Below are 57,671 nucleotides of genomic sequence, written 5' to 3'. Positions count from 1 at the left end.
AATATGCCAACGCGATCCGCACCGATATCCAGCATGCCGCCGATATCTCCCGAAACCTCGCGACGACCGCCCAGGTTCTCGCCGCCTCCGAGGTCAAGGACCGTGATCAGCTGGGTCGGGCGGTGACGGGCATGGTAGCGGACAATCCCGACGTGCTCGGCGTGACGCTGGTATTCGAACCCCAGGCGCTGGACGGCCGGGATGCCGATTTTGTCGGCCATCCCTTTTCCGACGCCGCAGGCGGACGGTTCGCCACCTATATCTACCGGGACAGCGCAAAACAGATCGCCGTCGAAAAGCTCGACATGAGCGATCCGGCCGCCAGGGTCTGGTACGACACACCGCGCAAGGCCGGACGGACGGTCATCACCCCGTCCTATATCGATGACATCGACGGCGTTCCGACGCTGCTGACGACGGTCGGCTCGCCGATCAGGGTAAACGGCGAGATCATCGGCACCACGGGCGTGGATTTTGCGCTGGCCGAGATGTCGAAGATGATCGCCAAACTCAAACCCTTCGGCGTCGGCAACGTCTCCCTGATCGACGGCAGCGGCCAATGGCTGGCCAATGCGGATGCCGGCCTGCTGGGCAAGCCCGTGGAGGACCAGGCGGTCACCACGCTCGGCGAAGCCGCACGGCGCGACGGCATCTCCGAACGCGTCATCGATGGCAACGTCTATCAGGCCGCCATTCCCGTCGTCTTTCCGGGAATCGAACAGACATGGCTGCTGGTGCTTTCCGCGCCCGAAAGCGCCATGGTGGAAAGCGCGACAACCGCCCGCAACCGCATGCTGCTGATCTCCGCCGGCATTCTCGCCGCAGCCCTCGTCGGCGCGTTTTTCGTCGCCACCAATTTCGGCCGCCCCATCGAGCGGATCACCGACGTCATGCGTCGCCTGGCCGACGGCGATTTTGCGATCAGCGTTCCCTTCGTCGGACGTCGGGACGAAATCGGCGGCATGGCGCGTTCCGTCGAGATCTTCCGGCAGGCCGCCGCCCGCAATCACCAACTCGAGGCCGAAGCCGCCACCAGCCGCCAGGAGGCGGAGTTGCGGCGGACGGAGATGCAGCGCCGCGTCGAAGCCGAGGCGGAAGAACGCCTGCGGCTGGCGACGGCATCGCTGGCCGACGGCCTGCATCGCCTGTCTTCCGGAGACATGCTGTGCGAGATCGATACGCCTTTCGCCGAACAGTTCGAGACGCTGCGCCACGACTTCAACATGTCGGCGCGGCGGCTGCGCGAGATGCTGGCCGATGTCGCCACCTCCGTCGCCATCGTCAATACGGGCGCGCAGGAGATTTCCGCCGCCTCCAACAACCTCACCCACCGCGCCGAACAGCAGGCAGCCTCGCTGGAGCAGACGGCATCAGCGCTGGAAGAAATCACCGTGAATGTCAGATCCACCACGGCGCGAACCGGCGACGCACGCGGCACGGTGCATGAAGCGCGCGCCAAGGCGGACCAGTCCGGCGGCGTGGTGAGCGAGACCATCGCCGCGATGGGACGCATCGAGCATTCGTCCCAACGCATCGGCCAGATCATCGACGTCATTCAGGAAATCGCCTTCCAGACGAATCTTCTGGCGCTCAACGCCGGTGTCGAAGCCGCCCGTGCGGGCGAAGCCGGCAAGGGTTTCGCCGTGGTGGCGCAGGAGGTGCGGGCGCTGGCCCAACGCTCTTCCGAAGCGGCGAAGGAAATCCAGGAGTTGGTCAACGCCGCAGCTGTCGCAGTCGGCGAAGGCGTGAAGCTCGTGGGAGAAACCGGCGCATGCCTCGGTGAGATCACGCAACTCGTCGTCTCCGCCAACACCCATATGGAAGCGATCGCCACCGCCGCCCATGAACAGGCAATCGGCGTTTCCGAGGTCAATACGTCTGTCAACCACATGGACCAGGGCACGCAGCAGAATGTCGCCATGGCCGGGCAAATGAGTGCCGCCGGCGCCGCGCTGGCCATGGAAAGCGTCAAGCTCGCCGAACTCCTGTCACATTTCCGCTTCGGACAGCAGGTTTCCGCGCCGGGGCAAACGACCGCACGCAGATCGGCCGCGGAATAGCGGCATTTTCCGCCGGAGGGCTGCATGGTGATGTGTGCCGCACCGCAAGCTTCCGGCTTCACGGTAACGCAGTCACGCGTGGTGGAGCGCACTGCCCTTGTGGGCGGCGATGTGGTCGGTCTTGTCGCTCTTGATCTCGTATTGCGGATCGTCGGGTGATGCGTGGTGGGTGTGGCCCTTGTAGTCGAAGTCGCTGGTGTGGATGGCGATGATCGTGCCGGAGACATGGCCGGCTTCGGAATTCCACGTGACATGATCGCCGACGGCGAAACGCTTGCTCATTGTTTTTTCCTTTGCGCATCTTCGGTATTCGTTCCGGTGATCAGGCGGGCGCTGCGCTGGCCGGTCGAATAGATCCACAACCAGCTGAGCGCAACGGCCAAGCGGTTGCGCAGGCCGATCAGGAAGTAGACATGGGCGATGCCCCAGGTCCACCACGCCAACCGGCCCTTGAGCTTGATCCAGCCGAGATCGACGATTGCGGCCCGCTTGCCGATGGTCGCGAGATTGCCGTCGTTGCGATAGGCGAAGGGTTTTGGCGCGGGCCTTGCCTCCTGCCGCGCACGGATCACACCGGCGACATAGCGGCCCTCCTGCTTGGCCGCCGGCGCGATGCCCGGCACGGTTCGCCCCTCTCCCATCGCGACATGGGCCGTATCGCCGATGGCGAAGATATCCGGAAAGCCCGGGACGGAAAGATCGGGCGCCACGATGATCCGCCCTGCCCGGTCGGCCGGAACGTTCAGCCACTCGGCCGCCGGCGAGGCGGCGACGCCCGCCGCCCAGAGGATCGTTGCGGCGGGCAGGAATTCACCGCCGAGTTCGATGCCCTCGGCGCTGCATTGCGAGACCGCGCGGCCGGTGCGCACCTCGACGCCAAGCCGGGCAAGCGCCCGCTCGGCATAGGCCGACAGGTCCTCGGTGAAGGCCGACAGAATACGCGGCCCCGCCTCGACCAGAACCACCCGCGCCTCGCGGGTATCGATAGTGCGGAAATCGCGGCGCAGCGTCTCATGGGCGAGTTCGGCGATGGTGCCGGCAAGCTCCACGCCGGTCGGGCCGGCGCCGATGATCGCGAAGGTCAGGAGGCGGCGGCGCTCGTCGGCATCCGTCAGCCATTCCGCCCGCTCGAAGACGGACAGGATACGCCGGCGGATCGTCGTCGCATCCTCCAGCGTCTTCAGTCCCGGCGCATGCGGCTCCCATTCGTCATGACCGAAATAGGCGTGGCGTGCTCCGGTGGCGAGGATCAGCGTATCGTAGGAAACCCGTCGCCCATCCTCCAGCAGCACGGCCTTTTCCGCCGCATCCACGCCGCTGACCACGCCGAGCAACGTCGTCGCGTTCTCATAGCGCCGAAGAAGCGAGCGGATCGGCCAGGCGATTTCCGAAAGCGCGAGCGAGGCCGTCGCCGCCTGGTAGAGCAAGGGCTGGAACAGGTGATGGTTGCGCCGGTCGAGCACCGTGATGCGGAACGGGCCTGCCGCCAGATGCCGCGCCGCCTCCAGTCCGCCGAACCCGCCGCCGACGATGACGACGTGATGCCCGCCTGTGTCCGTCATGCCTGCCTCCTTCGGCTCTTGTCACTCCGTCGAAAGCGCCACGGCCGCTTCCGTCGTCAACATGCGGAAGGTAAAACTCTCCTGCACGTAGAGATCGACGGTCGTGGCGGAATGAGACAGATAGCCGATGGAAAAATCCTCGCCGACCGTCAGCTCGAAATCGCCGCCGCGCAGCGAGAGCACGAGGCCGCCCTCGATGGCCGGCGCCCAGATGATGCCGCCATCGACGATCCTCTCGATATGGTGGAAGACCGGATAGCCGTCGTCGCTGCCGCCGCTTGCCGCCATATAGGCATCCGCGCCGAGAATCAGCGCATACGGACCCTCGACGCCGGCAAGCCGCAGTTCGCCGACCGCCCGCGCCACCGCATCCGGATAACGCTTCACGCCCGGCGACAGCGGCACGGCCGGATTGCTCGCCAGGTTGCGAATTCCGTCGATGCCGGCGGCGGCGTAGCCGTCGAATACCGCGCGGTCCTCGGCAAATGCGATCTTGCGCATGGCTTCCTTGACGGGCGACCAGTCGCTGTCGAGCGCGCCGCGCTCGACGTCGTCGATGGCGCTGCGTGAAAGCTGGAAGGGCACGCGCAGCTCCACCAGCGGCTTCACCTCGCGCCGGAGGGACTGGATGCCTTCGCCCGGCGGCGCGATGGGCAAGACATGGCCCGTGCCGACTGCCGACAGACCGGGCCCCGACGGACCGACCATGTCGACGACGCGCCGGGCGGCGAGATGGCGCTTCAGCGTCCGCGCGGCCTCTTCCTCGATCCCGGCCCAGGCGGCCTCGGAAATGGGTGCGAGTTCACGGTGCAGGTTATTCATGGGAAACCCCTTTTTTCAGAGAGCCTATGCCGAGCGAGCCGTCGCGGCGCGATGGCGGTGGTTCCGGTGCGGCCGCAGCCGGCGCCACGGAGGTGGCCGCCGCTGCATCCGGCGTCACCGTATCGAGAAACGAAGCGGAAGGAATGAAGAACAGGCTGCCGGTGACGGCGCGGCTGAAATCGAGCAGCCGGTCGTAGTTGCCCGGCGGCAGGCCGATGAACATGTTCTCCAGCATGCGCTCGATGCGGTGCGGCGAGCGGGCATAACCGATGAAATAGGTGCCGAACTCGCCCTTGCCGACATCGCCGAAAGGCATGTTGTCGCGCAGGATCTCCAGCGGCTCGCCGTTCTCCTCGATGGAGGTGAGGACATTGTGGGCGTAACTCGGCTTGGCCGCGTCGTCGAGCTCGATGTCGGAGAGCTTTTCGCGGCCGATGATCCGCTCCTGCTCGGCAACCGGTACGCGGTTCCAGGCCGGCAGATCATGCAGGTATTTCTGCACGATCACATAGCTGCCGCCGGCGAAGTCCGGGTCCTCGTCGCCGATGATCGTCGCTGCGACGGCCGCACCGTCGACGGGATTTTCCGTGCCGTCGACGAAGCCGATGAGATCCCGGTCGTCGAAATAGCTGAAGCCGTGCACCTCGTCCTCTGTGACGACGAAGCCGGCCACGCGGCTCATGATATGCGTTGCAAGCTCGAAACAGAGGTCCATGCGCGTGGCGCGGATGTGGAAGAGCAGGTCGCCGGGCGTGGCGACGGCGTGATGGCTTCCGCGGATTTCGCGGAAGGGATGCAGGTCCTTCGGCCGCGGCGCGCCGAACAGGCGATCCCAGGCATCCGAGCCGATGCCGAGCACACAGGAAAGCCCGCCTTCCAGATCGCGAAAACCGACGGCGCGCAGGAGACCCGAAAGATCGGCGCAGAGCTTGCGCATGGCGCTTTCGGCCGCGCTGCCGGGTTCGAGTGTCACCACAAGGAAAATTGCCGCCTTTGTCAGGCGCGCGGCGACCGGCTGCGGGACGACGGAGGGGAGGACTGCATCCATGCGGGTTCCATTCGGCAAGATCTTGAAGGCGGCAAGCCGGCAGAACGCCGGCTCAATCCATCGCCTCGAGGGCTTTCACCACATCAGACGGTAGCGCGTCTTTTTCCGCCGTGCCATCGAAAATCCAGTTCTTCGCATCGGCAATATCGGGCAGGCCGGCGCCGGCACGCATATAGAGGCCGATCGCCGGCTTTTGCGGGTTTAAATAATGCTCGTTTTCCTCGATGGCCGCCAGTTTGCGTTCAACTTCGGGAATGGTGCTGCAGGCAAGCTCGCCCGCCTTCTGGAATTCGCCCTTGCGCTGGGCATTGGCAAACTCCGTGCGCAGGTGTTCGAGCTCACCCTTCAGCCGCTTGGCATCCGCTCCGCACCGTCGAGCGTGAGATGCTGTCCCTCCTCGGTGAGGCGGATCTGCCTGAACCGATCCAGCCGAATGACAACGTTCTCAAATAGAATGCACCGGCCTCCCCAGGAAGACCGGTGCATCCAGGCGGTGACATTGACTGCGCGCAAGCCCTTCACCAAGCTGTTATCGGCAGAGGTTTGGGGTGCGACCATCTCATGCATGAGGAGATAAACGAGGGGTCAGCGGACGGAATGGCCCGTTGGATCCTGACGAGTTTGCCGATCTGATATTTTTTCATCAATGCTTGAGGTTTGGCGGTCTCTTCGGCAACTCGCTGGGGTGCATAGTGAGATCTTGATGGGAAGCGAACTATCAATCTCGCTATCTTCTCATCGTCGGTCGTTACGGCAGCTTCGGGCCAATAGAGCGACGACCTCAAGTCTCCCATGCGCCGGTAGCGGTCATGGTAAAACCACTCACCGACGTTCTTTCACGTTGGACCTCGTCGCTTACCAAGTCTCGGGCCCCTCATTGTTACCGACGCGCTTAGCGACAAAAAGCCGTGCGACAGTTGCGGCAGGCTTTCCATGTCTTCGACAGGGTGAGCGGGAGTTCGACCCGCGGATCCTGCTGTCAATCCATGAGTTCACGCGGAACATTACCGCCATTTTCGACCAACTTCTGGAGAAGCGCCTCGTGTTCATCGCTGCGGAGTCGTGAGCTTCGCCTGGGTAGCCCACCTCCGACGCCAATTCTTTTCGCTCCTCCAAGCTCTTTCCACGCCGTCGCGCATTGCGCCAGCCTTGCCCTTATCTCACTGAATCCTTGGATTTGCAGGCTTTCTGCGTCGATTTTCTCGCTGTCCTGCTTGGCGATATCGACAAAATTCTGATTGATTGAGCAATCAAATTGTTGACACGGGAAGGCCGTGCAAGCAATAGTCGCGCCAACGGCACTCTCTCTCGACGACCTCGTCCCCGAGAGGACTGAGGGCCAGCCTGCAAACAAAGATCGCCGGTCAGGCGATGGAATCAAAAGGGTGGATGCAATGCATGGGGCACAGTTGGATGCTATCGAGCGAGAAGCGGATGCCCGCCGGCATCTTTTGTCGCCGGCTGAGGAAATGGCAAAACTCGGTGAAGAAAGCCGGCCTCTGCTTGCTTATGGCGAAGGCATCTACGTGGTCGACACGCGCGGCCGGCGGCTGATCGACGGCCCTGCCGGCATGTGGTGTACCCAGGTCGGCTATGCGCGCCAGGAGATTGCCGATGCCATTGCGGCTCAGGCAATGAAGCTCTCCTACAACTCGCCCTGGTACACGACGAATTCGCCAGCGGCCGAGCTCGCCGCCCGCATCGCAGAAATGACGCCGGGCGATCTTAATCGCATCTTCTTCACCACTGGCGGTTCGACCGCTGTGGATTCGGCACTGAGGTTCACGGAATTCTACAACAATGTCCTCGGCCGACCCGACAAGAAGCGGATCATCGTTCGCAAGGACGGCTATCACGGCAGCACCAACCTGACAGCCGCCTGTTCAGGTCGCGCCGGCAATTGGCCGAATTTCGATATCGAGCAGGATCGCATCGTCTTCATCTCCAGTCCCAACATGCGGCTGGCCGACGGAAAATCGGAAACCGAGTTCCTGGATCATCTGGTCGCCGAATTCCAGCAGACGCTTGAGGAACTGGGTGCCGACACCGTCGCTGCCTTCCTGGCCGAACCGCTGCTGGCCTCCGGTGGCGTCATCATCCCACCGAAGGGGTATCACGCCCGGATCAAGGCGCTCTGCGAGCAACATGACATCGTCTATATCTCCGACGAGGTCGTTACCGCCTTCGGCCGTTGCGGCGAATGGTTCGCCTCCGAAAAGATGTTCGGCGTCGTGCCCGACATTATCACCTTTGCCAAGGGCGTTACGTCGGGCTATGTGCCGCTGGGCGGCCTTGCCATCTCGGAAAAGCTTCTGGCGCGGGTTAGCGGCGAGAATGCCAAGGGCAGCTATTTCACCAATGGCTATACCTATACCGGCCATCCCGTGAGCTGCGCCGCGGCGTTGGCGAATATCGCGATCATGGAAAAGAGCAACCTGCTCGATCATGTACGCGCGATGTCGGAACATTTCGCCGCCGGTCTGCGCTCGCTAGCCGACCTGCCGCTGGTCGCCGATGTCAGGTCGAACGGACTGGTGGGCTGTGTCGAATGCCTTGCCGACAAGACGCATGTCGTGGCCGACGATTTCGACCGCAAGATCGGGGCGCGGATCGATGCGATCTGCTTCGATCTCGGGCTGATCGTCCGGCCGATCGGTCATATGTGCGTGCTGTCGCCGCCTCTGATCATCACACGCGAGGAGATCGACCGCATGATCTCCATCCTGCGCCAGGGCATCCTGCAGGCCGCCGACGAGCTGGCACGCGGCGACATCAGCCAAATCTGACACGAAACACCACAATGGAGACTGGGAATGACCATCCAGACCACCAACTGGCATGACAGGGCAAAAAGCGTGACGCTGCCGTCGCGCCCCTTCATCGACGGCGCCTATGTCGATGCGCGCACGAACGAGACCTTCGACTGCATTTTCCCGGGCGATGGCCGGCTTCTTGTGAAGGTCGCATCCTGCGGCCAGGACGATGTCGATGCGGCCGTGAAGTCCGGACGCGCGGCTTTCGAATCCGGCGCCTGGTCGCGCATGCCGCCGATCGAACGTAAGCGAATTCTGATGCGGTTTTCCGAGCTGATCCTTGCCAATCGCGACGAGCTTGCCTTGCTGGAAACGCTCAATGTCGGCAAGCCGATCGCCAACAGTTACAATGGCGATGTCCCGAGCGCTGCCAATTGTATCGCCTGGTACGCCGAGGCCATCGACAAGGTCTATGGCGAGGTCGCCGCCACCAGTCATGACATGACGACGCTGATCGTCCGCGAACCCCTCGGCGTCGTCGCCGCCGTCGTGCCCTGGAACTATCCGCTGTCGATGGCGGCCTGGAAGCTCGGTCCGGCGCTGGCGACCGGCAATTCCGTCGTGCTCAAGCCGGCAGAACAATCGCCCTTCACCGCGCTGAAGATTGCCGAACTGGCCATCGAGGCCGGCATTCCCAGGGGTGTGCTCAATGTCGTGCCCGGGCTGGGCCACATTGCCGGCAAGGCGCTCGGCCTGCACATGGATGTCGATTGTGTCGGCTTCACCGGTTCGACCGAGGTCGGCGGCTACTTCATGCAGTATTCCGGCCAGTCCAACATCAAGCGTATCGGGCTCGAGCTCGGTGGCAAGTCGCCACAGGTCGTGCTGGCCGATTGCGACGATCTCGATTTCGCGGCCCAGACCATCGCCGCCGGCATCTTCGGCAATTCCGGCCAGGTCTGCAATGCAGGCTCGCGCCTGATCGTCGAGGACAAGATCAAGGACAAGCTGCTCGAAAAGATTATGGCGCATGCCACGGCCCTGACACCGGGCGACCCGCTCAGCCCCGAGACGAAGCTCGGCTCGATCGTCACCGAAGAGCAGATGATGCGCGTCCTCGGCTATATCGATGCCGGTCGTGCCGATGGCGCGAAGGTCGTCGCCGGCGGGCGCCGTGTGCGCAGCGAGACCGGTGGCTTCTTCATCGAGCCGACGGTGTTCGATTCCGTCGCCAACAATATGAGGATCGCCCAGGAGGAGATCTTCGGGCCGGTGCTGTCCACCATCACAGTGCGAGATTTCGATGAGGCGATGACCGTGGCCAACGACACGATCTACGGCCTGGCCGCCGGCGTCTGGACCGGTAGCGTCAAGAATGCGCATCGCGCCGCCAAGACCATCAAGGCCGGTGTCGTCTGGGTCAATTGTTTCGATCGCGGCCTGTTCTCGGTGCCGTTCGGCGGCTTCAAGCAATCCGGCTTCGGTCGCGACAAGTCGTTGCATGCAATGGACAAATATTCCGACCTGAAGGCGATCTGGTTCGCACATTGACATCGACGGCCTCCCGGCGACGGGAGGCTGTCTCCACGGCGAGCATGACGGGAATTCAATGATGGGCAAGAGGCAAGAAGTTCTGGCGGCTCCGGTACCCGCCTATGCGGAGCGGCGGCGCCGGATCGAGGCCGAACCGCTGCCGGCCAATATCGGCGCGCTGATCGACGCGGCCGCGGACGAGGCTGGCGACGCCCTGCTCTGGGACTTCTTTGAATCCGGCGAAACCATCACCTATTCCGAAATGCGGCGGACCGTGAACGGGCTTGCGACACGGCTGGTGGCCCTCGGCATCACCAAGGGCACGCATATAGGCGTCATGCTGCCCAATATCGCCGCCCTGCCGCTGACCTGGCTGGCGATCGGCCGGATCGGCGCAGTCATGGTGCCGATCAATGTCAGCTATCGCGAGCGCGAACTGGCGCATGTCGTCAGCAGCGCCGACGTGACCTGGCTCGTGGCTCACGAGGACTGCCTGCCGGTGATCGATGCGGCACGCGCCCACGGGCAGATTTCGATTTCGCCATCGCGGGTCATCGTCGTGGGCGACGCCGATGACGAAATGATTGCCTGGAAGGACCTCGCTTCCGACCCGCGCGACACGTTCGCGGCCCCGGCGCCGGTCGGCCATGACGACCTGCTCAACATTCAGTTCACCTCCGGCACCAGCGGCTTTCCCAAGGGCTGTATTCTAACCCAGCGCTACTGGATCAGCGCGGGCAAGGTCAACGCCTTCCGCGACGGCCGCCGCTATCGTCGAATCCTGGCATCGACTCCGTTCTTCTATATGGATCCGCAATGGCTGCTGCTGATGACCATTTATCATCGCGGCACGCTCTATGTCGCCGCGCGCCAGAGCACGTCGCGCTTCATGGAATGGGTACGGCGCTACCGCATCGAATTCTGCCTGCTGCCCTGGGTGCTGCACAGCCAACCCGATCACCCCGACGATCGCAACAACGAGGTCATCCGCTCCAACATCTACGGCGCGCCGCGCGACCTGCATGCCAAGCTCGAGGACCGCTACGACCTCAATGCCCGCGAAGCCTTCGGCATGACCGAACTCGGACCCACCATGTTCATGCCGATCGAGAAGAGCGAAATGGTCGGCTCAGGCTCCTGCGGCGTGCCCTGCCCGTTCCGTGACTGCAAGATCGTCGACGAGGCGGGCCAGGAACTGCCGAACGGCGAGATGGGCGAATTGCTGGTCCGCGGCCCCGGCATCATGGGCGGCTACTACAACAATCCGCAGGCCACCGAAGAGGTGTTCGCCGATGGCTGGTTCCGGACCGGCGACCTGTTCCGCAAGGATGAGGACGGCAATTTTTTCATCGTCGGCCGAAAGAAGGACATGATCCGGCGCAGCGCCGAAAACATCGCGGCCCGCGAGGTGGAGTCGGTCCTCAATGCCGTGTCCTCAGTGGCCGAGGTTGCGGTGATCGGCGTGCCGGACCCCCTGCGGGGCGAAGAGGTCAAGGCCTATATCAAGCTGAAGGATGGCTTCGACCGCTCGGACGCCACGCTCGGCGCTATCATCGACGAGGCCCGCAAGGGTCTGGCGCCGTTCAAGGTGCCGCGCTTCTACACATTCGTCGACGATTTCCCCCGTACTGTCTCGCTGAAGATTGCCAAGCCGCAGATTTCCGCCGGCATTTCCGATCTCAGGGCGGGCAGTTTCGATCGCGTTGAAAACCGTTGGATCCAGGAAGGCTGAAATGAGCAGGCAATATGATGCGATCATAGTCGGCGGTGGCCATAACGGCCTGGTCTGCGGTGCCTACTTGGCGCGCGCCGGCGTCAAGGTCTGCGTACTGGAGCGCCGGTCCATGGCCGGCGGCGCGGCTGTGACCGAAGAGGTCTGGCCCGGCTACCGAGTCTCGACCGCATCTTATGTGATGGGGTTGATGCAGCCGAAGGTCATCCTCGATCTGGAACTGCAAAAATACGGCTTCGAGGTGATCCCGGCCGCGCCCATCACCTTCCCGCTGGCCGACGGCGCCTATTTCACCATGTGGGGGGATCCGGATAAGTTTCAGGCCGAAATCGCACGGTTCTCGGCCAGGGATGCGGCCGCCTATCCGGCTTATCGCGCGCATATGCTGAAGCTTGCGCCATTCATGAAACAACTCATCTTCGAAATTCCGGTCGATCCCGGCAGCGGCAAGTTCGGCGACGTCAGGCGTCTGGCCGCATTCGCCTGGCGGTTCCGCAAGGTCGGCGCCCAGTTCTACGATATCTACAATCTGCTGACGCTCAGCGCCTACGACTATCTCAGCCGCTGGTTCGAATCCGACGAGGTCAAGCTCGTCATGGGCTTCTTCGCTGGCGGCGGCGGGGCGAATTCCAGCCTCAAGACACCTGGCTCGGCCTATATGCTGGCGCGCGGCATCGTACGCGACAATACCACTGCCGCCGGCCCGTCGGGCTTCATGAAGGGTGGCATGGGGGCAATCTCCGAGGCTATCCGCCTTTCCGGGGAGGCACATGGCATGGAGGTGCGCACGGACGCGGAAGTGGCCGAGATCCTCACCACCAACGGCGCTGCACGCGGCGTGCGCCTCGCATCCGGCGAAGAGATCGGCGCCAAGATCGTCATCGCCAATGCGAACGCAAAAACGACCTTCCTCAAGCTGGTCGATGGAAAGGGACTGCCCGAAGGATTCCTGCGCGACATTCGTTCGATCCGCTGTGAATCGACGGTTTTCCGCGTCAATCTGGCTCTGGACGGCCTGCCCGATTGCCCATCCTTCCGGCCCGAGATCACCGGTTTCCACTATCCGATCCAACTGACCATCGCGCCAAGCATCGATTATATGGAAGACGCCCATGCCCAGTCCCGCCGCGGCCAGATGTCGGACAACCCGTTCCTGATCATCAAGGTGCCGACGCTCGCCGATCCGTCCATGGCGCCCGAAGGCAAGCATGTGCTGAGCATTTTCGGCGGTCATGCGCCCTATACTCTGCGTGAGGGCACCTGGGACGAGCGGCGTGACGAGCTCTATGCCAATGTGCTTCGCATTCTGGAGGGCTATTTCCCCAATATCCGCAAGCACATCCTGCATTCCCAAGTGCTGACGCCGCTCGACCTCGAGCGAATTTTTGACCTGCCGAATGGCCATGTCCATCATGGCGAGATCAGCGCTGACCAGATGTTCTTCCGCCGCCCGGCAGCGCAGTTCGGCGATTATCGCAGCCCGATCGCCCGGCTCTATCAATGCGGCGCGTCCACCCATCCCGGCGGCGGCGTCACCGGGATGCCGGGCTACAATGCCGCGAGGGTGATCCTTGGCGACAGAAAACGTTGGGCATGACCATGCTGATCGATTTTTCCAGCCGCCCGCCGGCACCGGGTTTCAATGCAGCGGCGCCGCATCTACAGAACTACCGGCGCATCTATGCCGCCAGCGAGACACGCTCGGCAGAGACCGGCGCGACGGCCGATCTCGACGCCTATCTTTCCCTCTACGAAGAGATTGGCGCCCGGCATGTGGTGCTCAAGGCCCGCGACGTCGAGACCACCTTCGGCTTCAAGATCGCCAATGAAACCGTCGCCGATTTCTGCAAGGCCCAAGGTCCACGCTATCTCGGGTTTGCCGGTGTCGATCCGCACAAGGGTGCTGCGGCGGTGGCAGAATTCGACCATGCCATTCGCACGCTCGGATTGTGCGGGCTCAACATCCAGTGTTTCGAACTGAAGCTTCGGCCCAACGACCCGCTGCTGTTTCCCCTCTATGAGAAGGCACTTGAACTGGACGTGCCGGTCAACATCCATTGCGGCATCAATTTCTCGACCGCAACGCCGATGTCTTACGGGCGGCCCGAATATATCGACGAAGTCATGGTGGCCTTTCCCGGACTCAGAGTCTGCGCCTCACCGCCTGGCTGGCCCTGGGTAACGGAACTGATCGGCGTCTGCTGGCGACATCCGACGCTCCATATCGGTGTGCTCGCCGTGCGGCCGAAACTGCTGGCCAAGCCGCATTCCGGCTACGAACCGCTGTTGCAATACGGACGCAGCATCCTCAAGGACAAGATCATCTTCGGATCCAGCTTCCCGATGATGTCGCCGGTCGATGCCATTGCGGAAATCGACGCACTTGGCTTGGATGTCGCCACCCGGCAGAAATGGCTGCATGACAACGCCGCCCGGTTCCTTAAACTTGACAGTGTAGGCTGAGACGATCGTCGCAAGACATGCGACTGATTGACATTCTTCTGCCTCCGCCACAAGTAGGGGCGGGAATCTTTGCGGCAACCGCTGCAATTTTGGATCGCCTTATACACGTCACCATCGGATCTACTGCACTATGGCTCGCAACGCGCTGGGAAAAACAAAGTCACGCAGCACCCAGTCTTCCACCCGCGAAGATCAGGTCGCCGAGCGTCGCCGCAGCCTGCTTGATGCAGCCGTGGCGGTGATCGCCCAAAAGGGGCTGATCGGCACGACGATCAACAGCATCGCGACGGAAGCCGAGTGTAGTTATGGCGTCGTATCGTTCCACTTCAATTCGAAGGAGGGCATCATTCTGGCCGCCCTCGATTACCTCGTCGACGATTACGACCACACGCTGATGCGCGAGACGGACAAGCCCGCCGACCGCCTGAAGAACATGATGGAGAGTGACTTCTCCGGCAAGGTGGCCAGCGCGCGGCGCATTGCCGTGTGGGCCGCTTTCTGGGCGGAGTCGGTCCGGGTCCCAACCTACCGGGAGCGCTGCGCCGAGGTGAAGGCCCGTTATGTGGCCGTCGTCAAATCCGATATCGAAACGCTGGCCGAGGCACGCGGTCTAACGGTGGACGCACTGCAGATTTCCCAATCGCTCAATGCAATGATCGATGGCTTCTGGATCGCCAATCTCGTCAATGGCACAACCGGCGTGGCAGGCCAGACGGTGGCAAAGCAAGCCTGCCTGGCCTATTTGCGCGGCATCTTTCCCGACGATTTCTGATCACAGAGGCCCAACGCGCAATTTGCTGCGATCGGCGAGCCTCACGATGTCCATCGGCGCCGGGTCGACCGGCGGCGTGTCGTTGCGGACCAGAGCGGCCATCAACTTGCCCGCGCCCGGTCCCATTCCGAAACCGTGGCCGGAGAAGCCGGTGATGAGGTGGGCGCCGGCCACGGCGAGCTTCGAGACCACCGGAATGGCGTCCGGCGTCACGTCAATGCTACCAGCCCAGCGCTCCTCCACAGCAGTGTCCCGGAATGCCGGGAAATCCTGCGCCAGCGCCTCGAGCACATGATTTGTCAGCGGCGCATCCGGTGCCGGATCGAGCAATCTGAATTCCGGATGCATCTTGAAAATATTGCGCCATTCGTTGAGCGAATGGCCGGTTGGTTGCAAGCGGATCCAATGTCCGTGCGCCCGCAGGGCCGGCAGGAAATCCGATAGGAACCGGAAACTGTCCGGCGTCAGTTCGGCCCGAATCCGGCCGCCACCGCCGACCGTATAGCCGCCGTCGAGTCGCTTCCTGATCGCGTAGAGACCGGCGCGCAGCGTAAGTTCGGGCAATCCGGAAAGCGGCGCTGTCCGAAAAACGGTTTCATTGACGATCAGTTGCGGCATGCGCACGCCGATCATCCGGCAGAGCTTGGTGCTCCAGGCCCCCGCCGCGATGACGACCGCCTTGCAATCGATCCGGCCCTGCGACGTCTGGACGCCCGATATGGCGCCGCCACTGGTCTCGATATCGAGCACAGTGCAGTGGCGAAGGATTTCCGCGCCGCTGTCGACCGCGGCCTCGGCAATGGCCGGTGCGGCCAGTTTCGGCTCTGCGCGTCCGTCGTTGCGCGAGATCAGGCCACCCGTCCACTGTCGCGTGGCACCCGGTGTGAGCGCTGCGCATTCTGCCGGAGTCAGCATGTCGACCGGCTGGCCAGTGGCCTGCGCATCGGCAAAGGCCGCCAGAAGCCGCGTCATATCCGCTTCGTTGCGGGCCAGTGTAGCAATTCCGGAGAGGCGAAAGCCGGTGTCGCGGCCGATCGTCTCGTTCATCGAACGCCAGAGGTCGAGGCTCATCAGCCGCAGTTCAAGCTCGCGCGGATCGCGGCCGAAAGACCAGCACCAACCCCAGTTTCGGCCGGACTGTTCCTTGCCGATCTCGCCTTTTTCGCAGAGGATCGTGCTGACGCCATCTCTCGCCAGCCACAGCGCCGTGCAGACCCCGGCAATACCGCCGCCGATGATGACGACGTCGGCTTTTTTCCGCATCTCGTTATGGCTTGACGAGGATAGCACGGCATGTCTCCAAAATGGCAGTGGCGCGGCCGGGTCAGGCCACCGCCTTGAACCCGCTCAAAACGTTGACGGCGTTGACGCCGATTTCCTCGACCGCATAGCCGCCCTCCATCACGAAAACTGTGGGCAGCGAGAGCCCGCCGATCGCCTGGCCGATACGGGTGAAATCGTCACTGACCAGCTTGAAGTGGGAAATCGGATCGCCGCCGAACGTATCGACGCCGAGCGAGACCACCAGCGCCTCTGTTCCATGAGCGGCAATACGACCGAGCCCCGTCGCCAGCGCCGCCCCGTACCCGGTATACTCCGTGCCCCACGGCAGCGGCAAATTGAGGTTGAAATCGGCGCCGGCGCCCTCGCCTGTTTCTTCCGCATATCCGCTGTAATAGGGATATTCGACCTGCGGATCGGCGTGAATCGATACAGTCAGCACGTCTGCCCGATCATAGAAAATATCCTGGGTGCCGTTGCCGTGGTGATAGTCGATATCCAGCACAGCGACCTTGCCATAGCCGCGGTCGCGGAAAGCCTGCGCTGCCGCCGCCGCATTGTTGAGGAAACAATAGCCGCCGAAATAATCGCGGCCGGCATGATGGCCGGGCGGACGGCAGAGCGCGAAGGCGGCGTGATCGCCACCGGCGACGATATCGACCGCCGTTACGGCGGCATCCACCGCCGCCTTGGCGGCCGTCCATGTCCCGGCCATGATCGGACTCGACATGTCGATGCAGAAACGGCCGAGCTCGGCCCCCGGACGCTTTGTGGCGCGACGCGACGCGCGCGGCGGCGGCCAGGCATTGGGAAAAGCGTCGATTTCGCCGTTTTCTGCCGACCACGCTTGCCATGCCGTCGACAGAAACGTGACGAATTCCGCATCATGCACCTTGCCGACCGTCTCCAGGCCGTAGTCGCCGATGCCGACAACCGGGCCGAGCGCCACCGCTCGCACTCTTTCGAGAACGAGTTCGACGCGGCGCGGCATTTCAAAACTCGCAACACGCTTGCCGCGGATATATTCGGCTTCTGCGTGTTGCAAGCCATGCAGATCTGAGTAGACGGTTTTCATCATGATCCCGTTGCAATCGTGGTAACGAAGCGCGTCAAAGAGCCGGGCGGCTTGCTGCATCGGCAAACCAGCCGCCGACCGCCGTTTCGAAGGCCAGCCCGGCGCGGAAAACGTCGGCGTCGCAATAGGTCTTGCCGACGATCTGGATACCGGTCGGCACGCCGTTCTCCGCGTGGCCCGAGGGAACGCTGAGCACCGGGCAACGGCTTAGCATGTTGAAAGGATAGGTCATGATCCAGCCATGGCGAGGATCGACGGTCTTGCCGTTGATGGTCAGGCCGTCGACCGGCTGGTAGTCCGCCTTGACGGCCGGCAGTGCCAAGGTCGGGCAGACGAACACGTCGAATTCTTCCATCATCGGCCCGAACGTCGAATACATCTCGCCAGCGGTATAGAGCGACGCCAGGAAATCTTGCGCCGTTACCGACTGCGACGCCTGGGCAAATGCGCGGCTGTATTCGGTCAGCTTTTCGGCACGCTCGTCGAGATATTCCGCCACCCAGGCCCCGAATATGGTGCGAAGATAATCGTCGGCAGCCTTTTCGCTCTTCTTGGTCCAGCCAAGATCGACTTCCACGACTTCGGCGCCAAGCGATCGGAAGATATCCAGCGCTGCGAGCGTGTTGCGACGTACGTCCCCATCGACTTCGTAATAGCCGAGGTCAAGCGAATAGGCGATCCTCCAGCCCGATACGCCGCCGCGATCTATGGGCAGTTCCAGTTTCGGCTTGAGCGAGACGATGTCCTTGGGATGCGGCCCACACATGACGTTCTGCATCAGCAGGCAATCTTCGACGCTGCGCGCCATCGGCCCCGGATGATTGTAGAAATCTAGGTTGAAAGGCGGCGTCGCGGGGTTGCGCCCGTAAGGCGGCTTGTAGCCGACCAGGCCGCAGGCCGAGGCCGGGATGCGGATCGAGCCACCGATATCGGAGCCGGTCGCAAGCGCCGCCATGCCGGCAGCCAGCACTGCACCCGAGCCGCCCGACGAGCCGCCCGGCGTATAATCGAGGTTCCAGGGATTGCGGGTCACGCCCCACAGGCGCGAATGCGTGAAGCCCTCCGAGGAAAATTCCGGCGTCGTCGTGCGGCCATGGACGACAACGCCTGCGTCGAGCAACCTTTGCACCACCGGCGTCGTGGATGTCGCGACATTGTCTTTGTAGATCAGCGAGCCAAAGGTGGTGACCTTGCCTTCGATATTGTTCTCGTCCTTGATGCCCGTCGGCAGGCCTTCGAGGGGCCGGAGATCGCCGGCATCCGCCGCATATCTTGCTTCCGCCTTGCGCGCTTCAGACAGCGCTTCCTCGGCATAGAGCGCCGTGAAGCCGTTGACGGTATCCTTGATCTCTTCCGCCCGTGCGAGATAGGCCTGCAGTAATTCGACCGGCGACAATGTACGGTCCTTGAACCGACGAAGCGCCTCTGAGGCAGTGAGATAGCAGATGTTGAGATCGGACATCAAAATCCCCGGCGATGAAATGGAATGGATCGAACACGGGCAGTAAGCAAAAAAATGATTGATCGGTCAATCAAAATTTTATTGACAGCCGCGTTTCTCGATTCTAGCCTTTTTCCCAAGGCGGCACTGACGACCGCCATCCGAAAAATCGCATGGTTTCTGCCGGCGCGTAAGTCGGCCAATAAAGGGGAACTGAAAATGTCGGATGCACGTATTCGTGAAATGAACTTCTGGGCTGATCGTTATCGCAATGGCGGTATCTCTCGGCGCGAATTTCTTGGTCGGGCTTCGGCCCTCGCAGCAGTGTCGGCCGCCGGACTCGGCTTCAATCCGGCGACGCTTCTCGCGTCGGAACCCAAGCAAGGCGGCTATGCGCGCTTCGGCATGTCGGATGCCTCGCAGCAGGACACACTCGACCCCGGCACATGGCCTGCCAGCTTCGCCCAGGCGGCGTTCAACGGCTCGCTGTGCAACAACCTCACCGAGATCGCGGCGGACGGCAGCATCGTCGGCGACCTCGCCGAAAGCTTCGAGCCGGCCGATGGTGCCAAAAAATGGATCTTCAAGATCCGCAACGGCATCACCTTCCACGACGGCAAGAGCCTGACGATAAAGGACATTCAGGAGGCGTTCCACTATCATATGGGCGACAAGTCGACATCCGGCGCAAAGTCGCTGCTGTCGCAGGTGGAATCGATCGACGCCGATGGCCCGAACACCATCATCTTCAACCTCAAATCCGGCACGGCCGACTTCCCCTACCTGGTTGCCGACTATCATCTGTCGATCATGCCGGCGAAGGAAGAAGGCGGAATCGACTGGCAGCGCGGCGTGGGCACAGGCAGCTTCATCCTCGAGAATTTCGAGCCGGGTTCGTCGGTCAAGATGAAGCGCAATCCGAACTACCACAAGAACAACAAGCCCTATTTCGATGAAGTCGAATTCATTGCCATCATGGACCAGACGGCGCGGCTCAATGCCTTCCTCACCGGCGAAGTCGACTTCAGCGGCGATATCGATGTCCGCAACATGGCGCTGATCGATCGCAACCCGGAACTTGAGATCCTGCGCATCCCGAGCCTGCGCCATTTCACCTTCGACATGGACACCACGGCCAAGCCCTTCGACAATCTCGATGTCCGGCTTGCCATGAAATATGCGCTCGATCGCGACGACATCCTGCGCAAGGTCTTCCTGAATGAAGCCAAGAAAGGTAACGACACGCCGGTCGCCTCGGCCATGCCGTTCTTCAAGGATCCGACGCCACAGTTCGACTATAATATCGAAAAGGCCAAGGAACATCTCGCCAAAGCGGGTCTGAAGACTCTCGACGTCGACCTGTCGGTGTCCGAAGCCGCCTTCCCGGGCGCGACAGAGTCGGCGGTGCTCTACAAGGAGCACGCTGCAAAGGCCGGCATCAACATCAATATCATCCGCGAGGCAGACGACGGCTACTGGGAAAACGTCTGGCTGAAGAAGCCTTTCAACGGCTGTGACTGGTACGGCCGCGCCACCTGCGACTGGCTGTTTTCGACTGCCTATGCCGCCGACGCCTCCTGGAACAACACACACTGGAACAATCCGCGTTTCAACGAGCTGCTTGTTGCCGCCCGCTCGGAGACGGACAATGACAAGCGTGCGGCGCAATATGGCGAAATGCAACAGCTGCTGCACGATGACGGCGGCGTGATCACCGTTGCCTTTGTCAACTGGGTCTACGGCCTGAACAAGAAGATCGCCCACGGACCGGTCAGCGGCATCTTCCCCTGCGATAACCTGCGCATGACCGAGCGCTGGTGGATGGCCTGATGCCTTCGCCCGGCCGCCCGGCTCTACTTCGGAGGTGACAGGCGGCCGGATTTTACATTGAATGAGAATAGCCGCACCCACGCGGCGTGACCGCCCCCGATCTCTCGTCGTCATCAGGGACGGTCACCATTCTCATCCAGCCATAACGGAACATCGGTTTGGTTTCGAATTCGCATCCCATTCTCGGCATGATTCTGCAGCGGCTCGCCCTCGGGCTGTTGAGCCTGCTGATCGTGTCGATCGTCATCTTCACGGCCGTCAGCATGCTTCCGGGTGACTTCGCCAGCGCCGTTTTGGGACGGTCGGCGACACCCGAAACCGTCGCCGCCTTCCAGCAGAACCTTGGTCTGGACCAACCGTGGCCGCGGCGTTACTTCCAGTGGCTCGCTGGCGCGCTGATCGGCGACTTCGGCAACTCCTTCAGCAACCGGCCGGTCAGCGCCGTCATCGGCTCCCGGCTGTTCAACACGCTGAAGCTGGCGGCCTTGACCGCGATGATTGCCGTACCGATTGCGGTATTCCTCGGCACGATCTGCGCACGCTACCGCAACAAGCCGATCGACCGGTTCCTGAGCGCCATCACGCTCGCCTCGATCTCGCTGCCGGAATTCTTCATCGCCTATGTATTGATGCTGTTCCTAGCCACCAAACTGCACATCTTCCCGACGTTGTCGAGCATTCGGGGAAGCATGGACATGTTGGAACAACTGCACCGCATGGCCCTGCCGGTTCTGACGCTGATGTTCGTGACCCTCGCTCACATGATGCGCAATACCCGAGCCGCGCTGATCGGCATCATGTCGCATCCCTATATCGAGATGGCCCGGCTGAAGGGCGAGCCGGAAATGCGCATCATCTTGCGCCATGCGCTGCCCAACGCGATCGGACCTATTGCCAGCGTCATCGCCATCAATCTCGCCTATCTGATTGCGGGCGTGGTGGTCGTTGAAGTGGTGTTCGTCTATCCGGGTATCGGCCAGACAATGGTCGACGCTGTCCGCAATCGCGACGTGCCCGTGGTACAGGCCTGCGCCCTGATCTTCGCTGCAAACTATATCATTCTCAATCTCGTTGCCGACCTTGTTTCCATCGTCAGCAATCCGAGACTGCTCCATCCGAGATGAGGCGATGATGTCCGAATCCAGCCTTTCCGCTTCGCCCGCATCTGCACCGGATCGCAATATGGTCCAACAGATCATCCATGCCTTAAGACAGGCACCGGTAACCGCGCTGACCGGCTTGGTCATCGTCGGCATCTATGTCGTCGCTGCCGTCTTCGCGCCCTGGATCGCACCCTATGGCGAATACGAGGTCGTCTCCGACATTCCATTTGCGCCCTGGAGCGAAGCCAACCTTTTGGGCACCGATCAGCTGGGGCGAGATTTCCTTACCCGAATTATTTACGGTGCCCGCAACTCCATCGGCATCGCCTTCGTAACGACCTTGCTCGCCTTCGCAATCGGCGGCTTCTTCGGGATCATGGCCGCAGCGCTCAGGGGCTGGGTCGACCAGGTTTTTAGCCGTCTCGTCGACGCGGTAATGTCGATCCCCGATCTCATCTTCACCCTTCTCCTGCTGGCAATCTTCGGCTCGTCGGTGCTGAACCTGATCCTGATCATCGCCGTTCTGGATTCGACCCGTATCTTCCGCATTTCCCGGGCATCCGCCATGAATGTGGTGACACTTGATTATGTCGAGGCGTCCACCGCGCGTGGCGAAGGTCTGTACTGGAGGATCGTGCACGAAATCCTGCCTAACATTCTACCGATTCTGATCTCGGAATTCGGCATGCGCTTCTGCTTCGTCTTCCTGGTCATCGCCGCGCTGTCCTTCCTCGGGGTCGGGCTACAGCCACCCATGGCCGAATGGGGATCGATGGTGCGTGACAATGCGGTGCTGATCAATTCCGGCGACATCACGCCACTGATCCCCGCCAGCGCGATCGCGCTGCTGACCGTCGGCGTCAATTTCGTCGCCGACTGGCTGTTGAGCAAATCGAGCGGACTGTCCAATGAAGAGTGAGCCCCAATCGCCCCCCATCGTCCTGTCAGTCACCGATCTCAGGATCGAGGCAAAGGCCAACGACGGTTGGATCGAGATCGTCAAGGGCGTGAACTTGACCTTGCGCCGCGGCGAGGTGCTGGGTCTGGTCGGCGAGTCCGGCGCCGGCAAGTCGACGATCGGCCTGGCCGCTCTCGGCTATTTCCGCCCGGGATGCCGTCGGACCCGCGGCAGCGTGCGTTTCGGCGAAACCGACGTGCTCGGGCTCACGGAAGCGAAACGCCGCACATTGCGCGGTACCCAGGTCGCCTATGTTGCGCAAAGCGCGGCCGCGTCCTTTAACCCCGCCAAGCGACTGATGGACCAGATCGTGGAAGCGGCGGTGACGCGCGGCGGCATGCAGCGCGCCGTGGCCGAGCAACGCGCCGTGGCGTTATTCCGATCCCTGCAACTGCCAAATCCCGAAATATTCGGCAAACGCTATCCGCATCAGGTCTCCGGCGGCCAGTTGCAGCGTGCGATGACGGCCATGGCGATGATCTGCCAGCCGGATCTGATCGTGTTCGACGAACCGACCACCGCGCTGGACGTGACGACACAGGTTGAAGTGCTGGTGTCGATCCGCCGGGCGATCAAGGAACATGGCGCAGCGGTGCTCTATATTTCTCACGACCTGGCAATCGTGGCGCAGATGGCCGATCGCGTCATGGTGCTGCGCTACGGAGAGGCCGTCGAGGAAGCGCCGATCCGCCAGATCATGGAGGCGCCGAGCCACCCTTACACCAAGTCGCTCTGGGCGGTTCGCAGCCTGCAGACGCCCGCAAAACCCGAACTCGAGCCGCTGCTTGAAGTCGAGGGCATATCGGCTGCCTATGGCAGGTTCAAGGCGCTGGAGGACATCGATTTTTCGATCGGCAAGCGCCAGACTCTGGCCGTGGTCGGCGAGTCCGGGTCGGGCAAATCGACGCTCGGCCGGTTGATCGCCGGCCTGATGCCGCCGGTCAAAGGCACAGTCAAGCTCGACGGCAAGTCTCTGCCGACGCTCGTGCGCCAGCGCGACAAAGACATGCTACGCCGGATCCAAATCATCTACCAATCGGCCGACACTGCGCTCAATCCGCGTCATACGATCCGCAAGATTCTCGGCAGGCCATTGACATTCTTCCAGAGCCTGCGCGGCGCGGCGCGTGAACAGCGTGTCATCGAGCTGCTGAAGATGGTGGAACTCGATCCGGGTTATGCGGGTCGCTATCCGGCCCAGCTTTCAGGCGGCCAACGACAGCGCGTAGCGATCGCCCGTGCGCTGGCCGCCAATCCCGACCTGATCATCTGCGACGAAATCACCTCGGCTCTCGACCAGCTCGTCCAGGCCGGCATTCTGCAGATGTTGGCGGACCTGCAGCAGCGGCTCGGCGTATCCTACCTGTTCATCACGCACGACCTGGAGATCGTCCGTGCAATCGCCGACCGCGTCATCGTCATGAGCCAGGGGCGCATCGTCGACCAGGGCTCGCGGGCCGAAGTGCTCTCGCCGCCTTATCCCGACTACACCAAGCTGCTGCTCGATTCAGTGCCGGAAATGGCGCCCGACTGGCTCGACCGCCTGTTGACGAAACGCAGTTCCGCCGTGAATTGACGCATCGCAGCAAGAGGGGCGAGTGCTGCCTGGCCCATACCGCCTGACGGATGAAACATAAACGATGGATATCCTGATTGAACTGAGGTCAGCACGGGCGCGAAGGGATTGCTGCCCGGTAAGGACAGTGATCCCGGACGTTCCGCCTACGACAATCGTCTCTTCCTTGAGGCGATCCTCTGGAAGGTCCGGGTCGGCGCGCCGTGGCGCGATCTGCCGGATGAGTTCGGTCCATGGAACTCGGTGTTCAAGCGGTTCCGCCGACGGGCGAAGAAAGGCGTGTTCGAACGGATTTTCAATGCCTTGTCTGGCGAACCGGATTTCGAATACGCGATGATCGACGCCACGATCATTCGCGTTCATCAGCACGGGATGGGAGCAAAAGGGGGGCTTGCCATCAGGCCATCGGGCGCTCACGCGGCGGACTGACGACAAAGATCAGCGCGCGTGGAATGAGAGATATGGCGTTCCACGCGACGGGCGACGCGAGCAACGGCACGGCGTTTGCGATCACATCCGAAGACGTTTCTCGACCTCATGCTCCCGGAACGCCACAATACAGAGACGGAAATCCACGATATGGTATCGCCGTCCTGAGGTCGTGCTGGGAAGGATTGGGATGAATCGAGCCCAAGCGGGCGACACGCTCCCGGAGCTGCCGGCGACTATCCTGTTGCGCGAGATTGTTCCCGTGCCGAAGCCAATCCCCGGGCAATGTTCTCCGACACCAGCAGGGCATGTTCGGTCACCTGGGGCAATCCCATCAGCTCGCCGAAGGTCCCGCGCGCCAGCGGGCCGGCGATGAAAAGCGTTTCGGCGGCCTCTCCACTCGTGCCGACGGCGCGGCTGTCGTCATCGACCGCAAGGCCGAGGCCGACCGTATCGAGTTGCAGCACACCCGCCGCCGCCAGCGTTTCGAGGAACGGCTGGCTTGACAGGATCGCACGATGGCCCGGCCCCGTCGTTACCACCACAGCATCGTAATGCTCCTCGAACGGTTGTCCGCCCCGGCGCGAGCGAAGTGCCACGGCGATCGTGCCGTCCTGCCGGAGAACAGCACCGGTGAGCGAGGCTGCATGGATGTGCAATGAGCCGGCGGAAAGGCGGCGGTCGATGACGGCCTCCACCTGCGGCGCAATGCGGAAACGGTGCACATCCCAGTAGGGCCGCAGATGGCGGACGAGCCGGCGTCGTTCTGCCGTTGGCAAGGTGCGCCAGATCGCGCCGCCCTCGCCACGCAGCCTGTCGAAGACAGCATGCCAGGTGATGCCCTCCCCCGCTGCCTGTTCGAGCGTGCGGCGAACACGGCGGAGAAGCTCGCGCGCCGAACAGGCGGGAGAGGTCGTGAAGTCGCCGAACGGCTCCTGCGGCAGAAGTGTATGCCCGCGCGAGCGCAGGCCCCGGCGCGAGACGGCGGTAATCGGGCCCTCGTGGCCCGCCGCATCGAGCGCCGTGATCACGTCGGCGGCAGTGAGTCCCGTGCCGACGACGAGCACGCGATCCTTGCGGGAAATGCCGGCAAGCGCGCCCGGCACCGTGGCATCGGGAATATAGGCCGGATGGCCGGCAAGGGCCCGGTCGAGGACGGCGGGCGCCTGCGGGCTCGGATGGGTCGTGGCCACCACCACGCGGTCCGCTTTCACGACGGAACCGTCCGCCGCCGTGATCCGCCATCCGCCGGACGTGGCCGTCACGACGCGAACGCGGCTGCGGCGGTGCTCGATCCGACCCGCAGCGACGAGCGGCCGGAGCATGGCATCGACGTAACGCCCAAAGGTTGAGCGGCGGGCGAAGACACGCCCGTCCTCGGTCACGGCCTCGCGGTCATCGGCAAGTGCGCCCGTCGCGAGCAGCCAGCGCTCGAAATGTGTATCGTCGCCCGGAAGAAGCGTCATGCGCGCGGCCGGCACGTTGATGCGGTGGACTGGCTCGTCGGTGTCATAGGCAAGGCCGCCGCCGAGCATGGCGCGCGGCTCGTAGACGACGATCCGCGCCGTGCCTTCGGGCAGCAAGCGGGCGAGATGGTAGGCGACGGCCGCGCCGGTAAAGCCGCCGCCGACGATTGCGACGACCGGCACGGATATCGCGCCGACGATCATGTCAGGCGCCGACGGATTTGAGGGTCGGAACCGCTTCGGCCTCGCGTCGCTTCACCGCTTCGATATCGCGGTAGCCGTCGGCGGGGTGGGTCTTCGGCAGGTAGGGACCTTCGCCGAAAAGTTTCTCGCGCAGTGTCCCCGGCCGGTAGACAGTGGGATAGGCACCGCGCTTCTGCAGTTCCGGCACGATATGGGCGACGACGTCCTCGAAGCTGTCCGGCGTTACCGCATAGGCAAGGTTGAACCCGTCGACATCCGTGTCGTCCACCCATTCCTGCAGGATATCGGCGATGCGCTCCGGCGAGCCGACGAAGACCGGCCCCATGCCGCCGATGCCGCCGAACTGCGCAAGCTCGTCGATGGTCCAGGATTTGTCGCCGCCGGCGATGTGTTCGACGAAGGAATGGATGGCGTTGGTTTCGATCTTCTCGACGACATCCGTCGGGGCATACTGGCCGAAGTCGATGCCGCTCCAGCCGGACATGAAGGTCAGCGAGCCGTCATAGGAGACGTAGCTCCTGTACTCCTCGAATTTCTTCTGCGCCTTTGTCTCGTTCTCGTCGGTGATGATGGTGACGAGCGTGTAGATATAGACCTTCTTCGGGTCGCGGCCGGCGGCGGCGATACGCTGTCGGATATCGGCGACATAGGCCTTCAGCACCGCTTTCGTCGGCGCGGCTACGAAGATGCATTCGGCATGGGCGGCGGCGAATGCCTTGCCGGGGCCGGATGCTCCGGCCTGGTAGAGAACGGGCGTACGCTGCGGCGAGGGTTCGGTGAGGCCGTAGCCCGGCACCTCGAAATACTTGCCCTTGTGGCCGATCTCGTGAACCTTTTCCGGATGGGTGAAGATGCGCCTGTCGCCATCGCGCACCACTGCCCCCTCCTCCCAGGAGCCTTCGAGCAGCTTGTAGAGCACCTCGACATATTCGGCCGCGACCTCGTAGCGGTTGTCATGCCGGCGAAGGCCGACCTGCCCGACATTCTTCGCGCCGCTCTCCAGATAGGAGGTGACGATATTCCAGCCGACGCGCCCCTTGGAATGATGGTCAGCCGTCGCAAGGCGCCGGGCGAAGGTATAGGGATGCTCGAAGGAGGTCGATGCGGTGATGCCGATGCCGAGATGTTCGGTTGCGAGCGCGATGGGGGCGGCAAGCTGGAGCGGATCGTTCACCGGGAGCTGCGCGGCCTGGTGGATGGCGTGATAGTTCGAGCCCTTGTAGACATCGTAGTAACCGATGACGTCGGCGATGAAGATGCCGTCGAAGACGCCGCGCTCCAGCGTGCGCGCAAGATCCTGCCAATAGTCTAGGTCCTTGTATGTCCAGGACTTGTCGCGCGGATGCGCCCAGAGACCGGGTGACTGGTGACCGACGCAGTTCATATCGAAGGCGTTGAAGCGGATGGGACGGGCCATGGGTCTCTCCAGGATAGCGAAGATGCCGGACGGCATCGTTTGGAGGCGATGATAACGCGGGCACTCCATAAATACAGAAATTCTATCTTTTATATAGACTAATTTCGGAAATGCCTTTTCTCGCTGCGGTCCTGCGCCTCTGGGAAGATGTCCGGGCGCGGCGGGACACCCGTCCGCCAGCCTTCATCCCTCCTTGCCGTGGCGCCTGCCCGGAAGGAACCCGACCGCAGGAGACCACCATGACTGTTCCACACCTCGTCAAGGAGCCCGATCCGCAGGCCGACCGGGCCCGCCTCTTCGCGAAAGCAGGGGAGATTTCCGCCGATCTCACGCGCCGCGGCGCGCAACTCGATGCAGAAGGCAAGCCGCCGCTGGAGGAGATCGACCGGCTGAAGCAGGAAGGACTGCTGGCGGCGCTGCACCCGGCCGGGATCGGCGGCGGCGGACTCGACTGGGTGGACGGGCTGCGACTGGTGCGCATCCTGGCGCGCGGCGAGAGCTCGATCGGCCAGCTGCTCGGCTATCACTTCGTCAACAGCCAGTATGTCTACTGGGCCGCCGACGACCCGGACAAGGCCTGGACCCTTGGCGCGGAGACCGTCGAAAAGCGGCTCTACTGGGGCGCCGCCGTCAATCCGCGCGATCCGGGCCTGACGCTGACCCGTAGCGGCGACCATTACCTCCTCAACGGCCGCAAGACCTTCTCCACCGGCGCGCATGTCTCTGACCGCATCAATGCCAGCGCCGTCTTCGGCGAGACCGTCGCCAGCCTCGTCCTGCCGACCGACCGGCCCGGCTATGTCGCCAATGACGACTGGGACAATATCGGCCAGCGGCTTTCCGACAGCGGCAGCGTCGATTTCCGCGACTTCCCCGTCTATGAGAGCGATTTCCTCCTGCCGCTCGCCGCCAAGGATGCCGCCCCGCCGGTACTGGCGACGTTCAACACGCCGCTGATCCAGCTCGTCTTCGTCAACTTCTATCTCGGCACGGCGGAGGGCGCGCTGGCCGCCGCCACCGATTACGTGAGGACCACGACGCGTCCCTGGATCACCTCGGGCGTCGAGAAGGCGAGCGAGGATCCCTATATCCTCGAGCGGATCGGCGAGTTCCGCGCCGCGCTGAAGGCCTCCGCGGCGCTTGCCGACGCCGCCGCGATCACGGTTCAGTCAGCGCTTGCGCGCGGCCGCTCGGTTACCGCACGCGAGCGCGGCGAAGCCGCGATCGAGGCCTATGAGGCCAAGGTCAACGCGACCCACGTCGCGCTCGACGTCACCGGCCGCGTCTTCGAGCTGACCGGCGCGCGCTCGACGGCCTCGCATTACCGCTTCGACCGTTACTGGCGCAACGTGCGCACCCACACGCTGCACGATCCGGTGTTCTACAAGGCCCGCGAGGTCGGCGATTTCGTGCTCAACGGCCGCGTGCCGGAGCCGAGCCTTTACAGCTGAGGCCAGCCCCGGACCCGCCATCCGCCGGCATGCCCGGCGGATGGATACGCTCCACATACTGCTCATCCACTCATGTGAGAAAGGCCGCAATCCCGAAGGATTGCGGCCAGCCGCCCCCCCCACCACGAGGATTGATTTCAGAGTGCGCCGCTTCTCGGCGGCGTGACGCCGTTGAGGTGATAGTTGCCGACGACGTGGTACTTCCAGCGTACCGGATCGTGCAGCGTGTGGGTGCGGGCATTGCGCCAGTGGCGCTCGAGGTTGAGGCCGCGCCTGGTGGCGGACGTGCCGGCCAGCTCGAAGAGCACGTTGGTGGCGTCGATGGCAAGTTCCGTGGTCAGCACCTTGGCAGCGGCCACCGCCAGCGTCGCGGCGACGGCGTTTTCCGCATCGAGGTTCACCTGCGCCTGGTCGACCTTGCGGCCGGCCCGCTCCAGAGTCGCCTCGGCAGCCTCGACGCGGATGGCGAGTTCGCCGATGCGCGCGATGGTCAGCGGATCGTCCGCGGCGCGCTCGACGCCGCTGTCCGTCCACGGCCGTGCCCTGTCGCGGACGTAGCCGATGGTCTCCTTCAGCGCCGCGCGCGCGATGCCGAGATCGATGGCGGCATGGATGATCTGGCCGACAGAGCCGATGGTGCCCGGCCGCTCGAACCCCTTCTGGTGCGGTACGACGGCATCGGCCGGCACGTAGACGTCGCGCAGGATCGTGGTGCCGCTGCCCGTCGTGCGCTGGCCGAAGCCGTCCCAGTCGTCGACGATCTCGATGCCCTCGGTCTCGCGCGGGGCAAACGACATGGTGAGGAGCCCTTCCTCGTCGAGCGCGAAGATCGCCACCCAATGGGCGAAGAGCACGCCCGTCGAATAGAATTTCCGCCCGTTTATGCGGAACCCCGCGCCGTCGCGCGTAATGCGGGTGTTGTAATCGCCCACCGTCTTCGTTCCGACCTCGGAAAGGGCATTGCCGAAGCGATCGCCGGCGAGCGCCCGGCCGAAATAGAAGCGCTTCTGCGCCTCGCTGCCGTCATGACGGAGGGCTTCGAGAATGTAGAAATGGTTCTGCGGGATCTGGCCGATCGAGCTATCGGCCTCGGAGAGGATCGCCGTGACCTCGGCGAGAACCGCATTCGACACGTCGATGCCGCCATATTCGGCGGGAACGGTGATGGCCAGCAGGCCGGAGGCGGAAAGCCTGTCCAGCTCCGTGTGCGGCAGCGCCCGCTCGTAGTCCCGCCGGCTCGCCCCGCTGGCGAAATCGGCGGCAAGCGTGCGGGCGACGGCAAGCGCCTCCTCCTCGCTGGCGATGCGGTGGGCGGTGTCCTGGTGTTCGGCGAGCCGGGTGACGCTGCTCATGAAGGATCCTTTCGAGATATCCCGGATCAGGCCCGGGCGGCGGCCTTGCGGTTGGCGAAGCCGATGGCGAGGACGGAGAAGATGAGGAGGCCGGTGCCGACCTGCTGCCAGTAGAAATTGAGACCCGACAGCAGGAGGCCATTGGCGACGATGCCGAGCAACAGCACGCCGAGAACGGTGCCCGGCACGTTCGGCCGGCCGTGCCGGTCGTAGGTGGTGCCGATGAAGGTCGCGCCGATGGCATTGAGGAGGAAGGCGTTTCCGGAGGAAGGAATGTAGACCGTGACAGTCGAGGTGAGGATGAGGCCGACCACGGCAGCGATCGTCGAGACCAGGATATAGGTGGCGGCCGTGATGCGCGGCAGGCGCAGGCCGGAATAGCGCACGACGCTGGCCTGGATGCCGGTGGCGAGCGCCACCCGGCCGAAGCGGCTGCGCGAGAGAACGAGCCAGGCGCCTGCGACGACGAGCGCGGTAACGGCGAGCGGCACGGGAATGCCGGCGAGCGTGCCATGGCCGAGGAAGCGGAAGGCTTCCGGCACACCGGCCGGCGGCAGGTAGACCGGGTTGCCGCCGTTCGTCAGCAATTGCTGCACGCTGCGGCCGACGAAGAGCGTGCCCAGCGTCGCGAGGAATGGCGAGATGCCGATCCCGGCGATAAGCACGGCATTGAACAGGCCGACCAGCGCGCCGCCGGCAAGCCCGCCGAGAGCCGCGAGCGCCACCGGCTGGCCGGCGAGCACGAGGGAAACGAAGGCGAAGCTCGCGAAATCGATTGCCGTGCCGACCGAAAGGTCGATGCCGCCCACCGAGACGGCGAAGGTCATTGCGATGGCGACGATGGCGAGCAGGGCGAAATTGTTCACCAGTACGCTGAGGAGATTCGCACCCGAGAGGAAACCGGGCGCAAGCGCGGCGAAGAGGGCAAAGACGGTGGCAAGCGCCGCGACCAGCGCATAGCGGGCGACGCCGCGGCTGAAGGAGGAGAGAGCGACGGTCGCCATATCAGGCATTCTCCTTGCGGCCGAGCAGCGTGGTGGCGGAAACGACGAGCAGGATCAGCAGTCCCTGCACGCCGCTGACCAGCGTGCTGGAAATGTTGAGGAGTTGGAAACCGTTGACGAGGAAGCCGACGAAGAGCGCAGACAGCAGCGTGCCGGTGATCGTCGGCACCAGCCGGCGGGAAAAGACCGTGCCGAGCAGGGCCGTGACGACGACCGGCAGCAACATGTCGCCGGCCCCGGTGGTGCTGCCCGAAAGATAGGAGACCGACAGGATGCCCGCGAGCCCGCCGCACAGGCCGCTCGCCAGAAAGGAGCCCGCGACGAAGGATCTGACCGGCAATCCCGCCGCGCGCGCCGCATCGGGAAACGCGCCGACCGCATAGAGGCGCAGGCCCAGCGGCGTATATTGCACGATGGCGGCAACGACGAGCGTGAAGCCGAGGAGAATATAGGCGAGCACGGGAATGCCGAGCGGTCCACCGGCCGACAGCGCCGACAGGAACTCGCTCGACGCCGGGACGACGGTGTTCTGCGTCAAAACCAGTTCGAGGCCCGCCACGACATTCATCACGGCGAGCGTCGCCAGCAGCGGCACGATGCCGGCCAGCGTGATGGCGGCGGCATTGACCGCGCCGATGGCAAGGCCCGTGACGAGCGCGCCGAGGACTGCCACGCCATCGCCATGCCCCGCCTGCGCCAGCGAGGCGTAGACGGCGGCGCTGAGGCCCATATTGGCGGCGAGCGACAAATCGATGCCGCCCGTCACGACATTCGAGCCGCCCGCGATGATGACGATGGTGAGGCCGATGGCCAGCACGCCCGATATGGCCGACTGACCGAGCACATTGCCGATATTGCCGACCGTGAGGAAGAACGGCGCGGTGACGGAGAAGACAATGAGAACGCCGAGGAAGACGGCGAGCGCGCCGCCCCGCAGCGCCAGCGCGGCGAGGCGGCGAGCGAAGGCAGGGCTGGTTCGGGCCGGCTCGAATGCCCTCTGCGCTTCGACTTCGAGCGCGGTCGCGGGAATATAGGGAACATCAACCAGCATGGAGAAGCGTCTCGTAGGCGCCCGTCACATCCGCAAGGACCTGATCCGGGCTCGTTTCGGAGGAAATGAATTGTCGCGTGACGCGGCCACGGAAGAGGACGAGCAGGCGATCGGTGACACCGAGCAGTTCCTCGATATCGGAGGAGAGCACGAGGACGCCTGCCCCGCGTTCGGCAAGTTCCCCGATCAGCCGGTAAATCTCCACCTTGGCGGCGATGTCGACGCCGACCGTGGGCTCGTCGAGCAGGTAGATTTCCGACTGGCGGCTCAGCCACTTGGCGATGGCCACCTTCTGCTGGTTGCCGCCCGAAAGCGTCTTCACCAGCGCGTCGACACCGTCGGTCTTGATCTGCAGCCGCTGGACGAGATCTTCCGTCTGTCGCCGTTCCGCGCCGCGGTTGATGAGGCCGTGGGAAAAACGGCCGAGGCTGGCGAGCGTGGTGTTTTCCGTGACGGAAAGGTCGAGCGCGACACCGTCGCTGCGGCGGTCCTCCGGCACCAGCGCAAGACGACGCTCTGTCGCGGCGGCGGGATCGGCGGAGAACACCGTCTCCCCTTTGACGGAAACGGTTCCGCCGGTCGGCCGGTCGAGGCCGAAGAGCGTGCGCACCACCTCCTTGGCTCCGGAGCCGACGAGGCCGGTAAGACCTAGAACCTCACCCCTGCGCAGCGAAAAGGAAACGGCCTCGTAACGGCCGGCGAGCACCAGATCATCCACCTGCAGGATCACTTCACCCGGCGTGACGTCGGACTTCGGGTAGAGCTCGCCGATATCGCGGTTGACCATCAGCGCACCGATCTTGGCTGCGGAAGTTTCCGCGACCGGCAGGGTCGCGACGTCGCGGCCGTTGCGCAGCACCGTCACCGTATCGCACAGATCGACGATCTCGCCGAGATAGTGAGAGATGTAGAGAATGGTGACGCCTTCTGCGCTGAGGCGGCGGATGAGCTGGAAGAGCAGGTCCGCCTCGCGCCGGACCAGCGCGGCCGTCGGCTCGTCGAAGACCAGCACCTTCGGGTCGGCAATGAGCGCGCGGGTGATCTGCACGATCTGTTTCTCCGCCGCCGAAAGCTCGGCGATCAGCGCCGAATGGGGCAGCGAGACACCGAAGTAGCGCTCAAGGATCTCGGCGGATCTGCGCCGCATCGCCGCGCGGTCGAGGAAGGGCGTGCCGGGAATGCGCGGCTCGCGCCCGAGGAACAGCGCCTCGCCCACCGTGAAGGTTGGAACGAGCAGGCGATCCTGGTGGATGAAATGGATGCCGAGCTCTTCCGCGAGATGCGGCGTCAGCCGGTCATAGGACTTGCCGTCGATCTCGACCGCGCCCCCGTCCGCCCGGTGAAGGCCGGCGATGAGCTTGATCAGCGTCGACTTGCCCGCTCCGTTCTGGCCGACGAGGCCATGGATCGAACCGCGCGCGACGGCCAGCGACGCGCCCGACAGGGCCTGCGCCCCGCCGAAGCGCTTGACGATGTTTTCGAGACGGATGATCGCCTCGCCACTCTCTGCCATGGCCGTGCTCCCGATTGCCTGGAAATGAGGCCGCGGCAAAACCGCCGCGCCTCTCCGCGAACATCAGCCGAGGCCGAGCTTCTTCGAGATTTCGCCGACATTCTGCTTGTTGGCGAGAAGCGCCGGCACATAGGTCTCACGCGGCAGCGTCTCGCCGGCAAAATGGCGGGCGACATTCTGAATGGCGACGCGGCCGAGTTCGGCGGGCTGCTGGGCGACGTCGGCGGCGGCCGGCGAATTCGGATCGGCGACCAGCTGGAGCACTTCCGGGCTGCCATCGACGCCATAGGTCCTGATCTCGGTACGGCCGGCGGCGGCCAGCGCCTGGGTCGCGCCGAGCTGCGGGATGTCCCACGCCGACCAGATCGCCTTGATCGAACCCTTTTCCGGATATTTCGCAAGGATCGCGGTGATCTGGGTGAAGGCATCCTGGACAGTGTTCGGGATCACGTCGCGCAGCTCCGGCTGCACGATCTGCACCTTCGGGAAATATTTGACCACGTTGACCAGCTGGTCGTAGCGGATCGCGCAGGGGGTCACACCGTAGAAGCCGTTGAAGACGACGATATTGCCCTCGCCGCCGATGTCGGAAACGAGTTGAAGCGCGAGGTCCTTGCCGATGCCCCAGTTGTCGGAGGTGGAATTGTTGAGCGAATTGACCGAGCCGACATCGATGGTCAGCACCGGGATATCGGCCTCGCGCGCCTTCTTCAGCCACGGATCGATGACGCTGAGCGTGCCGAGCAGCTGGACGATGGCGTCCGGCTTCTGAGCGATCAGCGTCTGCAACTGCGAGACGAGCTTGCCGTCATTGCGGCCGGCATCGACGGCGATCGGCTCGCCGCCGAGGCGTTTTACTTCCTCGATCTGCGCATTGTAGGCCTGCAGGTCGAAGAAATGGTCGGTGCCGGCGGCGCTGATGCCGATGCGTTTTCCCTTGAGCGAAAGCCCTTCCGCGGCCGCGGCCGTGCGTGCAGAAAGAAGGCCCGTTCCCGCCACCACGCCGGCGACGGCCGTGAGCTTCAGGAGGTTGCGGCGGTTGACGCCAGAGTGGATGTCGTCGGTCATGATGTCCTCGTTGAGTCAATGATAATTTAATCTATAGATTAAATAGACTAAAGCGTGGAGACAGGCAGGATTTTCCAAAATGCGGGAGGTTGTGAGAAGAATCGGCTCCGCGCATATCCCGCCCCGTGTGAAGGCCCCCGCTTACTCCGCGGCCTGATTCCCGCGGCGGAACGAACCGACAGGATGGCGGTCCGGCAGGCGGTCGCCTTGGCCGAAAAGGCGGTTGCGCAGACTGCCCGCACCATAGGCCGTCTTATAGCGGCCCCGTTCCTGCAGCACTGGAATGACGAAATCGATGAAGTCTTCGTAGCTTTCCGGCACGACGGTGCGGGCAAGATTGAAACCATCCACCTCGCCCTCGACGATCCAGGTCTCCAGAGCATCGGCGACCTGCGAGGGATCGCCGACGATCAGCGGATACCGCCCGCCGAGGGGCATGCCGGAGAGAATGTTCCGCTTCGTCCAGCCGCGCTCGCGCGCAAGATCGACCGAGGTTTGCACAAAATTTCCCTTGCCGTAGGCGATCGCCTCGTCGAGATCGTATTGCGAGAAATCGATGCCTGTGCCGGCAGAGAAATGCGCAAGGCCCGCCTCGGTACTGGCATGGCGCGCATAGTCCTCGAATTTCTCCCTTGCCGCCTTTTCCGTGCGGTCGACGACGACGGTAATGCCGGCGAAGACACGCACGTCCTCGGCCTCGCGCCCCGCTTCCACCGCGCCCTGCCGGATCGCACGCGATGCCGTGCGGGCGACCAACGTGTCCGGCGAGGAGATGAAGACGCATTCGGCATGGCGTGACGCAAATTGCCGTCCGCGGCCGGATGTGCCGGCCTGATAGAGGACGGGCGTGCGCTGGCGAGACGGTTCGGAGAGATGATAGCCCTCCGCCTTGAAATACGTGCCCTCGTGGCGGATTTTCCGCACCCTGGCCGGGTCGGCGTAGATGCGTGCAGCGCGGTCACGCCGCACGGCATCCTCGTCCCAGCTGCCTTCCCACAGCGCATAGAGCAGATCGAGGCATTCATCCGCCCGGTCATAGCGCGTGTCGTGCTCGCCAAGGGCCGCCTGGCCCACGGCGCGGGCCGCACTGTCGAGATAGCCGGTCACAATGTTCCAGCCGATGCGACCGTCCGTCAGGTGATCGAGCGTCGAGAGGCGCCGGGCGAAGATATAGGGCTCCTCGGCATTGACATTGACGGTCACGCCGAAGCCGAGCCCCTTCGTCACCGCTGCCATGGCCGAGACCAGCATCAGGGGATCGTTCACCGGAAGCTGGATGGATTCGCGCAGCGTCAGGTCGACGGACTGCTGGTAGACATCGTAGACCCCGACGATATCGGCGAGGAACAGTCCGTCGAACAGGCCGCGCTCCAGCGTCGCGGCGAGCGACGTCCAGTAGTCCAGCCTGTTGTAGTCACTCGACCGGTCGCGCGGATGGGTCCAGAGGCCATGGTTGATGTGGCCGACGCAGTTCATGTTGAACGCGTTGAGCAAAATTTCCTTCGCCATGAACCGCGTCAGATCCAGGAATGCAGCGGCGGCTGCACGCCGTTGAGATAATACTGGCCGATCGCATGGAACTTCCAGCGAACGGGATCGTGCAGCGTATGTGTGCGCGCATCGCGCCAGAAGCGGTCGAGATTGTGCACGCCGAGCGTCGAACGGGTGCCGACAAGCTCGAAAAGCTTGTTGGCGGCGGCAAGCGCCACTTCCGTCGTCAACACCTTGGCCTCGGCCACCGCGATCTTCGCCTTGCCGATCGTCTCGTCGTTGACGTCGGCGATCGTCGCGTCAAGCTGCCGGCCGGCGCGCTCCAGCAAGGCTTCGGCGGCGTGCAGGCGGATCTTCAGGTCACCGACGGCGGCGATCGTGTAGGGATCGTCACCGGCGCGATCCGAGCCGCTGTCGATCCACGGACGGGCATGGTTGCGCACGAGATCGATCGTCGCGTCGATGGCGCCGCGCGCAATGCCGGCATCGATGGCCGCATGGATGAGCTGGCTCTGCGGGCCGACGGCGCTCTGGTTTTCGTAGACGATATGGGCTGGGAGAACGCGGCTTATCGGGATGACGACGTCATCCAGCACCACCGTGCCGCTCGCCGTGGTGCGCTGGCCGAAGGCCGACCAGTCGTTGACGACCTCCAGCCCCGCCGCATCGCGATCCGCCACCGCAACGACGACATGCCCGTCCTCATCGAGCGCGACAACGGGCACGAGATGCGCAAAGAGCGCACCCGTCGAATAGAATTTCCTGCCCGAGACGACGAAGTGATCGCCCTTGCGGACAAGCCTGGTCTCGAAGGCCTCGACATTCTTGCCGCCGAATTCGGAGAAGGCATTGCCGAGGCGCTTTCCGGAGAGCACCGCATCGAACAACTCGCGCCTTTGCGCCTCGCTGCCCGTCTGCCTGATGACGTCGATGATCTCGAAGCTGTTCTGGGCGACCTGCGTCAGCGAGGGATCGCCGGCAGCAAGGGTGGCGAAGACCCTTGCCAGCGTGACCTGCGAAACGCCGGCACCGCCATATTCCTTGGGAATGGTGATGCCCCACAATCCGCTCTGCGAAAACAGATCGACCTCGCGGAACGGCAGCCGCCTTTCGCGGTCACGCTCTTTCGCCTCCTCGGCAAACAGCGGGCGGAGTTGCGCGGCAACGGCAATCGCCTCCGCGTCGTCGCGGATGACATGGGCGGGCGTTACCGGCGGGTTCGGCAGCCAGCCGGGTTCACCCGGCTCTGCGTGGGAAGATCGGCGGATTGCGGTCGCGCGGTTCGAGGTCATGAGGATGCAGCCATCTTTTCGGAAGGAAAAGCCGGGCCGCGCACACGGCGCAGCCCGGCGGCGAAACGCGGAAGATCAGAAGGCGGCGACCACCTGTCCCTTGTAGCGCTCCTCGATGAACTTCCGCGTCTCGTCACTGTTGAGCGCCTTGGCGAGCTTGGCGACACGCGGGTCGTCCTTGGTCTCGGGACGCGTCACGAGATATTCGCTCCACACGTTGTAGCCGTCCTGGCCGCGGTCGATGAGCAGCGCCTTGTCGATGTCGAGCTTGGCCTCGAAGACGTAGTTGCCGTTGAGAGCCGCCAGATCGACCTCCGCCAGCGCACGCGGCAGGAGGGCGGATTCCAGTTCGACGATCTTGAGGTTCCTCGGATTCTCGACGACGTCCTTGATGGTCGGCAGCGAATCTTCCGGCGAGGTCAGTTCCGGCTTGCCGGAAACCTTGATGAGGCCGAGCTTCTGGAGAAGCAGCAGGCCGCGGCCGCCGTTGACCGGATCGTTCGGGATCGCAACGGTAGCGCCGTCCGCAAGCTTGTCGACCGCATCGATCTTCGTCGAATAGGCGACGAAGGGCTCGATGTGGACGGGCACGATCGGCACCAGGGACGTCCCGCGCTCTTTGTTGTAGTCGTTCAGGAACGGCCTGTACTGGTAGTAGTTGGCGTCGAGTTCGCCGGAGACGAGCTGGGCGTTCGGCTGGATGTAGTCCGTAAAGACTCGGATATCGAGATCGAGTCCGTCCTTGGCAAGGATCGGCTTCACGAATTCGAGGATTTCCGCGTGCGGGATGGCGGTGGCGCCGACGACGAGCGTGTCGTTCGCCCTAGCGGAGCCGAAGGCGGCGAGCGCAAGGGCGGCGGCGATGGTGATGGATTTCAGGATGCGCATATGGGTCCTCCGAGCGCTGGTCATTTGCGGGAAAAGTGGGTGACGAGGCGATTGCCGCTCGCCTGGATGAGCTGGACGAAGACGATGAGGATCGCCACGCACACCAGCATGATTTCGGTCTGGAACCGGTGGTAGCCGTAGCGGATGGCCAGATCCCCGAGCCCGCCGCCGCCGATGGCGCCGGACATGGCCGTGTAGTCGACGAGCACGATGGCCGTGACGGTGATGGCCGCCAGCAGGCTCGGCAGCGCCTCGGGCAGCACAGCGCGGCAAATCGTCTGCGTGGTGGAAGCGCCCATGGCGAGGCTTGCCTCGATGATGCCGCGGTCCACCTCGCGCAATGCCGTCTCCACAAGCCGCGCGAAAAAAGGCACGGTGCCGACGACGAGCGGGAAGATGACCCCGCGAATGCCGAGCGACGTGCCGGTGACGATCACCGTGATGGGCATCAGCACGATGAGCAGGATGATGAACGGCACCGAGCGGATGATGCTCAGCACGAAGGACAGGCTGCCATAGGCGAGCGGCGCCTGGAACAGCTGCTGCCGGCCGGTGAGGAAGAGCAGGATGCCGAGCGGCAGGCCGGCGGCCACCGTCAGCAGAAGCGCACCGCCGACCATGGCCAGCGTCTGGGCAAGGGCTGCGCCGATATCGCCCCAGTAGAGATTGTCAAACGACATGGCACGCCCTTTCCTCGATTTCCGGCACCGGCGCCACGCCCTGCAATTCCACATCGACACCGCTGGCGCGCAGGCCGGCAATGGCGCCTGCCACGTCGCGTCCGCTGAGCGATACGATGAACTGAGCGTAGGGCGTCTCGCGGATATGCCCGACGCGGCCGGCGAGGATCGCGTAATCGACAAGGTTTTCGCGCGCGATGCGGCCGAGGATGGGCTTGTGCGCCGCCGGCCCCGTGAAGGTAAGGCGCACCGCGCGGCCTCCGAGATCGGAGGCAGCCGCCGCGTCGAGCGAGCCGCCATCGGGCTCGGCCTCGCGCACGAGGCGCAGCGTCGCGGCATGGCGCGGATGCAGGAAGACCCTGGTGACCGGGCCCTCCTCCACAACGCGGCCGCGATCGAGCACGGCGACACGATCGCAGGCGCGGCGGATGACATCCATCTCATGGGTGATGAGCGCGACGGTGACGCCGAGATCGCGATTGATCTGGCGCAGCAGATCGAGCACGGCGCCCGTCGTCTGCGGGTCGAGCGCGCTCGTCGCCTCGTCGCAGAGCAGCACCGCGGGTTCGCAGGCAAGCGCCCTCGCAATGCCCACACGCTGCTTCTGCCCGCCCGAAAGCTGGCGGGGATATTTCCGCGCATGTTCGGAAAGGCCAACGCGGTCGAGCAATGCGGCCACGCGCACGGCGATCTCGTTCCTGCCATACGCGCCGGTCAGTTCCAGCGGATAGGCGACATTGCCGGCAACCGTACGGGCGCTCAAGAGGTTGAAATGCTGGAACACCATGCCGATCGACCGGCGCAGCGCCCGCAGGCGCTGGCCCCTGGCATCCGTCACCCGCTCGCCGCCGACGAAAACCTCGCCGCCATCAGGGCGTTCCAGCAGGTTGATCAGCCGCACAAGCGTCGACTTGCCGGCGCCGGAGGAGCCGATGATGCCGAAAATCTCACCCCTGGCGATAGTGAGGTCGATGCCGTCGAGTGCCGCGACCGCACCCTCCTTGCCGGCAAAGCTCTTCGTGATGCCTTCGAGCCGGATCATCACCTCAGCCCGCACTCGCGCCGATGCGCCACTGGTAGGGGGGCGGCGTGCCGTTGACGGCGAAATCGCCGATGATGCGTTGCTTGTAGATGCGCGGATTGTGCGAGGCGAGCGTGCGGGCGTTGCGCCAGTGGCGGTCGAGACCGGCTGGCTTCTTCGTCGCGGAGGCGCCGAGCGCGTCGAACAGCAGGGTCGATGCATCGAGGATCAGGTCAGAGACAACCGTCTGGGCCTGTGCGGCCTCGAGCTCGGCAATCGCATTCGCCTTTTCCTCGGCATCCGCGTCGTCGACGAAATGCGCTTCGAAGGCGCGTTGCAGGCTGGCCGCTGCCTGCAACGTGATGGCACCCGCCGCATAGGCGGCTGCGCGGATGCGGCCGACGACCTGCAGGACCTGCGGATCCTCGCTGGAGCGCGCGGCGGCGGCATGGGTATAGGTGCGGCGCCGCTCCGCCACGGCTTTCGCGACATCGGCGGTGATTGCGCGACCGATGCCGGAGAGCGTCGCGAGATGCACCAGCTGGTAGAAGGCGGCCGAATATCTGAAGCGCTCGTCGTCGATGACGATGTCTTGCGGCTCGACCACGACGTCGCGGAAGGTGGTCGTGCCGCTGGCGGTGAGAATCTGGCCGAAACCGTCCCAGTCATCGACGACCTCGACACCTTCGGCATGGCGGCGCACCGTCACCGAAATGCCCTCGCCGTCCGCGTTGGACGCCCCGACATCGATCCAGTCGGCGAAGAGCGAACCGGTCGTATAGTATTTGGCCCCGTTGAGGACGAGCCTGCCTTCCTTGTTCTCCGCGACATTGGTGGAGAAGCGGTCAAGCGCCGCGCCCGCACCGATCTCGCTCCAGGCATTGCCCGTGATCTCGCCGCCGCCGATCCGGCCGAACCAGATGCCCCGGCGCTCGGAATCCCTGGTGTTCAGGATATCCTCAGTGAAGCCGAAATGACCGCGCAGGGCCTGGGTGACATTCGAATCCGCCGTGGAGAGTTCGATCAGCAGGTTGAAGAACTGCGGCAGGCTGGCGCCCTTGCCGCCTGCTTCCACCGGCAGGCGCACGGCGCCGAGACCGGCTTCCTTGAGCCGCCGGATCGCCTCGTGCGGCAGGCCGCGGTTGAGGTCGCGCTCGGCCGCACTTGCGGCGATCTCCGCAAAAATCGGCCGGAACGGCGCGGATAGCGCCTCATATCCCTCACCGGGGCCAGCGCCCCAGGCATTTTCGGTCTGCGTCATGCATCTCACTCGTCGCTGCCGTGCCGGCTCGCACCGGGCACGCTTGGAATTGACGAGGAGAGTAGCTTGTGCACCAAAGAAATACAGAAATTCTATCTTTTTTATATACTATAAAGTGAAAAGCCGTTTCTTTCCGGCGACGCAAGCTGGCACTCAAAGAAAAGGCCCCGGCGCTGGGAGGAAGCGCCGGGGCCGCATGCCGATCGGGTGGCTCGCCTCAAGCCAGCGCGATGGCTCGTTCCAGATCGGCGATCAGGTCATCGGGATGTTCGAGGCCGATGGAAAGGCGCACATAGCCGGGCGTCACCCCCGTCGCGAACTGGTCTTCCCGCGACAGCTGCGAATGGGTCGTCGTCGAGGGGTGGATCGCCAGCGAGCGCGCGTCGCCTATATTGGCGAGGTGGTAGAAGAGCTGGAGGCTGTCGATGAAGCGGCGGCCGGCTTCACGCCCACCCTTCAGCTCGAAACCGACCAGCGCGCCGAAATGGCCCGGCTTGAAGTATTTATCGGCGCGCGCCCTGGCCGCACCCTCCTGGAATTTCGGGAAGATCACCCGCTCGACCTTGGCATGGCCCTTGAGGAATTCGGCGACCTTCACCGCGTTCTCATTATGCTGACGCAGGCGCAGCGGCAGGGTTTCGAGGCCCTGGATGAACTGGAAGGCATTCTGCGGACTGAGCGCCGCGCCGAGATCGCGCAGCAGCACGGCACGGGCGCGCAGGATATAGGGATGGAAGCCGATGGCCTCGGCCTTCTCGATCCAGGTCTTGCCCTGATAGCTCGCATCCGGCTCCGTCAGGTTCGGCTGGCGGGCCGGGTTCTCCGTCCATGGGAAGGTGCCGCTGTCGATGATCGCGCCACCGATGGAGGTCCCATGGCCGCCGATATACTTCGTCGTGGAATAGACGACGACGGCCGCACCATGCTCCAGCGGGCGGATGAACAGTGGGGCGGCGGTGTTGTCGACGATGAGCGGAATGCCATGCCGGCGGCCGATGGCGGCGACCTCGGCGATCGGGAAGACCTCCAGCTTCGGGTTCGGCAGGGATTCGGCATAATAGGCGCGCGTGCGGTCGTCCGTCGCCTTCTCGAAGGCTTCCGGATCGCTCGCATCGACGAAGCGGGTCTCGATGCCGAAGCTTTTCAGCGTGGCGGCGAAGAGCGCCCAGGTGCCGCCATAGAGGCCGGCGGCGCTGACGATGTTGTCGCCAGCGCGGGCGACATTGAGGATGGCGAAGGCCGAGGCCGCCTGGCCGGAGGAGAGCGCAAGCGCTGCGGCACCGCCCTCAAGCTCGGCAAGGCGCTGCTCGAAGGCATCCTGCGTCGGGTTGGAGACGCGGGTATAGAGGTGGCCGGGCGCCTCCAGCGCAAAAAGCTTGTCGGCGCCGTCGGTTCCCGGCAGCTGGAACGAGCTCGTCTGGTAGATCGGCACGGCGACTGCGCCGGTCGCCGGATCGTAGCGGAAGCTGCCGCCGTGCAGCGCGATGGTTTCGGGGTGGCGGCTCTTGAAAGCCGCGGTTCCCGCCGGAACCTGCACGATATCCTCACTGGCAACCTCGAGGGTTTGATGGATCGTCATGACACTTCTCCTTGATAAGGCGCTTTCAGGCGCGCGCGGGACGGGCTGACAGAAGGACACCGGCGACGAGGATGGCCGCCGCGGCCCAGAAGGCTTCCGGCGCATACCACCGGATGCCGTAGAGGTGATCGTCGGTGCAGAGCGCCTGGGCGAGCGCGCAGAGATCGGAGGCTCCGGCAATGCAGGTCACGGCCTGCCGGACGGTGAGATAGTCCGCCTCGACGACCTTGCTGAAAATGAGCCACCACCAGCCAAGCGACAGCAGGGCGAGGCTGCCGCCTGCCGCCGCCACGGCATAATGGGAAAGGCGCGCGCTAGACGTCATGGGAGATTCCCAGCTTTTCGAGCAGCTGGCTGCGCAGCGCCACAAGCGTGGCATCGTCGCGACGCCGTGGATGTGGCTGATCGACCCGGATTTCCGCGACGATCGAGGCCGGTCGATCCGACAGCACGATGACGCGGTCGGCGAGCAGCAGCGCCTCCTCCACATCATGCGTGACCAGCAGCGCGGTGAAGCCGGCGCTCTTCCAGAGGTCGAGCAATTCATTCTGCATGCGCAGGCGGGTCAACGAGTCGAGCTTGCCGAAGGGTTCGTCGAGCAACAGCAGCTTGGGATCGTTGACGAGCGCGCGGGCGAGCGCGGCGCGTTGAGCCATGCCGCCCGACAGCTGGTGCGGATAGAAATCCGAGAAGCCTTCCAGCTTCACCAGCTTCAGCACCTCGTCGATGCGGTGTTCAAGCTCCGCCAGAAGACCGCGGGCTTCGAGGCCTGTGGCAATGTTCGCGCGCACGGTGCGCCAGGGAAACAGCGTTGCATCCTGGAAGACGAGGATGCGATCCGGGTTCGGCGCGGTGATCGGCTTTCCGTCTTCCAGCACCTTGCCCGCCGTCGCCGTTTCGAGGCCGGCGGCAAGGCGCAGCAGGGTGGACTTGCCGCAACCGGAAGGGCCGAGCAGTGCGACGAATTCGCCGGGAGCGACCGCGAGGCTCACATCGTCGAGAACCTCCAAGTCCTTACCATCAAGGTCGTAGCGGTGCGAAACGCCCTCCACGTCGAGGGCGATACTGTCGCCGACAGCAGCTTCTGCAAGTGCGAACGCCATCAGAGGATTCCCTTCTGCCAGCCGAGCAGCCGGTCGCGCACCACGAAGAGCAGGCGCACGAGGCCGGCGCAGATCAGCGCCATGACGATGAGAGCGGCATAGACATTGGCGTAGGCCGAATAGGCCGTCTTGAACTGGAGATACCAGCCAAGACCGAACTTGGCGCCGAGCATCTCGGCGACAACAAGCACGGCGAAGGAATAGTAGAGCCCCATGAAGAGGCCGACGAAGACATTCGGCAACGAGGCGGGGATCGCGACCTTGAAGATCAGGAAGCGGTTATCCGCGCCGAGCGTGCGGGCGACGTCGTAGAAGGAGCGGTTGACCTGGCTGACGCCCGCCGCCGTGAGGATCGCGACCGGAATGCCGGAGGCCAGCGCAACCAGGAAGATCGAGGCATGGAAGGTCGACGGGAAGATGAAGAAGGTGCAGGGAATCCAGGCGCTCGCCGGCACCGGCCCGATCAGCTTCAAAAGCGGCATGCCCCAATAGGCAAAACGCTTCGACCAGCCGAGCGCCACGCCGCCGGCAAAGCCGACGAGGATGCCCGAGAAGAAGCCGAGGCCCCATAGGCGCCCGGTATAGGCGATGCAGATCAAAAGCCTGTCCCAGTCCGTGACATAGACGTGCAGCAGGCCCTGCGGCGGCGAGAAGAACGGCTTTGGCAACCAGCCGAGCTTGGCCGTCAGCACCTCCCAGATGGCAAGCCAGAGGCCGAGCACAATGAACCACGGCCCGTAATGGACGAGCGTGCGGCCGACGCTGCCGAGCCTGCTGACCGTTACTGACAGCACGAGGAATATCCCCGCGCCGACCAGCGTGACGACGGCAAAAAGCTCCGTCGCCCCCCAGCTGATGACATCGGGCAGGCCGTAGGTCAGCGCCGCGGTCAGAAACCAGGTGCCGGCCGCGAAAAGCCCGTTGCGCCAGATGCCCGTGAAAGGCAGGGCGAAGGTTCGCCGCCCTGCGCCCTCGAATGTATCTTCGACAGCCGCGCTCATGGCATCACGCGAAGATGTCGATGGTGATGCGATTGGCGATCTCTGCCGGGTCCGTTCCGGCATCGATGACGCCGGTGAGCTTCAGGTCCTCGTAGCCGATCTGCACTTCCTTCAGCAGGTCCTTGCCGAACCAGTGGTCGTGGTAGGTGAAGGAGGCGAGGACCTCCGTCAGGTCCTGAAGCGAAAGGCCGGGCTTCAGCGTCTCGAAGTACCACTTGGCGACTTCGTCCGGATGCTTGGCCGTATACTGGTGGATTTCCAGATTGGCGGCGGCGACGCGCTTGATGGCATCCTTGTTGGCTTCATAGTAGTCGCCATTGACGCCGAGCACGCAGCAGACGCGGTCCTTGAAGGTGCCGGTCTGCGTGTCGGCGACGCGGCGGAAGCCGTGCTGCTTCTCGTAGGAATAGGCCCATGGGTCCATATGCGCGACGGCATCGGCCTCGCCCTTCAGCACGCCTTCGGCAACGAGATCGAACGGGAAGACCTTCCAGGTGACGTCGGTTTCCGGGTTGAGGCCCGCCTTGGCGAGTGCCACCGAGAAGGCGACGCGCGAGGGCGACATGACGTCGAAGGTGCCGATCGTCTTGCCCTTGAGATCGGTCAGCGTCTTGATGTCCGATTCCGGCTGCACGAGTATGCTCTGGCAGCCGCCGTGCGAGCCGGCGAAGAGGCGCACGTCGAACCCCTGCTCGATCGGCTTCAGCCAATCGTAGAGCAGGCCCGGACCTGCTTCTGCCTTTCGGGTGGCGAGCGCCTGAATAAGCGTCTGACCGCTGGCGCCCTGATAGAACAGCTCCACATCGAGGCCATGCTTGGCGTAGATGCCCTTGGAGAGGCCGAAGCCGACCGGAGAATGGCAGGCCGCCACCTCCGTCCATTCCAGCTTGATGGGAATGAGGTTGCCGGCGATGGCGTAGCGCGTCGAGCGCGCGCCGATCACGCCGGCCGTGCCGGCAACAGCAGCGACGCCGGCCGCCTTGATCAGGCCGCGGCGCGACAGCCCCCTGGAAAAAATGGTTGATTGCTGGCTCATCTGTTGTCCCCTGACGAAACGATGACACCAGCCTAGCCGTTTTAATAATAATATATAGATTTTATAGATTATTATGGAGACACGCAGGGGAATATTGTTTCGTGGATGGCGGAGCGGGTGGATTTGCGTGCCAACGGCGACCGCGCGTCGGCGATGCTCGCAAACTGCCCACCAGCGCGCGAAAATACTCAAGGCACCGCCCCGCGTGTTATCAATCGACATTTCCGCGAGCCGTACGGCATTCGGCACAGCTGAATTCGGTATCGACTCTTGCGTTGGCATCGACGTCCCGTCGGGACGAAACCGGTGGCTTCATCACGATGCGCCTGGAAGCAATTTCCGCATCCAGGCCGAAAATTGCATCGTTCTTCCTTAAATACACTAATTTTATAGATAATATAGAGATAACTTCCATCGTCTGGTGAAACCTCCTTGCGACGGAAGTCTGATTCTTTTGAAAATGGGGATATTTCAACATGATAGCCAACAAGACATTCCGGCGGGCGATCCAGTCGGCCGCAGCCGCCGCCTTCCTGGCGACGACCATGCTTTCCGGCCTTGCCCATGCCGGCCCGACGCTCGACAAGATCAACCAGCGTGGCACCATCAAGGTGGGTGTCGGCACCACGCCCGGCTTCTTCGCGCCGGACAGCGATGGCAAGTGGCAGGGTTTCTTCATCGATTTCGGCCGCGCACTCTCCATCGCCGTCTTCGGCACGCCCGACAAGGTGGAGTTCACCTCCTCCTCGCCGCAGCAGCGCCTGCCCGCGCTCCAGAGTGGCGAGTTCGACATCCTGCTTTCCGGCGTGACCGTCACGACGACCCGCGCCTTCAAGCTTGGCTTCCACTTCGGTCCGACGGTCTTCTACGACGGCCAGGGCATCCTCGTGCGCAAGGATCTCGGCGTGACCAAGGCCGCCGATCTCGATGGCGCCACCATCGGCGCGCAGAGCGGCACAACGGGCGAACTCAACGTCGCCGACTTCTTCCGCAAGACCGGCAAGACCTTCACGCCCGTCACGATCGAGGACACCGGACAGTTCATCGACGCGCTGGAATCGGGCCGCGTCGACGCGATCACGCAGGATTCCTCCGACCTCGTCGGCAAGCGCACGCAGTTGAAGAAGCCGGACGATTACGTGCTTCTGCCCGAGCGCCTCTCCAAGGAGCCGCTCGCACCGGCAATTGCCGGCGGCGACGACCGCTGGCTGGAACTCGTCAACTGGACGGTGAACGCCACCATCCAGGCCGAGGAATGGGGCATCACCTCGGCCAATGTCGATGAGTTCCTGAAATCGGAAGACCCGGCCATCCAGCGCTTCCTCGGCGTCGATCCGTCCTTCGCCAACGACATCGGCCTCGATCCGAAATGGGCCTACACCATCATCAAGACCGTCGGCAATTATGGCGAGATCTTCGACCGCCATCTCAAGCCGCTCGGCTGGGACCGCGGCTACAACAGCTTGTGGACCGATGGCGGCCTGCTCTATTCGCCGCCGTTCCGCTGATGATGTCTGACAGACGCGTGCTTCGCACCGCCCGCATGCCGGCTCCTGCGCGAGCCGGCATGTTGTATAGGCTGCGCGCCTGGTGGGGCGGCTGGCCACTCGGCCAGCTCGCCTTCCTTCTGGCCCTTGCGCTCGTCGGCGGGCTGTTCGTCTCGAATGTGCTCGGCACCATGGCGCGCATCGGCATCTTGCCCGGCTTCGGCTTCCTCGGAAGTTCCGCCAATTTCGAGATCGGCGAAAGCGCCATCGCCTTCCGTGCAGGCGACACCTATTTCAAGGCCATCCTTGCCGGCCTTCTCAACACGCTGAAAGTATCGCTGCTTGGCTGCGTGCTCGCCACCGTCCTCGGCGTCGTCATCGGCGTTGCCGGCCTGTCGCGCAACCTGCTCCTGTCCGGCCTCATTCGCTGGTTCATCGAAATCACCCGTAACACGCCGCTGCTCCTGCAACTCTTCTTCTGGATGGCGATCGCCAAGGCCCTGCCTGCCCCGCGCCAGGCGCCGGCGCTGTTCGACACGGTCTTCCTCACCAATCGCGGAGTCTATATTCCCTCCATAGCGCTGGAAGGTGGCCCATTCGGTCTTCTCGCAGCCCTCGCTCTTGCCGGCGCACTCGGAGCAGCGCTTGTCCTGACGCTTCGCTTGTCCGGCCGGCTGACGCGTCGCAACGGCACCGCAGCCGTCGTCCTGTCCGCGGCCGCGATCCTGTCGCTGCTCGCACTCTCCGGTGCCCGGCCCGTTGTGCAGGCGCCGGCCCTTGCCGGGTTCAATATCCGCGGCGGCCTCAATCTCTCGCCGGAATTCGCAGCCCTTCTCACCGGCCTCGTGGTGAAATTCTCCGCCCTCATCGCCGAGATCGTGCGCGCCGGCATCCAGTCGGTCGGCGCCGGTCAATGGGAGGCGGCCCGCGCGCTTGGCCTTCATGACGGGCAGATCATCCGCCTCGTCGTACTGCCGCAGGCCCTGCGCGTCATCACGCCGCTGACGACGTCGAGCTATCTCGACCTCACAAAGGATTCGAGCCTTGCCGTCGCCATCGGCTTTCCCGATCTCGTCAGCATCATCAACACGACGGCCAACACGACCGGCCAGTCGATGGAGGCGCTGATCATCCTGATCGGATCGTTCCTTGCCATCAACCTCGCCCTCTCCGCCCTCATGAACGCCTATAACAATCGCGTGGCGCTGCGGGGCAGCACCCGATGACGAAAGCTTTCCCTCGCCTCCTGACGACCCTGCGCACCGGCCTCTTCGGCACGCGCACCAACACGCTGATCACCCTCGCGACGCTGCTCCTGCTCACGCAGATCCTGCCGCCACTCTTCCGCTGGGCCGTGCTCGACGCCACCTTCACCGGCAGTGCCGAAGCGTGCAACCGCGTGGGCGCCTGCTGGGCCTTCGTGACCGCGAAGCTGCGCTTCATCCTCTTCGCCTTCTATCCGTCCGACCTGCTGTGGCGGCCTGCGCTCACCATCCTGCTTCTCTCCGCCATCCTCACCGCAAGCGCACTGCCCGGCTTCTGGGGCCGCCCGCTGCTCGCCGCATGGCCATTCACCATCCTAGCCTGCTGGCTGCTGATGCAGGGCGCGTTCACGACGACGCCCATCGCCTCGAACCAGTGGGGCGGCCTGCCGGTGACGCTCTTCGTCTGGACGGTTTGCTTTGCCGCCGCAACGCCGATCGCCGTGCTTCTGGCGCTCGCCCGCCGCTCGACGCTGGGCGGCCTCAGGACCTTTTCCGTGCTCTATATCGAGCTGATGCGCGGCACGCCGATGGTCGGCATCCTCTATGTCGCCATGCTGATCCTGCCGATGGCCCTGCCTGACGCGCTTTCCCTCGACAAGATGCTGCGCGCCATCATCATGATCACGCTGTTCTGGGCCGCCTATATCGCCGAGGTCATCCGCGCCGGCCTGCAGGCGATTCCTTCCGGTCAGAACGAGGCGGCGACGGCGCTCGGCCTCGGCTACTGGCGCACCCAAAGACTCGTCATCCTGCCCCAGGCCTTGCGCATCGTCATTCCCGGCATGGTGAACCTCGCCATCGGCTTCCTGCTCGCTACCTCGCTGCTCGCCGTCATCGGCATCTTCGACCTGCTCAATGCCGCGCGCGCCTCGGCCAACGACCCGCAATGGCTCGGCTTCTACAATGAGGCCTACCTTGTCGTGGCCGTCGTCTACTTCGGCATCTGCTTCGGCGCCTCACGCTACAGCCGATGGCTTGAGCGTCGTTTTTCAGGTGGTGCGGCAGCCGCGGCGCGCAAGGAATAATCCCGGCATCGCGCTACAAGAGAATATAATTCCTTACTGAATCTATAGAATTTATTATCTTGCGGAAGAACACCTTCTCCAACCCGGAAGACAGCGCATGAGCAAAACCGACCAGCCCCTCGATTTCCTCTGGTTCATTCCGAGTTCCGGCGATGGCGCCTATCTCGGCTCCGACGAACTCAGCCGTCCGCCGGATCCCGGCTATTTCCGGGAGATCGCGGTGGCGGCCGACCGTCTTGGCTATTCCGGCGTGCTCATTCCCGTGGGGGCGGCATGCGAGGAATCCTTCGTTCTCGCCGCCGATCTTGCCGCCCGCACGGAAAAGCTGAAGTTCCTGGTGGCAATCCGCCCCGGCACTGCGACGCCAGCCTACTATGCCCGCCTCGCCTCCACGCTCGACCGCGTCTCGAACGGCCGCCTGCTGCTCAACATCGTCGTCGGCGGCAGCGCGCAGGAACTCGCCGGCGACGGCATCTTCCTGCCGCATGACGAGCGCTACGACCACGCGGCCGAATTCTTCCAGGTCTTCAACGAACTGATCGAGACCGGCCGTTCCAGCCTCGACGGCAAATATATCAAGGCGATCGACGCCAAGCTTGGCCTGCCGCCCGTGCAGCAGCCGCGCCCGCCGATCTATTTCGGCGGCTCCTCCGATGCGGCGATCGACTTTGCCGGCGGCATCGTCGACAAGTATCTTACCTGGGGCGAGCCGCCGGCGCAGGTCGCCGAGAAGATCGCCCATGCGCGCAAGGCCGCCGCCGCGAAGGGCCGCGAGGCAAGCTTCGGCATCCGCCTGCACTTCATCGTCCGCGAGACGGACGAGGAGGCGTGGGAGGCGGCCGACCGGCTGATCTCGAAGCTTTCCGACGAAGCCATCGCGTCTGCGCAGGAAGTGCTGACGAAGAACTCCGATTCCGTCGGCCAGGCGCGCATGGTGGCCTTGCACAACGGACGGCGTGATAGGCTGGAGGTCTCGCCGAACCTGTGGGCCGGCATCGGCCTCGTGCGCTCGGGCGCCGGCACCGCGCTCGTCGGATCGCCGAAGACCATCGCCGCGCGGCTGCGCGAATACCAGGCGCTCGGTATCGATACCGTCATCGCCTCCGGCTACCCGCATGTCGAAGAAGCCTATCGCGTCGCCGAACTGCTCTTTCCGGAACTCGGCCTGCCTGGGCCCCGTGGCCAGTTGCGCGCCTCCTTCGGCGACCGGCAGGTCTTCGGCGGCGGCGGGCATGGCGGGAACGTCAAGCTGACGTCGGCGTCGTAGCGCAGGCGCGGTCGTCGGACGCCTGCGCAGCATCCATCGTTTATCCGGTTGGCGCCACGCGCGCGCAAACTTGCACGCCAGTCAAAAAACAGCAGAGAACCAGCCATGCCACCCCGCAAGATCGCCCTCGGCACCATCCTCGCGCGAGCTCGGCAAGACAACGGTGTTCGTGACCCATGACGTCGACGAGACCTTTCGCATTGCTGACACGCTCGGCCACCGCTCTGGAACAGGCCGCAAGCAAAGCCCGGCAGGCCCGCCGAGGACGCTCGCGCCGGCGCTTCCCTGATCGTCGCGCTTAGCGGCGGCCTGTTCTCGTGTCCGGGCATGGTTCGGTCTCATCGAGGTGGAATGCCCGCCCTCTCCGGGGCGGGCGGAACGTCACGCCTTGACCGGCTTTTCCAGAAGATGCAGCAGGTCCGGATGGTGCCTGGCCGCGACGTCCGGATGAGAGCGCAGGCGGCTCTTCAGGTGATTGATGCCGACTTCTCGGAATATCGGATTGAGAGGGTCGACCGTCACGCCGCGCTCGCCGCGCTTCAGCTCGTCGGGCAGCGGGATGACAGGGATCGTCGCGTCGTAACGCGCCCCGAGGAAGAAGGCGACGGAGAAGCGCTCCGTGCCGGCCGGCGGGGTGACGACATCGTGTACATCGGCGCGCACGAAGCCGTTTGTCGCCAGCTCCAGGAGCTCGCCGCTGTTGATGATGAACGTACCCGGCACCGGCGGTGCCTCGATCCAGACGCCCTCTTCGGTGCGTATGCGCAGGCCCGGCGTCGTGTCCTGCAGGAGCACCGTGACGAAGCCGCCGTCCTTGTGCGCGCCGACGCCCTGATCGCTGCCGGCAGCCTCGCGGCCGGGATAGCGGATGATCTTCAGGAGCTGCGAGGGTGACGGCTCGTAGATTTCGGCGAAGGCATTTTCCGGTTGGCCAAGCGACAGAGCGATGGCTTTGAGCACATCGATACCGATGCGCGTGACCTCCTCCTGGTAGCGCAGCAGCAGCGGCTTGAGCTCCGGCAGGGCCTCCGGCCACTGGTTCGGTCCATAGAGGCGGTTCCATGGCGTCTCCGGTCCTGCCTCCACCGATGCGCCTTCCGTGTTGATGTCGAGCTGCTCGCGCCAGTCCTGCTCGCCACGGGTGCGCTCGTAACCGGCGCGGTTATAGCCGCGGAAATGCGGAGACTTCACCATCTCGATCGCCAGCTTGTCCGCTTCCGGCAAGGCGAAGAAGCGCTTCGAGGTCGCCAGAACGTCGTCAATCAGGCTCTGCGGCACACCATGGCCGGTGAGATAGAAGAAGCCATGATCGTGCAGGATGCGGGTCAGGTCCTTGATGAAGCCTTCGCGCTCTGCGGGGCCGCCGTAGAAGCGGGAGAAGTCGATCGTCGGCAGGTGAATGGGTTTGGTATGGATGGTCATGGATGCTCCTTGGTAAAATGGCCGGCAACGGACGGGCGCTCGCCCGATGGATCTACACCGCGTCCAGGATCTGTCGTTGGAGATCGACGGCCCGTGGGTCGGCGAGTTCCTGACGCGGACGGTCGAGATTAATGTCGATGTCGAGCGCGATGGCGCCGTCCCGCAGCACCACGACCCGATCGGCGAGCGCAACGGCTTCGGCGACATCGTGGGTGATCAGCACGGTCGTGAAGCCGCGGTCCGTCCATATCCGTTCCAGCAGGCGGTGCATTTCGATGCGTGTCAGCGCGTCGAGCGCCCCGAAGGGCTCATCGAGCAGGAGAATCTGCGGTTCGCTGACCAGGGCACGGGCAAGCGCCACGCGCTGCCGCTGGCCGCCGGACAGCACACTCGGCCAGTCATCCTCACGGCCTTCGAGCCCGACATCCGCGAGCGTGTTCCTTGCCTTCTCCTGCCAGTTCGCGCCGCGGACGATGCCGACATTCTCGACGACGCGCTGCCAGGGCACGAGCCGCGCCTCCTGGAACAGCAGGCGCACGGAAGGATGGAGGCGCTCGACCTTGCGCCCGCCAATGCCGACGCGGCCGCTGCTCGCCGTATCGAGACCCGCGATGAGGCGCATCAGCGTCGACTTGCCGCCGCCCGACCGGCCGACCACGGCGAGGAATTGCCCGGCTGGAACCTCGATGTTGAAGTTTGAAAGGACATTGAGCGCACCGAAGGACTTTTCGACCCGGGCGAGCGAGATCGGCAGGCCGCCTGCGCTTTCCGGCACATGGAAATCGGCAGCGCTCATTGCTTGCCTCCCTGCGCGGCCTGATAGGCCGGGTGCCAGACCAGAACGCGCCTTTCGACGGCGCGGGTCGCCACGTCCGCAAGCTTGCCGAGAAGCGCATAGACGATGATGCCGAGCAGGACGATATCGGTCTGCAGGAATTCCCGCGCGTTCATCGTCATGTAGCCGATGCCGCTCGTGGCGGAGATCGTCTCGGCAACGATGAGCGTCAGCCACATGAAGCCGAGGGCATAACGCAAACCGACGAGAATGGAAGGCAATGCGCCCGGCAGGATGATCCGCGTGATCAGCGCCTTACGGTCGAGCCCGTAGACTGACGCCATCTCGACGAGCTGCGGATTGATGGTGCGCACGCCGTAGAAGGTATTGATGTAGATCGGGAAGAAGACGCCGATGGAAACGAGAAAGATCTTCGCCGTCTCGTCGATGCCGAACCAGAGGATGACCAGGGGGATGAGCGCCAGATGCGGAATGTTGCGCACCATCTGGAGCGTGCTGTCGAACAGGGTCTCTGCCGGCTTCCACAGCCCGTTGACGACCCCCGCCACGAAGCCGAGCCCGCCGCCGATGAGAAGGCCGATCAGCGCGCGCTGCGTGGAGGCAAGGGTATGGACGAGAAGCGAGCCGTTCAGCAGCGACCGCCAGAAGGCGATGGCGACGGTCGTCGGCGCCGGCATCAGCCGGGCCGTGACGAGGCCGGTGCGCGCCGCGATCTCCCAGACGATCAACAGCGCGAGGGGAAGGACCCAGGGCGCCAAGGCGCTGCCCAGCCCCCTGACGTTCAGCTTACGGGTTTCGCCGGCAGCATAACCGGCCACCGACGTCTCCGCCATCAGGCACCACCCTTGCGCACGGCGTCCGCAATCGAGATCTTCTCGGGGATCAGGCCGAGGTCGAAGAACGTGTCGGCGATCGACTGCTGCTGCTTGACGACGCTCTCGTCGATGGCCTTGACGCCATAGGACTGGCGCTCCAGCGCGACGGCGAGCACGTCTTCCGGAATGCCGACGGAGGGGGCAAGCTCTGCGGCCGCAGCCGCGGTGTTGGCTTTCGCCCATTCATCGATCTCGGCAACCGCCTCGATCACCACATCGACCGCTTGCGGATTGTTCTCAACGAAGCTTTTCGCACCGAGATAGAACTGGTGGTTCGGCACGATGCCTTCGCCGTTGCGCAGCTCGCGCGCCTCGATCGCCACTTCCGCGGCGGCCTGGAAGGGATCCCAGATCACCCAGGCATCGACCGCGCCCTGCTCGAAGGCGGCGCGGGCATCGGCCGGCGGGAGGAAGGAGGTCTTGATGTCGCTGTATTTCAGACCCGCCTCCTCCAGCGCCTTGACGAGCAGGTAATGAACATTCGACCCCTTGTTGAGCGTGACCGTCTTGCCCTTGAGGTCTGTCACGGTCTTGATGGGGCTGTCCTTCGGCACGAGGATCGCCTCGCCGCGCGCTGCCGGCGGCTCGTGGGCGATGTAGACGAGCGGCGCGCCGGCGGCCTGCGCGAAGATCGGCGGCGTTTCGCCGGTCGTGCCGAAATCGACGGCGCCGACATTCAGCGCCTCAAGCAGCTGCGGGCCTGCGGGGAACTCCGTCCAGGTCACGGTATAGCCGATCTTCTCCAGCTTCTTCTCGAGCAGGCCCTTGCCCTTCAAGAGAACGAGGGTTCCATATTTCTGGTAGCCTATGCGGACCGTCTTGTCGGAAGCATCTGCCGGCACGGCGCCGAGGAGCGGAAGGGCAAGCAGGGCAGCAAGAGCCGTCGAGAAAAAGCGGCGTGAAATCTTCATGGCGTTCCCCTGAGTTGAAATCAATTAGCCTATATAATCTATAGAATATAATTGAATTCGAGGACATCCATTCCAACCTTTCCCGGCTGGCGTAGTTTTTTCTGCTATGGCGTTCGCAATCCGCCGCAGATCAGCACTATAGGCATCGCCGAGCTGCCAAGGGTCTCCGGTGTCAGCCGGGCCATGCTGGGACAGATCGAAACCGGCAAGAGCAGCCCGGCGCTCAGCATCCTCGCCAAGATTGCCGCAGCCCTCGACGTTACCGGCGGCTCGCTGATCATCGAGGCAGATGAGCCGGCGGCGGTGCTGCTCACCCGCTCGGTCTCCAAGGTCCTGTCATCGAGCGACGGGACGTTCGAGACTCGCGCGGTCTTTCCCTTTGACGGCGACCACAGTTGCGGCTGGCGCCGCACCATGCCGATGCCCATCGCAACGGCACCATGGCAAATCTCGTCATCGCGCAAGGCACGGTCGAATTGATCGTCGGCAAACAGCCCTACATTCTCGGCGAAGGCAACGCCCTCGTCTTCGAGGCGGACGTGCCGCATGTCTATCGCAACATGACCGGAAGCCCCGCAACCGTCTATCTCGTCTCGACATACGCGACGTCATTCACATATGAAAAGGCCCCGGAGGGAGGACTTGAAGATTTCCCTCCATCGGCTTCATTTCGCAGACCATGCCGGCATCGGTCATCTTATTCTTCCCCCAAATAGAACGAAATCCCGTCTGCTGCGAATGCGAAACTGCGCGATGTCACGGAAAGTCCCCCCCATTGTCTGAGAGACGGGAAAACTCCGGGGAAGCACGAATGGATCGGCCAGCCGCATCAAGCCGTGGAATCCATGGACGATCTTTCCTCCAAACGCACTGAAAATAGCGAGTTTTTGCTTTAATCTATAATTTTTATAGAGAATATTCGGCCAAAACGGAGAATGCCATGTCGATACCAAGGCTCGTCAGCATAACAGGCAGCTACAACAGGCCGTCAAAAACCCAGGCGCTCACCGGGCACATCGCCTCGCTGATCGAGGCCCGTCACACGGTGGAGATAGTGTCTTACGACCTCAACGATGTCGGCCCTTCGCTCGGCCCCGCGCTCTGGCGCAAGGATCTCGACCATCAGGCCCGGCAAGTCGTCGCCGATATCGTCTCGGCAGATCTGCTGCTGGTCGGCTCACCGACCTACAAGGGCTCCTATCCCGGCCTCTTCAAGCATTTGTTCGACCTGATCGACCCGCTCGAGCTGCGCGGGAAACCCGTCATCCTCACGGCGACGGGCGGCGGTGACCGGCATGCGCTGGTGGTCGAGCATCAGTTGCGCCCGCTCTTCGGCTTCTTCAGCGCCCGGAGCCTTCCGACGGCGATCTATGCATCCGATGTCGACTTCAAGGACCACAGGGTCGCATCGCCCCGCCTTGCGGCGCGTTTCGACGACCTCCTGTCGGACCTGTCCGGCCTTCTCCCTGCCCGCGACAAGGATATCCACCATGCGGCATGACCATGGCCGCGGATAGGCCGGGAGCCGGCCTTGAGACCGTCGAGCGAACTCGCCTGGTTTTTCCTCAGGGTGGCTGCAGCCGTCGCGCTCGCCTCCTGCGGCCTGTGGCTCAGCTTGTCCGTGCGCGCCCTGGACTTTCTCTGAGGCAGTTCGCCTTTTCCAGAACGACAAGGAAAGGACAAGCATGGACATTCGCAAGATCGATGAGGATTACTCGGTTTTGCCGCAGATCGAGGCGGAGGACGTCGACATCGTCAGCCTGCTCGGGTTCCGCTCCATCGTCTGCCACCAGCCCGACTGCGAGCAGGCCGACCAGCCTGAATTCTCGTCGATCGCCGACCGCGCCGCCTGGCTCGGCATTGCGGTGGCCGTGCTGTCACCAATGGCGAAACGGCGCGCTGCTGCACGGCAGGAATATCCTGCTTCAACCATTGCAACAACCCGCTCACGGATATCAAGAGAATGCAATTTGCCCATGAAACACCTCAGCCAAGGAGGGAATCTTGAAATCCACTGAACGCAAATAGATAACGATTCACGTTTTGTGAACGAGGCTTTAATGTCACCGGAGATCGTCGAAGAGGTGATGCGCGCCTATGCCGAGGAAACCAACCGGCTGAACCGCGAACGTCGCTCCAACGGCGATGCCTAGAAGGCGGAGCTGGTGAAGGTCGAGAAGCAGATCATGAGACCTGTGCGGGGAAATTTATAGACGGCTGAATTTCCTGAATTTTCTTAGGCTTTCGGCGGCATGCGTTGACCTTTAGCGCTCTGGTGCGTCCTGGTTGGGCGGCGGAGCGCCCTGC

Annotated in this window: 48 protein-coding genes and 3 pseudogenes (1 of these 51 running past the window's edge); 21 read left to right on the top strand and 30 right to left on the bottom strand. The window is 63.7% G+C overall.

Annotated features, from left to right (window positions below):
* Nucleotides 1-2,060, top strand: the 3' portion of a protein-coding gene (locus DEM27_RS19020; protein ID WP_109459834.1) for a methyl-accepting chemotaxis protein. 154 nt of this gene lie to the left of the window's left edge; the window shows 2,060 of its 2,214 coding nt (coding positions 155-2,214); its start codon lies off the left edge, out of view; the stop codon is at nt 2,058-2,060.
* Nucleotides 2,061-2,132: 72 nt separating this feature from the next.
* On the opposite strand, the gene DEM27_RS19015 is transcribed toward DEM27_RS19020, so the two are convergent.
* Genes DEM27_RS19015 through DEM27_RS19000 form a run of 4 tightly spaced genes read right to left on the bottom strand, consistent with a single transcriptional unit; the run spans nt 2,133 to nt 5,492 of the window.
* On the bottom strand, nt 2,133-2,342 hold the full coding sequence (locus DEM27_RS19015; RefSeq protein WP_109459833.1) for a hypervirulence associated TUDOR domain-containing protein: 210 nt from the start codon (nt 2,340-2,342) through the stop codon (nt 2,133-2,135).
* The gene (locus tag DEM27_RS19010; RefSeq protein WP_109459832.1) at nt 2,339-3,622 is read right to left on the bottom strand and encodes an NAD(P)/FAD-dependent oxidoreductase; all 1,284 of its coding nucleotides are present in this window, start codon (nt 3,620-3,622) and stop codon (nt 2,339-2,341) included. Before DEM27_RS19010 ends, DEM27_RS19015 begins: the two co-directional genes overlap by 4 nt.
* A 21-nt stretch (nt 3,623-3,643) precedes the next feature.
* Nucleotides 3,644-4,444: a family 1 encapsulin nanocompartment shell protein gene (locus DEM27_RS19005; protein WP_109459831.1), complete on the bottom strand. Its 801-nt coding sequence runs from the start codon at nt 4,442-4,444 to the stop codon at nt 3,644-3,646.
* Nucleotides 4,437-5,492 (bottom strand): Dyp-type peroxidase, encoded by a 1,056-nt coding sequence (locus DEM27_RS19000; protein WP_109459830.1) that lies wholly within the window; start codon nt 5,490-5,492, stop codon nt 4,437-4,439. The genes DEM27_RS19005 and DEM27_RS19000 overlap by 8 nt, the downstream gene beginning before the upstream one ends.
* A gap of 1,394 nt (nt 5,493-6,886) precedes the next feature.
* Here DEM27_RS19000 and DEM27_RS18990 point away from each other — a divergent pair.
* The 6 genes from DEM27_RS18990 to DEM27_RS18965 all read left to right on the top strand — a co-directional run bounded on the left by DEM27_RS18990 (nt 6,887) and on the right by DEM27_RS18965 (nt 14,745).
* On the top strand, nt 6,887-8,278 hold the full coding sequence (locus DEM27_RS18990; protein WP_109459828.1) for an aminotransferase: 1,392 nt from the start codon (nt 6,887-6,889) through the stop codon (nt 8,276-8,278).
* Between the two features lie 27 nt (nt 8,279-8,305).
* The gene (locus DEM27_RS18985; protein WP_109459827.1) at nt 8,306-9,796 is read left to right on the top strand and encodes an aldehyde dehydrogenase; all 1,491 of its coding nucleotides are present in this window, start codon (nt 8,306-8,308) and stop codon (nt 9,794-9,796) included.
* A 61-nt stretch (nt 9,797-9,857) separates the two neighbouring features.
* Complete coding sequence (locus tag DEM27_RS18980; protein WP_109459826.1) at nt 9,858-11,510, top strand: class I adenylate-forming enzyme family protein; 1,653 nt, start codon at nt 9,858-9,860, stop codon at nt 11,508-11,510.
* Nucleotide 11,511: 1 nt separating this feature from the next.
* Nucleotides 11,512-13,107 carry a phytoene desaturase family protein gene (locus DEM27_RS18975; RefSeq protein ID WP_109459825.1) on the top strand — a complete coding sequence of 532 codons (1,596 nt, stop codon included), beginning with the start codon at nt 11,512-11,514 and terminating at the stop codon, nt 13,105-13,107.
* Nucleotides 13,104-13,973, top strand: coding sequence for an amidohydrolase family protein (locus DEM27_RS18970; RefSeq protein ID WP_245416054.1), 870 nt, complete (start codon nt 13,104-13,106; stop codon nt 13,971-13,973). Before DEM27_RS18975 ends, DEM27_RS18970 begins: the two co-directional genes overlap by 4 nt.
* Nucleotides 13,974-14,103: 130 nt before the next feature.
* The gene (locus DEM27_RS18965) at nt 14,104-14,745 is read left to right on the top strand and encodes a TetR family transcriptional regulator C-terminal domain-containing protein (RefSeq protein WP_109459824.1); all 642 of its coding nucleotides are present in this window, start codon (nt 14,104-14,106) and stop codon (nt 14,743-14,745) included.
* Here DEM27_RS18965 and DEM27_RS18960 read toward each other — a convergent pair whose 3' ends face one another.
* The 3 genes from DEM27_RS18960 to DEM27_RS18950 are packed head-to-tail and all read right to left on the bottom strand — an operon-like array spanning nt 14,746 to nt 18,563.
* Nucleotides 14,746-16,035, bottom strand: coding sequence for an NAD(P)/FAD-dependent oxidoreductase (locus DEM27_RS18960; RefSeq protein WP_205908923.1), 1,290 nt, complete (start codon nt 16,033-16,035; stop codon nt 14,746-14,748).
* Nucleotides 16,036-16,069: 34 nt separating this feature from the next.
* Nucleotides 16,070-17,104: a histone deacetylase family protein gene (locus DEM27_RS18955; RefSeq protein WP_280954524.1), complete on the bottom strand. Its 1,035-nt coding sequence runs from the start codon at nt 17,102-17,104 to the stop codon at nt 16,070-16,072.
* A gap of 31 nt (nt 17,105-17,135) precedes the next feature.
* Complete coding sequence (locus tag DEM27_RS18950) at nt 17,136-18,563, bottom strand: amidase (RefSeq protein WP_109459822.1); 1,428 nt, start codon at nt 18,561-18,563, stop codon at nt 17,136-17,138.
* 198 nt (nt 18,564-18,761) lie between these two features.
* Between DEM27_RS18950 and DEM27_RS18945 the strand changes: the two genes are divergently transcribed.
* The 5 genes and pseudogenes from DEM27_RS18945 to DEM27_RS18925 form a co-directional block, all read left to right on the top strand.
* Nucleotides 18,762-20,372: an ABC transporter substrate-binding protein gene (locus DEM27_RS18945; protein WP_109459985.1), complete on the top strand. Its 1,611-nt coding sequence runs from the start codon at nt 18,762-18,764 to the stop codon at nt 20,370-20,372.
* A 188-nt stretch (nt 20,373-20,560) separates the two neighbouring features.
* Nucleotides 20,561-21,496, top strand: coding sequence for an ABC transporter permease (locus DEM27_RS18940; RefSeq protein WP_109459984.1), 936 nt, complete (start codon nt 20,561-20,563; stop codon nt 21,494-21,496).
* Between the two features lie 58 nt (nt 21,497-21,554).
* Nucleotides 21,555-22,394: an ABC transporter permease gene (locus DEM27_RS18935; protein WP_245416055.1), complete on the top strand. Its 840-nt coding sequence runs from the start codon at nt 21,555-21,557 to the stop codon at nt 22,392-22,394.
* Nucleotides 22,384-24,009, top strand: coding sequence for an ABC transporter ATP-binding protein (locus tag DEM27_RS18930; protein WP_109459821.1), 1,626 nt, complete (start codon nt 22,384-22,386; stop codon nt 24,007-24,009). The genes DEM27_RS18935 and DEM27_RS18930 overlap by 11 nt, the downstream gene beginning before the upstream one ends.
* A 108-nt stretch (nt 24,010-24,117) precedes the next feature.
* A pseudogene (locus tag DEM27_RS18925) lies at nt 24,118-24,455 on the top strand (IS5 family transposase); the annotation flags it as partial.
* A 219-nt stretch (nt 24,456-24,674) separates the two neighbouring features.
* Here DEM27_RS18925 and DEM27_RS18920 read toward each other — a convergent pair.
* Both DEM27_RS18920 and DEM27_RS18915 read right to left on the bottom strand, forming a co-directional pair.
* The gene (locus DEM27_RS18920; RefSeq protein WP_109459820.1) at nt 24,675-26,108 is read right to left on the bottom strand and encodes an FAD/NAD(P)-binding protein; all 1,434 of its coding nucleotides are present in this window, start codon (nt 26,106-26,108) and stop codon (nt 24,675-24,677) included.
* Between the two features lies 1 nt (nt 26,109).
* Nucleotides 26,110-27,525: an LLM class flavin-dependent oxidoreductase gene (locus tag DEM27_RS18915; RefSeq protein WP_109459819.1), complete on the bottom strand. Its 1,416-nt coding sequence runs from the start codon at nt 27,523-27,525 to the stop codon at nt 26,110-26,112.
* 239 nt (nt 27,526-27,764) lie between these two features.
* On the opposite strand from DEM27_RS18915, the gene DEM27_RS18910 reads away from it, so the two are divergent.
* Nucleotides 27,765-28,976, top strand: a complete 1,212-nt coding sequence (locus tag DEM27_RS18910; protein ID WP_109459818.1) for an acyl-CoA dehydrogenase family protein — start codon at nt 27,765-27,767, stop codon at nt 28,974-28,976.
* 137 nt (nt 28,977-29,113) lie between these two features.
* Here the strand turns inward: DEM27_RS18910 and DEM27_RS18905 are convergent, their stop codons facing one another.
* The 16 genes from DEM27_RS18905 to DEM27_RS18830 form a co-directional block, all read right to left on the bottom strand.
* On the bottom strand, nt 29,114-30,328 hold the full coding sequence (locus DEM27_RS18905; protein WP_109459817.1) for an SfnB family sulfur acquisition oxidoreductase: 1,215 nt from the start codon (nt 30,326-30,328) through the stop codon (nt 29,114-29,116).
* 26 nt (nt 30,329-30,354) lie between these two features.
* Nucleotides 30,355-31,341, bottom strand: a complete 987-nt coding sequence (locus DEM27_RS18900; protein ID WP_109459816.1) for an ABC transporter permease — start codon at nt 31,339-31,341, stop codon at nt 30,355-30,357.
* Nucleotides 31,334-32,383: an ABC transporter permease gene (locus DEM27_RS18895; RefSeq protein WP_109459815.1), complete on the bottom strand. Its 1,050-nt coding sequence runs from the start codon at nt 32,381-32,383 to the stop codon at nt 31,334-31,336. Before DEM27_RS18895 ends, DEM27_RS18900 begins: the two co-directional genes overlap by 8 nt.
* Nucleotides 32,373-33,896, bottom strand: a complete 1,524-nt coding sequence (locus tag DEM27_RS18890; protein WP_109459814.1) for a sugar ABC transporter ATP-binding protein — start codon at nt 33,894-33,896, stop codon at nt 32,373-32,375. Before DEM27_RS18890 ends, DEM27_RS18895 begins: the two co-directional genes overlap by 11 nt.
* 63 nt (nt 33,897-33,959) lie before the next feature.
* On the bottom strand, nt 33,960-34,964 hold the full coding sequence (locus tag DEM27_RS18885) for a sugar ABC transporter substrate-binding protein (protein WP_109459813.1): 1,005 nt from the start codon (nt 34,962-34,964) through the stop codon (nt 33,960-33,962).
* 141 nt (nt 34,965-35,105) lie between these two features.
* Complete coding sequence (locus DEM27_RS18880) at nt 35,106-36,473, bottom strand: LLM class flavin-dependent oxidoreductase (RefSeq protein ID WP_109459812.1); 1,368 nt, start codon at nt 36,471-36,473, stop codon at nt 35,106-35,108.
* A gap of 8 nt (nt 36,474-36,481) precedes the next feature.
* Complete coding sequence (locus DEM27_RS18875; RefSeq protein ID WP_109459811.1) at nt 36,482-37,747, bottom strand: SfnB family sulfur acquisition oxidoreductase; 1,266 nt, start codon at nt 37,745-37,747, stop codon at nt 36,482-36,484.
* Nucleotides 37,748-37,822: 75 nt separating this feature from the next.
* Complete coding sequence (locus tag DEM27_RS18870) at nt 37,823-38,635, bottom strand: MetQ/NlpA family ABC transporter substrate-binding protein (RefSeq protein WP_210205714.1); 813 nt, start codon at nt 38,633-38,635, stop codon at nt 37,823-37,825.
* 20 nt (nt 38,636-38,655) lie between these two features.
* Nucleotides 38,656-39,315: a methionine ABC transporter permease gene (locus DEM27_RS18865; protein ID WP_109459810.1), complete on the bottom strand. Its 660-nt coding sequence runs from the start codon at nt 39,313-39,315 to the stop codon at nt 38,656-38,658.
* Nucleotides 39,305-40,357 carry a methionine ABC transporter ATP-binding protein gene (locus DEM27_RS18860; protein ID WP_109459809.1) on the bottom strand — a complete coding sequence of 351 codons (1,053 nt, stop codon included), beginning with the start codon at nt 40,355-40,357 and terminating at the stop codon, nt 39,305-39,307. The genes DEM27_RS18865 and DEM27_RS18860 overlap by 11 nt, the downstream gene beginning before the upstream one ends.
* Before the next feature lie 4 nt (nt 40,358-40,361).
* Nucleotides 40,362-41,597 carry an acyl-CoA dehydrogenase family protein gene (locus DEM27_RS18855; protein ID WP_109459808.1) on the bottom strand — a complete coding sequence of 412 codons (1,236 nt, stop codon included), beginning with the start codon at nt 41,595-41,597 and terminating at the stop codon, nt 40,362-40,364.
* A 217-nt stretch (nt 41,598-41,814) separates the two neighbouring features.
* On the bottom strand, nt 41,815-43,176 hold the full coding sequence (locus tag DEM27_RS18850; RefSeq protein ID WP_109459807.1) for an O-acetylhomoserine aminocarboxypropyltransferase/cysteine synthase family protein: 1,362 nt from the start codon (nt 43,174-43,176) through the stop codon (nt 41,815-41,817).
* 25 nt (nt 43,177-43,201) lie between these two features.
* Nucleotides 43,202-43,501, bottom strand: coding sequence for a hypothetical protein (locus DEM27_RS18845; protein ID WP_109459806.1), 300 nt, complete (start codon nt 43,499-43,501; stop codon nt 43,202-43,204).
* Entirely contained in the window at nt 43,491-44,279 is a 789-nt protein-coding gene (locus tag DEM27_RS18840; protein ID WP_109459805.1) for an ABC transporter ATP-binding protein, read from the bottom strand. The genes DEM27_RS18845 and DEM27_RS18840 overlap by 11 nt, the downstream gene beginning before the upstream one ends.
* Nucleotides 44,279-45,280, bottom strand: coding sequence for an ABC transporter permease (locus tag DEM27_RS18835; RefSeq protein WP_109459804.1), 1,002 nt, complete (start codon nt 45,278-45,280; stop codon nt 44,279-44,281). Before DEM27_RS18835 ends, DEM27_RS18840 begins: the two co-directional genes overlap by 1 nt.
* A gap of 4 nt (nt 45,281-45,284) precedes the next feature.
* Nucleotides 45,285-46,316, bottom strand: a complete 1,032-nt coding sequence (locus tag DEM27_RS18830; protein ID WP_109459803.1) for an ABC transporter substrate-binding protein — start codon at nt 46,314-46,316, stop codon at nt 45,285-45,287.
* A gap of 545 nt (nt 46,317-46,861) precedes the next feature.
* On the opposite strand from DEM27_RS18830, the gene DEM27_RS18825 reads away from it, so the two are divergent.
* The 4 genes from DEM27_RS18825 to ssuD all read left to right on the top strand — a co-directional run bounded on the left by DEM27_RS18825 (nt 46,862) and on the right by ssuD (nt 51,360).
* Entirely contained in the window at nt 46,862-47,824 is a 963-nt protein-coding gene (locus tag DEM27_RS18825) for an amino acid ABC transporter substrate-binding protein (RefSeq protein WP_420028841.1), read from the top strand.
* A 59-nt stretch (nt 47,825-47,883) separates the two neighbouring features.
* Complete coding sequence (locus DEM27_RS18820; RefSeq protein ID WP_245445940.1) at nt 47,884-49,029, top strand: amino acid ABC transporter permease; 1,146 nt, start codon at nt 47,884-47,886, stop codon at nt 49,027-49,029.
* Entirely contained in the window at nt 49,026-50,093 is a 1,068-nt protein-coding gene (locus DEM27_RS18815) for an amino acid ABC transporter permease (protein ID WP_109459801.1), read from the top strand. The genes DEM27_RS18820 and DEM27_RS18815 overlap by 4 nt, the downstream gene beginning before the upstream one ends.
* Before the next feature lie 97 nt (nt 50,094-50,190).
* Nucleotides 50,191-51,360, top strand: coding sequence for an FMNH2-dependent alkanesulfonate monooxygenase (gene ssuD / locus DEM27_RS18810; RefSeq protein WP_109459800.1), 1,170 nt, complete (start codon nt 50,191-50,193; stop codon nt 51,358-51,360).
* Nucleotides 51,361-51,741: 381 nt separating this feature from the next.
* Here the strand turns inward: ssuD and DEM27_RS18805 are convergent, their stop codons facing one another.
* Genes DEM27_RS18805 through DEM27_RS18790 form a run of 4 tightly spaced genes read right to left on the bottom strand, consistent with a single transcriptional unit; the run spans nt 51,742 to nt 55,364 of the window.
* Nucleotides 51,742-52,782, bottom strand: a complete 1,041-nt coding sequence (locus tag DEM27_RS18805) for an isopenicillin N synthase family dioxygenase (protein ID WP_109459799.1) — start codon at nt 52,780-52,782, stop codon at nt 51,742-51,744.
* 52 nt (nt 52,783-52,834) lie between these two features.
* Nucleotides 52,835-53,578, bottom strand: coding sequence for an ABC transporter ATP-binding protein (locus tag DEM27_RS18800; RefSeq protein WP_109459798.1), 744 nt, complete (start codon nt 53,576-53,578; stop codon nt 52,835-52,837).
* Complete coding sequence (locus DEM27_RS18795) at nt 53,575-54,411, bottom strand: ABC transporter permease subunit (protein ID WP_109459797.1); 837 nt, start codon at nt 54,409-54,411, stop codon at nt 53,575-53,577. The genes DEM27_RS18800 and DEM27_RS18795 overlap by 4 nt, the downstream gene beginning before the upstream one ends.
* The gene (locus tag DEM27_RS18790; protein ID WP_109459796.1) at nt 54,411-55,364 is read right to left on the bottom strand and encodes a sulfonate ABC transporter substrate-binding protein; all 954 of its coding nucleotides are present in this window, start codon (nt 55,362-55,364) and stop codon (nt 54,411-54,413) included. Before DEM27_RS18790 ends, DEM27_RS18795 begins: the two co-directional genes overlap by 1 nt.
* Nucleotides 55,365-55,547: 183 nt before the next feature.
* On the opposite strand from DEM27_RS18790, the gene DEM27_RS34670 reads away from it, so the two are divergent.
* From DEM27_RS34670 to DEM27_RS34660, 4 genes and pseudogenes are all read left to right on the top strand, one after another.
* Nucleotides 55,548-55,844, top strand: a complete 297-nt coding sequence (locus DEM27_RS34670) for a helix-turn-helix domain-containing protein (RefSeq protein ID WP_245445938.1) — start codon at nt 55,548-55,550, stop codon at nt 55,842-55,844.
* Entirely contained in the window at nt 55,805-56,080 is a 276-nt protein-coding gene (locus DEM27_RS34665) for a cupin domain-containing protein (protein ID WP_245445936.1), read from the top strand. Before DEM27_RS34670 ends, DEM27_RS34665 begins: the two co-directional genes overlap by 40 nt.
* A 224-nt stretch (nt 56,081-56,304) precedes the next feature.
* Entirely contained in the window at nt 56,305-56,865 is a 561-nt protein-coding gene (msuE, locus tag DEM27_RS18780) for an FMN reductase (protein ID WP_109459795.1), read from the top strand.
* Between the two features lie 184 nt (nt 56,866-57,049).
* Nucleotides 57,050-57,217: pseudogene (locus DEM27_RS34660) on the top strand (beta-lactamase hydrolase domain-containing protein); the annotation flags it as partial.
* Nucleotides 57,218-57,231: 14 nt separating this feature from the next.
* On the opposite strand, the pseudogene DEM27_RS34655 reads toward DEM27_RS34660, so the two are convergent.
* A pseudogene (locus tag DEM27_RS34655) lies at nt 57,232-57,342 on the bottom strand (IS630 family transposase); the annotation flags it as partial.
* Nucleotides 57,343-57,671: the final 329 nt, after the last annotated feature.

Source organism: Rhizobium album, from assembly GCF_003122325.1.
GTDB classification, from domain to species: Bacteria; Pseudomonadota; Alphaproteobacteria; order Rhizobiales; family Rhizobiaceae; genus Metarhizobium; species Metarhizobium album.
Note: the sequence above shows the minus strand (reverse complement) of the source record. Positions and strands in the feature narration are given on the sequence as shown.

Coding starts and splice junctions, on each gene's coding strand:
- DEM27_RS18880 (WP_109459812.1), bottom strand. CDS start 36,473: ATGGCGAAGGAAATTTTGCTCAACGCGTTCAACATGAACTGCGTCGGC.
- DEM27_RS18935 (WP_245416055.1), top strand. CDS start 21,555: ATGGTCCAACAGATCATCCATGCCTTAAGACAGGCACCGGTAACCGCG.
- DEM27_RS18850 (WP_109459807.1), bottom strand. CDS start 43,176: ATGACGATCCATCAAACCCTCGAGGTTGCCAGTGAGGATATCGTGCAG.
- DEM27_RS18965 (WP_109459824.1), top strand. CDS start 14,104: ATGGCTCGCAACGCGCTGGGAAAAACAAAGTCACGCAGCACCCAGTCT.
- DEM27_RS18890 (WP_109459814.1), bottom strand. CDS start 33,896: ATGGCAGAGAGTGGCGAGGCGATCATCCGTCTCGAAAACATCGTCAAG.
- DEM27_RS18820 (WP_245445940.1), top strand. CDS start 47,884: ATGTTGTATAGGCTGCGCGCCTGGTGGGGCGGCTGGCCACTCGGCCAG.
- DEM27_RS18980 (WP_109459826.1), top strand. CDS start 9,858: ATGGGCAAGAGGCAAGAAGTTCTGGCGGCTCCGGTACCCGCCTATGCG.
- DEM27_RS18835 (WP_109459804.1), bottom strand. CDS start 45,280: ATGAGCGCGGCTGTCGAAGATACATTCGAGGGCGCAGGGCGGCGAACC.
- DEM27_RS18955 (WP_280954524.1), bottom strand. CDS start 17,104: ATGATGAAAACCGTCTACTCAGATCTGCATGGCTTGCAACACGCAGAA.
- DEM27_RS18930 (WP_109459821.1), top strand. CDS start 22,384: ATGAAGAGTGAGCCCCAATCGCCCCCCATCGTCCTGTCAGTCACCGAT.
- DEM27_RS18800 (WP_109459798.1), bottom strand. CDS start 53,578: ATGAGCGCTGCCGATTTCCATGTGCCGGAAAGCGCAGGCGGCCTGCCG.
- msuE (WP_109459795.1), top strand. CDS start 56,305: ATGTCGATACCAAGGCTCGTCAGCATAACAGGCAGCTACAACAGGCCG.
- DEM27_RS34670 (WP_245445938.1), top strand. CDS start 55,548: ATGCTGGGACAGATCGAAACCGGCAAGAGCAGCCCGGCGCTCAGCATC.
- DEM27_RS18870 (WP_210205714.1), bottom strand. CDS start 38,635: ATGCGCATCCTGAAATCCATCACCATCGCCGCCGCCCTTGCGCTCGCC.
- ssuD (WP_109459800.1), top strand. CDS start 50,191: ATGAGCAAAACCGACCAGCCCCTCGATTTCCTCTGGTTCATTCCGAGT.
- DEM27_RS18970 (WP_245416054.1), top strand. CDS start 13,104: ATGACCATGCTGATCGATTTTTCCAGCCGCCCGCCGGCACCGGGTTTC.
- DEM27_RS18945 (WP_109459985.1), top strand. CDS start 18,762: ATGTCGGATGCACGTATTCGTGAAATGAACTTCTGGGCTGATCGTTAT.
- DEM27_RS19005 (WP_109459831.1), bottom strand. CDS start 4,444: ATGAATAACCTGCACCGTGAACTCGCACCCATTTCCGAGGCCGCCTGG.
- DEM27_RS18845 (WP_109459806.1), bottom strand. CDS start 43,501: ATGACGTCTAGCGCGCGCCTTTCCCATTATGCCGTGGCGGCGGCAGGC.
- DEM27_RS18825 (WP_420028841.1), top strand. CDS start 46,862: ATGCTTTCCGGCCTTGCCCATGCCGGCCCGACGCTCGACAAGATCAAC.
- DEM27_RS18805 (WP_109459799.1), bottom strand. CDS start 52,782: ATGACCATCCATACCAAACCCATTCACCTGCCGACGATCGACTTCTCC.
- DEM27_RS18905 (WP_109459817.1), bottom strand. CDS start 30,328: ATGAGCAGCGTCACCCGGCTCGCCGAACACCAGGACACCGCCCACCGC.
- DEM27_RS18990 (WP_109459828.1), top strand. CDS start 6,887: ATGCATGGGGCACAGTTGGATGCTATCGAGCGAGAAGCGGATGCCCGC.
- DEM27_RS18865 (WP_109459810.1), bottom strand. CDS start 39,315: ATGTCGTTTGACAATCTCTACTGGGGCGATATCGGCGCAGCCCTTGCC.
- DEM27_RS19000 (WP_109459830.1), bottom strand. CDS start 5,492: ATGGATGCAGTCCTCCCCTCCGTCGTCCCGCAGCCGGTCGCCGCGCGC.
- DEM27_RS18975 (WP_109459825.1), top strand. CDS start 11,512: ATGAGCAGGCAATATGATGCGATCATAGTCGGCGGTGGCCATAACGGC.
- DEM27_RS18940 (WP_109459984.1), top strand. CDS start 20,561: ATGATTCTGCAGCGGCTCGCCCTCGGGCTGTTGAGCCTGCTGATCGTG.
- DEM27_RS18840 (WP_109459805.1), bottom strand. CDS start 44,279: ATGGCGTTCGCACTTGCAGAAGCTGCTGTCGGCGACAGTATCGCCCTC.
- DEM27_RS18985 (WP_109459827.1), top strand. CDS start 8,306: ATGACCATCCAGACCACCAACTGGCATGACAGGGCAAAAAGCGTGACG.
- DEM27_RS18830 (WP_109459803.1), bottom strand. CDS start 46,316: ATGAGCCAGCAATCAACCATTTTTTCCAGGGGGCTGTCGCGCCGCGGC.
- DEM27_RS19015 (WP_109459833.1), bottom strand. CDS start 2,342: ATGAGCAAGCGTTTCGCCGTCGGCGATCATGTCACGTGGAATTCCGAA.
- DEM27_RS18815 (WP_109459801.1), top strand. CDS start 49,026: ATGACGAAAGCTTTCCCTCGCCTCCTGACGACCCTGCGCACCGGCCTC.
- DEM27_RS18900 (WP_109459816.1), bottom strand. CDS start 31,341: ATGCCTGATATGGCGACCGTCGCTCTCTCCTCCTTCAGCCGCGGCGTC.
- DEM27_RS18875 (WP_109459811.1), bottom strand. CDS start 37,747: ATGACCTCGAACCGCGCGACCGCAATCCGCCGATCTTCCCACGCAGAG.
- DEM27_RS18895 (WP_109459815.1), bottom strand. CDS start 32,383: ATGCTGGTTGATGTTCCCTATATTCCCGCGACCGCGCTCGAAGTCGAA.
- DEM27_RS18950 (WP_109459822.1), bottom strand. CDS start 18,563: ATGTCCGATCTCAACATCTGCTATCTCACTGCCTCAGAGGCGCTTCGT.
- DEM27_RS18915 (WP_109459819.1), bottom strand. CDS start 27,525: ATGGCCCGTCCCATCCGCTTCAACGCCTTCGATATGAACTGCGTCGGT.
- DEM27_RS18795 (WP_109459797.1), bottom strand. CDS start 54,411: ATGGCGGAGACGTCGGTGGCCGGTTATGCTGCCGGCGAAACCCGTAAG.
- DEM27_RS18910 (WP_109459818.1), top strand. CDS start 27,765: ATGACTGTTCCACACCTCGTCAAGGAGCCCGATCCGCAGGCCGACCGG.
- DEM27_RS34665 (WP_245445936.1), top strand. CDS start 55,805: ATGGCAAATCTCGTCATCGCGCAAGGCACGGTCGAATTGATCGTCGGC.
- DEM27_RS18885 (WP_109459813.1), bottom strand. CDS start 34,964: ATGACCGACGACATCCACTCTGGCGTCAACCGCCGCAACCTCCTGAAG.
- DEM27_RS18920 (WP_109459820.1), bottom strand. CDS start 26,108: ATGATCGTCGGCGCGATATCCGTGCCGGTCGTCGCAATCGTCGGCGGC.
- DEM27_RS18855 (WP_109459808.1), bottom strand. CDS start 41,597: ATGACGCAGACCGAAAATGCCTGGGGCGCTGGCCCCGGTGAGGGATAT.
- DEM27_RS19010 (WP_109459832.1), bottom strand. CDS start 3,622: ATGACGGACACAGGCGGGCATCACGTCGTCATCGTCGGCGGCGGGTTC.
- DEM27_RS18790 (WP_109459796.1), bottom strand. CDS start 55,364: ATGAAGATTTCACGCCGCTTTTTCTCGACGGCTCTTGCTGCCCTGCTT.
- DEM27_RS18860 (WP_109459809.1), bottom strand. CDS start 40,357: ATGATCCGGCTCGAAGGCATCACGAAGAGCTTTGCCGGCAAGGAGGGT.